The following is a 55,133-nucleotide window of genomic DNA, read 5'->3' on the forward strand; positions in this document are numbered from 1 at the left end:
TGATGGTTACTTCGAGCTTGGCTTGAAACCTTGGGATATTGCAGCAGGTGAGTTAATCGTGAAAGAAGCGGGCGGTACTGTGGTTGATGCGCGTGGTGGTAGCGATTCTATGGAAAATGGTCAAGTTTTGGCTTGTTCAATGAAAATGCTGAAACCTCTTATGCAAGCAGTTGTTCCTGCTTGGGGTGAGGCAGCGAAATAATCGGGTTTAACGCCGTAAATCGAATATTAAAAAGGTATCTCTCGGGATGCCTTTTTTATTTTTGAAAATAATTACGAGATAAATATCTTCATATTTAGATGATTCACAGCCTTGATAAAAAAAATTGACCGGCTGGAGAATTAATTACATTTCTTTTCTTGGTTAAGTCTTAGAAATTGATGAAGAAATTAGCAGTTAAACAAAATAATCTGAAAAGCGGATGACTTTATAAATAATCCTGCTATAATCTGCGCACGCACTTAATTTCTGTTCGTCACCTGAACATTTCTCTTCTTATCATTGTGTATGCGCGTGCGGTCCAAAGAGAGGACGATATCTCGCGCCCCAATCGCTAAAGCGATTCCTTCAGGTTATGCCGTAATCATGCGTGCGTTATATCACATCGTCGTTACTCGGATCGCCGCTGAATCATCTCTTTTCAGCGTTTAATTGCTGTACCGCTTTTTGTCGATGTCCATTTGACTTTATTTTTAATGGAGCACCCAATTTCCGGGTGGAATACTCTATGAGCAAAACTTTTGCTGAATTTTCTTTGCATGAATCGTTACAACAAGCCCTTCAAGGCTTAGGTTTTACTACTCCGACTCCTGTACAAGAACAATCTATCCCTGCTGCACTAGAAGGTAAAGACCTTTTAGTATCTAGCCAGACAGGTTCGGGTAAAACCGCTGCGTTCCTTCTCCCAACTTTGAACGCACTTGCCAACCAAGATACTTTCGTACCATTTAAAGAACGTATGAAAGCGGTGACTCAACCAACTATTCTGGTGATTTCACCAACTCGTGAATTGGCACAACAAGTATGCCAAGACGCGATTGCATTTGTACGTCACATGAAAGGTGTTCGTATTGCTGCAATTATGGGTGGTATGCCTTTTGGTAAACAAATCCAGCAGTTAAAAGGTGCACAGGTTGTTGTAGCAACTCCAGGTCGTTTACTTGACCTTGTTAACCGTCGTCAAATCAAACTTGACAAAGTTGACTCGCTGATCGTCGACGAAGCTGACCGCATGCTAGACCTTGGTTTCTCTGAAGACCTAGAAGCAATCGGTGACTTGGCTGCAAACCGTAAACAAACACTGATGTTCTCTGCAACTTTCGCTCCACGTATCATTACCCTTGCTGAACGCATGATGAATGAGCCAGAGCGTATTGCAATTGAAACTGGTCACTCTACCAATACTGACATTACCCAGACTTTACACTGGACTGATGGCTTTGAGCACAAGAAAAAACTTCTTACTCACTGGTTAAACGAAGAAGATGTTGATCAGGCAGTGGTCTTTGCTTCTACTCAAGAAGATACAGATATGCTGGCTGAAGAACTTGCTGAAGCAGGTTTGTCCGTTGTTGCTCTACATGGTGCGATGCCACAAACCGTTCGTAACCGTCGTCTGCGCAGCATCCGTGAAGGTCGTGCAAAAATCCTGGTTGCAACTGACGTTGCAGCACGTGGTCTTGACGTACCAACGATTTCTCACGTGATCAACTTTGGTCTTCCTATGAAGAACGAAGACTATGTACACCGTATCGGTCGTACAGGTCGTGCGGGCCGTACCGGTAAAGCAATTACTTTAGCGACTTATCGTGAACGCGGTAAAATCCGTGCACTAGAAGACTTCCTTGAAGCTCGTCTAAATGTATCTGAAATTGAAGGTCTTGAGCCATCTCCACCTCCTGCACGCGGTAGCCGTGATGGCGCTGGTCGTGGTCGTGGCGGTCGTCGTGATGGCGGTCGTGGCTTCGGTGGTGGTCGTCGTTTCGAAGGCGAGAGCAATTTCAAACGTCGTGAAGGTGGTGATGACCGTCCACGTCGTAGCTTCGATGACAAACCTCGTGGCGAACGTCCTGCGTTCGGTGGCGAAGATCGTCCACGTCGTGACTTCAACAGCGATCGTCCACGTCGTGAAGGCGGTTTCGGTGATCGTCCACGTCGTGATTTCAATGAAGACCGTCCACGTCGCGAGTTTAATAATGATCGTCCACGTCGTGACTTTGGTGACCGTCCTCGTTTCGAAGGTAATGATGACAACCGCGGTAACCGTGTAGATTACAAACCACGTCGTGAAGGTTCTTTCGGTGATCGTCCAAAACGTGACTTCGGTGATCGTCCTGCTCCACGTCGTGAAGGTGGTTTCGGTGACCGTCCAAAACGTGATTTCGGTGACCGTCCAGCACGTCGCGAAGGTGGTTTCGGTGATCGTCCAGCACGTTCATTCGGTGATGACCGTCCAAAACGTGACTTCGGTGACCGTCCAGCGCGTCGCAACTTTGATGACAAGCCACGTGGCGAGCGTTCATTCGGTGAAGATCGTCCACGTCGTAAATTCAATGACTAATTGAATAACGTCTGAAATAAAAAACCAGCCTGAGTGCTGGTTTTTTTATGCATTGATTTTTTGTTTTTTCAGCATAAAATGCCTAATTCATCAACTTTTTCTGGGCTTATGGTGATCCGTAATCTGAAAGCGTCTTTTTATAGTCTTTCATATTGTTGAGGGGTACATGTCCTACATTGCGGTAACTTTGCTTTTATGCAATCTGATTTATTATGTATATCGTATTTTAAATGGATCATAGTCTGTTAAAATTGCGTCGAAATAAAATTTTTGATTACTAGAAATATATGGCCAGGCATGGAGCATTATGTTTTCCATGAACTTGACCCTTCATTTTCAAATGCTAACATGTTGAACTTCGTTCTTTTGTCATATGCATGCTGAAAAAATGCAGGAATAAACTCAGCTATGAAAAATCAAACAGCGCAGGATCCTCAGTCTTTGATTGAAGTCAAGAATTTGAGTTTCAAGCGGGGTGAGCGTGTAATTTATGACGATGTCAGTTTAAACATTCGTCGTGGGCAGATTACCGCCATTATGGGACCTTCCGGAACTGGTAAAACCACTTTATTAAGATTGATCGGCGGGCAACTAACGCCTGAACAGGGTCAGGTTTTACTGGACGGTAAAGATATTGCCAAGATGTCCCGTTCCGAGCTTTTTTCTGCACGTGCACGTATGGGGATGCTGTTTCAAAGTGGCGCTCTGTTTACCGACATGAGCGTCTATGAAAATGTTGCCTTTCCGATTCGTGCGCATACCAAATTGCCTGAACATCTGATTGCTGAAATCGTGGCTTTGAAACTCGAGTCAGTAGGCTTACGTGGGGCAGAGCAGATGATGCCTTCAGAGCTGTCTGGCGGGATGAATCGCCGTGTCGCGTTGGCTCGTGCGATTGCACTGGATCCGGAACTGATCATGTACGATGAGCCTTTTGCCGGGCAGGATCCGATTGTGATGGGTGTATTGACCCGATTGATCCGCTCTCTACGTGAAGCACTGGATTTAACAACCATTATTGTTTCGCATGATGTAGCAGAGACTTTATCGATTGCCGATTACATTTATGTAGTCGCAGAAGGCAAAATTCAGGGCGAGGGCACAGCAGAAGAATTGAAAAATCATCCTTCAGCCTTTGTGCAGCAGTTCCTCACCGGTTCGGTTGAAGGCCCGGTAGATTATCAGTTTAGTCATCAGGCTTATTTAAGTGATGAGGTACGTTCATGAATGCCATTGCTGCCTTAGGTAGACGCGTTATTGAACGTGTTCAGGGGATTGGTGTTGCAACACTGATGCTGTTGCAGATTCTCTTTTCCATGCCGACCTGGCTTGGAGTAAAGCTGTTTGTTTATCAGATGTATCGGGTTGGGGTGCTGTCACTCTTGATTATTGCGGTATCTGGCCTGTTTATTGGTTCGGTACTCGGTTTGCAGATGTATACCATCCTGTCGACATTCGGTAGTGAAGCGATGCTTGGTACTGCAGTGGCTTTAACCCTGTTACGTGAATTAGCACCTGTGGTTGCTGCCTTACTATTTGCTGGTCGTGCCGGTTCTGCCTTAACTGCCGAAATTGGTCTGATGAAAGCAACCGAGCAATTATCCAGTATGGAAATGATCGGGGTCGATCCCTTAAAACGGGTGATTTCACCACGCCTTTGGGCCGGTATTTTTAGCTTGCCAATGCTCTCTGTGATCTTTGCTGCGGTCGGGATTATGGGCGGAAAAATGGTAGGTGTTGATTTTCTGGGTGCAGATGAAGGTGCATATTGGAGCGGCATGGAAAGTACCGTGCGATTCTATAAAGATGTCCTGAATGGCACTATTATTAAGAGTTTTGTTTTCGCATTAATTTGTACCTGGATCGCGGTTTATCAGGGTTATGCCTGTGAACCAACATCAGAAGGTATCGCAACTTCTACAACACGTACGGTCGTCTATTCTTCGCTGTGCGTATTAGGTTTTGATTTCGTGTTGACTGCGGTCATGTTCGGAGGTATTTAATGAAATCACGTACTAGTGAGCTGGCCGTTGGTGTTTTTGTCATTCTTTTCGGTATCGCCCTGTTCTTCCTAGCGATGCGTGTCAGCGGTCTGGTAGGCACCAATATTTCTGATAGCTATCAGATGACAGCGACTTTTGAAAATGTAAATGGCATCAAGCCACGTGCTAAAGTTGCTTTGAGTGGGGTAAAAGTCGGTCAGGTCGATAAAATTACACTGGATCCGGTGACCCGTTTAGCCACTGTCCATATGACACTGGATGGCTCTCTGACTTCTTTTAATGCCGAGCAGCTCAAGCAGGTTCAGCAGGAAGCATTGGAAGAGTTACGTTATAGTTCAGATTATACCGCAGCCGATCCTGCGCAACAAAAAACAATGGAAAAACAACTATTAGATAACATGAAATCCATCACCAATATTGATGAAGATGCTTACATTATGGTAGCAACAAATGGTTTATTGGGTGAAAAGTATCTGAAAATTATTCCAGGTGGCGGTCTGACTTACTTGAAACGTGGTGAGCAGATTGCGAACACTCAAGGCACCATGGAAATTGAAGATTTAGTGACGAAATTTATTACCGGTGGTGCCGGAAAATCGTCAGATAGTCAGGAAAGTGCCTCAGAAGAAGCTGCATTTTCAGAAACAACAGATGCAGAACCTGTATTTGTTGAATAACAGATTGAGGAGATTTGAGTGAAGACTTTAGTAAAACAAACGCTTGCTGCAAGCATTCTTTCAACAATGGTTGCTGGTACAGTGTTTGCTGCACCGTCTGAAGCCCCACCTGCTTTTATTAAAAGAGTTGCAGACAATTTGATTGATCGTCTTAAAACCGATCATGCCAAATTGCAGAATAATCCTGCGCTTGTGAAAACGATTGTCCGTCAGAACCTTGACCCATATATTGATTCACAATCGTTTACCCGGATTGTGATGGGGACTTATGCGACCAATCAGTATAGTACTGCGGCGCAGCGTGCACAGTTTGAAAAGAACTTCCGTGAAACCCTGATTGAAAATTATGGTACGGCTTTCTCTAAGTTCAGTAACCAGACTTACAGCGTTCGTCCTTACAAGGCGACTAACAGCAAAAATCCTGTAGTGACCATCGACTTTAATAACAAAGGCGAGAAAATCCCGGTTGCCTTCCAGCTGGTTGATAAAGGTTCACAATGGAAAATCCGTAACATTAACGTATCTGGGATTGACCTAGGTCTGCAGTTCCGTAACCAGTTTGCGGCTACAGTAAAACGTAATGGTGGTAACCTGGATAAAGCCATTGCTAACTTCAAGCCAGATGCTGAAGCGGCAATTGACAAGAAAAAATAAGATAGGTGAGCTGTGATTCAATTCAATAATCAGGAACTGCAGGTTTCAGGCAAGATTGACGCTGACAATGCGCAGAACTATTACCTAGATGGTCTGCGTGTCATTAAGTCACAGGACAAGTTTCCTGTGGTAGTTAATCTGGCTGGACTTGAGCAAGGTAGTACTTTGGCTTTGGCTGTTCTGGTGCGCTGGTTGCGCCAGACCCCGCAAGCACGAGGGCTACAGTTTAAAGCGGTTCCTGAGAAAATGATGAAGATCATTCAGGCCTGTCATTTGCAGGATGATTTACAGATCATTCAGTAAATAAAAAAGCACCGAAAGGTGCTTTTTTATTGCCGGTATATTTTAAAAAAGTTCCTCCCTTTCTCAAAGGGAGGTTAGGAGGGATTAGTTAATTAACCTCTCCCTAACCCTCTCCTGAAAGGAGAGGTAACTTGTATTTTAAAAAAGTGGAGAAATGGGTCTAGACTCGAACTTTAAGCAAATATTGGAAGTCTTTTCTCTCTGAGCGAGATTTAAAGCACTGCCTTAAATCTAAACACAAGAGAGTTAGAGAGGGTTAATTCTGACCTCACCCTTGTGCAGCAGTGCTGCTTATCACCTGAAAGGAGAGGGAAATTCCTCCCCTAATAAGGAGAAATTAGGAGGGATTCTAAATCCACTTCTTCCATCTAAAGTAAATCAATGGTCCAATCAGGAAGCCCATAATAATAATGTTCACCATCACAAAGCTCATCGAACCTTGAGCGAAAGGCAAGACATCAGTGTTCATCCCGTAAATACTGGCAATCAGCATGGGGGGCGCGAGCATACTTGGTAAAATCGAGAAGCGACGGATCGTATCATTCTGTTCAGTGTTAATGAATCCGGACGTGGTATCCAGCAAGAATCGGACTTTCTGGAACAGGAAGGCATCGTGTTCGACCAGTGAGCGGACGTCTTCACTGAGTTCTCGAATATCTGCATCATAAATATGACTACCCAGCGCGCGTGGCCGTGACAGGAAGGTAAGTACCCGGCGTAAATCGATCAGACAGAGCTGGGCTTTTCCGAGCATATCTTCCAGTTGGGCCAGACGGGTAATCATGTCATCCAGATCCAGGATCTGTTCACGATGCCGGTTATTCAGCACTTCGGTTGAGTATTTTTCCAGATCCTTATGTACATCTTCCAGAATATCAGCCAACTCATCCAGTTTGGCTTCGAGTAAACCCAGCAGAATCCAGGTTGGATCTTTATAGTCAATATCGTAATCATTGCGACGCGCACGGGCACGAAAGGCACGGAAAGCTACCAGCTTTTCACCGCGCAGGGTAAAGAGCCGGTCTTTATGCAAGATGAAAGCAACTGTCTGAACCGTTGCGAGGATGCTGGCATCATCCTCATGTTCACTTTCGACCTGATAATTTTTATTTTTCGTTAAGAAATAGGTACTGATGTGCAAAATACCGTCATCATCACGGTAAAATCGGGCACTCGAAGAAATATCTTCCAGAGATTTTAAAGTGGGCAGGTTTTGCTCATAGGCATCCAGAATCCATTGCTGTTCTTCCTGTGAAGGCGCAATTAAATCTATCCAAACCAGTTCCGGATGCAGGTCGAAATCACCATTGATGGTGGCATCTTCTAGGCTACCGCGCTCTGTGGCGTAAAAGGCTTCAAGCATGCTGTCTTTTCTCCCTTGCGCAGTATGTTAATCTAAATGCGTGTATTTTAGACAAGGAATTGAATAAAAACACTGATTGTGCAGTTATTTTTGAAAAAAAACTCTCAGGCGCTGCCTGCGTACTATATACCGGCAATGCAATGGTGAAAATGATGAATTCTATCGCAATTTTCTGTGGCTCAGCGCTAGGTTCTGAACCTGGTTATAAACAAATTGCTGAAAAGGTAGGCCAAGCCCTGGCAAAAAGACAGCAAACACTGATTTATGGTGGTGGTCGTTCCGGATTAATGGGCATTGTAGCAGATAGTGCCCTGGCTGCAGGGGGCGAGGTCATTGGTGTCATTCCAAGACCCTTGGTGAATCGTGAATTGGCGCATCCGCATATTACCAAGCTGTATGTGGTCGATAATATGCATGAGCGTAAGACCAAAATGTCAGAACTCTCCGATGGTTTCATTGCCATTCCGGGTGGGGCGGGAACACTCGAGGAAATTTTTGAACAATGGACTTGGGCACAGCTCGGGATTCATAAAAAGCCTTGTGCTTTTCTCAATGTCGATGGCTTTTATGATGATTTGCTTAAATTTATTCAGATGACTACAGATAAAGGTTTTACCAAGCCACGTTTTACTGAATCCCTGATCGTGAGTGATGACTTCGAAGAAATTTTGCAGAAATTTCAAGACTACCAGCCGCCTGAAGCAAAATGGGGTATGGTCGATCAGGAAGATCTCGTAAAATAAATACTTCCCATTTGATCGTTCCGAATTCATGAAAATTATTACCGTCGCAGCTGCCATTATTTTGAATTCAGATCAGCAGCTGCTGGTGGTTCGTAAGAAAAATACTGACTGTTTTATGCAAGTGGGTGGCAAGCTGGAACCAGATGAAGCACCTGAACAAACTATGCTACGTGAAATTCAGGAAGAAATTGGCTGTCAGGCTGAGATTCAGCAATTCATTGGGCGTTTTGAAACACAAACTGCTAACGAGCCGGATCATCAACTGGTCAGTTATGTTTATCTGGTGCAATTAGATGGCGAACCACATATTGAAGCTGAGATTGACGAGATGAAATGGGTGGACCTGGATCAGGAAGATACGAAACTAGCACCACTGACTACAGAAATTGTCATACCTTGGGTTAAAAAGAACTTATTGGTACAAGCCTAATTTAAAGTTTGGCTCCCGCCAGACAGGCGGCATAAATCTGCTGGCAGCCCAGTTTTTCCAGTTGCTGGCTTAAAGCTCGAATTGAGCTACCAGTCGTAACCACATCATCAATAATTAAAACCTTACGATAACGAACTTTTGAAGAGGTAGTGACCCTGAATTGGGCTTCAATGTCTTCAATACGTTCCAGACGACTTAAGCCTTTTTGTGAATGTTGCTTGAGTCTTTCAATGGGCTGCCAGACGGGAACTTGTAAATGTTTAGCTACATGCTTGGCCAGTAACAGAGATTGATTATAGCCACGTTCAACCAGCCGTTCGGTTGAAATCGGCATAGGAACCACTGCACTGACTTTAGGAAATTGTAAGGTCAGTAATGCACCTGCCAATAAAGGTTCCAGATGCAGCTTTTGTTCATATTTAAATAATTGAATCAGGCGATCCATTGGGTAGGCATAGTCACAAGCCACTTGAAACTGCATTTCCTGACGCTGAATGGTCTGATGTGCCCAAGGTAACTGTTGCCAGCAATCCTGACAGACGGAATACAGGTTTTGATAATCTGTCTGGCATAGCTGACAAGGCTGTAAACGATTCAGCCAGTGTTTTCCCTGTTGGAGCAGTTTAAACATAGGCATAGCGTGGAGCCTCGGGTAGCCAGCGTTTTAATAAGGCATCTGCCTGTTTCGGATAATCTTTTAGCATCTGCTGGGCGACATAATGCGCCTGATTCAGCAAGTGATCATCACGTTCCAGTTTAGCCACACGGAAACCCATATCACCGGTCTGTTTGGTTCCTAATAATTCGCCTGGACCACGTAATTCCAAGTCTTTCTCGGCAATGATAAAACCATCATTGGTTTCGCGCATGATGCGCAGACGTTCCTGACCATTTTGTGACAATGGATTTTTATAAAGCAGGGCACAGAAACTGGCTTTGGCACCACGACCCACCCGGCCACGCAGCTGATGTAGCTGTGACAGGCCGAGACGCTCGGCATTTTCAATCACCATAATGGAAGCATTCGGGACATCGACCCCAACTTCAATCACGGTAGTGGCAATGAGTAGCTGCAGTTTATTGTCTTTGAATTCCTGCATGACTGCCTGTTTTTCATCGGCTTTCATCTTGCCATGTACCAGACCGATATTCAGTTCAGGGAAGCGTTCCTTGATCTCGGCAAAGGTCGCTTCTGCGGCTTGAGCATCCAGCGTTTCCGACTGTTCTACCAAGGTACAGACCCAATAGGCCTGTTTACCTTCAGCACAATTCGTGGCAATACGTTGCAGAACCTCTTCACGGCGCTCCAGTGGAATAGTCACAGTCTGGATCGGAGTACGACCCGGTGGGAGTTCATCAATAATCGAAGTATCCAGATCCCCATAGGCTGACATAGCAAGCGTGCGTGGAATCGGGGTTGCGGTCATGACCAGTTGATGCGGCGACATGCCATCCAAGCCTTTATTTCTCAAGGCTAAGCGTTGATCGACCCCAAAACGATGCTGCTCATCAATAATCACTAAGCCCAGTTTGGCAAACTCGACATTTTCCTGAAACAGGGCATGAGTTCCTACCACCAGATGCGCGCTGCCATCACGGATCACTTGCTCTGCTGCAGCACGTGCTTTACCTTTCTGCTTCCCGGAAAGCCAGGCAACATTTAAACCGAGTGGTTCGAACCAGCGCTTGAAGTTGAGGTAATGCTGTTCGGCCAGAATTTCAGTGGGTGCCATCAGCGCGACTTGCCATCCTTCTTCTAGGGCATGACAGGCTGCTACACCCGCAACCAAAGTTTTACCTGCACCCACATCACCCTGCACCAGACGTAGCATCGGTTTATTCTGCTTCAGGTCTAGGGCAATTTCTTTGGATACGCGTTTTTGTGCACCCGTCATTTCAAAAGGCAAACCGGCCAAAAGCTGTTTGGCATAGGTCTTACTTGGTGAAAATGAGGGAGCTTCAATCTGCTGAATAAAGGCACGCCGGGTCAGTAAACTGATTTGATGTGCCACCAGTTCCTCAAAAATCAGACGCTGCTGTGCCGGATGTGAGCCTTGGGTCAGCTGCAACATATTGGCATCCAGCGGCGGATGATGAATATATTCCAGTGCCTGTTTCAGGCCATAACCATTGCTAAATTTTTGTGGCAACAGTTCAGGTAAATCATCACTGTGCAGCTCTAGTGCCTGTTTAATATATTCCCGTAGCTTGGGCTGAGTCAGTCCTTCGGTTGCCGGATAGATCGAGGTGAGTTGGGTATGAGGCAAAGGTGTATGTTCAGTAATCACTTGCAGTTCTGGATGATACATTTCCAGACCACGGGCACCGACTCGCACTTCACCAAAGACTCTTAAACGGTTACCAAGCTTGCAGCGATCGGTAATGCCTTTATAAATATGATAAAAGCGCAAAGTGACTTTGCCAGAATCATCATCCAGTAACACCGCCATGGATTTACGTTTACCGGGTGGGAAATCAACCCCTTTCACGACACCTTCCAGCAAATAGCTGCGTCCCACCGTTAATTGATTCATGGGAATGATCGTGCTACGGTCTTCATAGTCACGTGGTAGATGAAAAAGCAAATCATCAGTATTAAAGATATTTAGTTTTTCGAGTAAAGCAGCGGCGGCATTGCCAACGCCTTGTAACTGATGGACTGCAGCCATGTCCCCTCAACCAGGTCTGTGATTCGGTGTCGAATGCATATTTTATTTATTGGTTATGGTAAAACATCCGAGCGGGTAGCTAAACAATTATTTGAGCAAGGTCATCAAATTAGCACAATTAGCCAAAGTCCCAAAACAGATTCATTCGCAACTCATCTGATTCAGGATGTACATACTCTAGATTTAAGTACAGTCGCTCCGATTGATTGGGTCTATGTGTTACTCAGTCCCAAACAGAGGGGTGTCGAAGCCTATCAGCATACTTATCTGGATTCGGTTCAGCCAATCGTCACTGCCTTGAAATCCCATCCGGTAAAAAGAATTGTGGTGGTGTCATCAACCCGGGTTTATGGACAGAATGCAGGTGAAAGCGTGGATGATGAAACTGAAATTCATCCGAATGATGTTCAAGGTGAAATTCTGCATCACATGGAACAGGCGTATCTCGCCGCTTATCCTAATCAATGTACCATTATCCGCCCAAGTGGGATTTATGGGACTTCTGTGGCACGTATGCAGAAAATGGCAGCATCGATGACCAGCCACCCAAATCTGCATTGGTCGAATCGGATTCATATTGAAGATTTATCACGTTTTCTAGCTCAGATGATTCACGTGGAACATCCTGATTCTTCATATATTTTGAGCAATAATCAGCCAAGACTTCTGCATGAAGTCCTGCAATGGTTCCAGCAGCAAATGGGTTTACCTATATTGAAAGTCGAAAGTGACAGGGTGACGGGTAAAAAGCTGTATGCCACCAGAATGGAAAAGATAGGTTTTGAGTTAGAGCATCAGGATTGTTTTCAGGATTATTTAGAGTTGATGAATAAGACTGATTTATAAATTTGGAAGTTCCTCCTCCCTCTGGGAGGAGGTTAGGAGGAGGGTTTTTTAAATCACCTCTCCCTTGCGCAGCAGTGCTGCTCATCTCCTAAAAGGAGAGGGAATATTTATCATTTTTATTAATTCCCAAACAAAAAAGAGAGGCCAAAACCTCTCTTTTCCTTTACTTAAACTTAAACACTATTTCTTTTTACGTTTCGCACGTTTCTTGGCCTGTTCAGCCGCAACCGCATCTAGTACTTCTTTCAACTCTTCATCGGTAAAGGAGGTGATGTGATGCAGCATTTGTAGCTTCACTTCATCTAATACTAGATCTGCATACTGCGCAACATTGGTCAGCTGCTCATCATAGACAATGGCATTGTCATCGTTGGTACAAATATAGCCTTTTTGCGTCAGAACTTTGATAAAGCTTTGGAATAAGGCTTTGTCAAAAAATTCTGGTGAGTTGAATTCATACAGTACAGAAAGGCGTTGCCCCACCAGATGACTCAGTTCTTCTACCTGACGGGTTGAAATGTTGCCTGGGCCACGCTGAGTAATTAAAGCCAGCGTCATATAGTAACGTTCCAGACTTTGGGTCACTGGGGCGGCCAGAACTTCAAGCTGGTGATGCGCTTCAGTATTTGGTGCTGGCGCTACCAGATTTTCACCATCTTCACTGATCAGGTTGGTTGCAAGTAAAGCATCGATATAAGCATCAACATGTTGCTGAATTTCGTCTTCTTTCCATTTCAGGAATAGCTCGGCTTTCAGGAATGGATAGAGTGTACTGCTGGCATTGATCGCATCTTCACGGCGAATCATGCCATTGTGCTCTACCAGTGCCGCAATCAGGGACGGCAACACAAAGCTATGCACGATATTATTACGGAAATAGGTCAGTAGTACCGCTTGATTATCTTCAATCGCAATGATATCGCCCAGAACGTGTTTCACCCGTTTAATCAGCTTGAGCTTCATTGCATAGGCAATAATCTCTTTACCTGAAAGTGAGGTAATTTGCATACGCTCATCATAAGGTAAAGCCACCAGCAGATTACGGTAGGTATCCAGCTGCTTGATACAGATTTCTTCGTCCAGCGTATGTTTCGGTGTTGCCAATAAAATAAGTGACAGCAGTGAAACCGGATTCACCACGACTGCACGGTTGATATTTTCCAGAATGGCTTGGGCGGAACTGTTGACTGCGTCGGATACCGGCTGCGGAATCGGATCATCATTCTTTTCAATTTTGATATGTTCTGCGCCGTGCTGTTTCAGGATGTCATCCAGAAATACCGGTTCACCGAAGTTCAGATGGACCTTACCAAAAATACGCTCAATTTTGCGCAAGGTTTTCAGAATGCCAAAAATAGATTCTGCTTCTTTCGGCTTGCCGTTCATTTCACCGACATAAGTACCGCCTTCCATCAGGCGTTCATAGCCGATATAAGTTGGAACGAAGACAATTGGCTTGGCCTTGCCACGTAAATGACCATGTACGGTCATCGCCAGCATGCCGGTTTTTGGTGGCAGCAGACGGCCAGTACGTGAACGGCCACCTTCGATAAAGTATTCCAGTGGAGTATTACGTGACAAAACGCTATACAGATATTCTTTAAATACAGTGGTATAGAGTGCATTACCGCGGAAGGTACGACGGATAAAGAAAGCACCGCCACCGCGTAAGATCTGACCCACAAATGGCATGTTCAGGTTATCGCCCGCTGCAATATATGGCACCATCAGGCCACGACGATAAATCACATAAGACAATAATAGGTAGTCGATATGACTGCGGTGACATGGTGTATAGACAATTTCATAATCTTTGGCCAGTTCACGCACGGTACTGAAATTATGCACTTCCACGCCGTCATAAAGCTGGGTCCATAAACGGGTCAGGGCTTTATCGGCAAAACGTACAGTCGAATGAGAATAATCTGATACGATTTCATTCAGATAACCAATCGCACGACGTTCTGCTTCCAGCATGCTGATTTTGCTGCGGATGCTTTCGTTACGAATAGCCGATTGTACATCCGGCGATTTAATCAGGCCATGCATCACATTACGGCGATCTGACAGGTCAGGGCCGAGAATCACTTCACGCTGTGCATCCAGATAATCATTCAGACGGCTGACAATATAGGTCGCTGGTGCTGAATTTGGATAAGTTTCTTTGGCAAAGTCCATGAGGGCACGCAAAGATTGCGGCTCATGAAACTCCAAATAAGACTGGCGGCCATGCAGACCGATATTAACCAGCTGTTTGACCCGACTTGGCGTAGACCAGGTATCAGTAAATAACAGTTTAAACCAGGAATCTTCTTTTTCAGGATCACGACCCCAGAGCACAGTGACCGGTACCAGTTCCACGTCTAGTTCAGGATTTTTTTCCAGTACTTCAATCAGACGTAACAGACGTGGTGGAAAGGCATGTGGTGGTGAGCTAAGCAGATTATTCTCATCATGGTGCTGTAGGAATAGAACCGAAGCCTTTTCCTTACTGTCACCAATCTGTAGAGGGTCAAGCGCAGGCGGCATGTTTAAACGGCGAGTTTCCGCATCGACCACCAATGCATTACTGCGTGAATGATTCTGCAAGATATAACAGACGATTTTCTGCTGTGCTGCCGGAGTCTGGTCAGCAGTAGGAGTTGTCACTTCACTTGGTACTTCCCCAAGAACATGCGGGGTGACCACAAGATCAAGTAGCTTACTTGAAAGCTTGCGATACATTTGACCAAAGCCACTCTTGGACATAGTTACTCCTAATTTTACTGACCAAAACTACAGAATTTCTGAGGGAATTTATTTTGATTGATTATAAAAACAAACAATATGTCATTTTCTGACAAATTCAATCGAAGTGGTTCAATTTTAGCGCGAAAGCAGATGTTTTTCCTAGTAAGTTGCAAGAGCAGTTGACAGAACAGTCAATCAATCTTTAGAAGATTGCTTGGATTTTATGGCAGAATATTCAGAATAAATTGTATAGATTTATTTCTACACTTCTGGATCTTGCCAATATCACACAGGTTGCTTATGAATGCCTTAACACAGGAACTGGTCGAGCTGCTCAGTTTAGAAAAGTTAGAAGAAAATATTTTCCGGGGAATTAGCCGTAATCTGGTAGGCAAGCGCGTATTTGGTGGGCAGGTCTTGGGACAGGCCCTACGTGCTGCGTCTTATACTACAGATCGTCCTGCGCATTCATTGCATGCCTATTTCCTGTTTGGTGGAGATGTCAACGCACCGATCATTTATGAAGTGGATCGTATCCGTGATGGAAAAAGCTTTGTCAGCCGTCAGGTCCGCGCCATTCAGCATGGCCGTACCATTTTCATGTGTATGGTTTCTTTTGCGCATCAGGAAGAAGGCCTGAACTATCAGATTTCAGAACCTGAATATCCACCGGCAGAAAGTCTAAAAAATGAAGCGGAACTCACCCGGCAGATTATCGAATTTATTCCGGAAAACGTGCGTGCGTCTTTCATGCGTGACCGTCATGTCGAAATTCGCCCTGTAATGCCAGTGAATCCATTCCAGCCGCAACCGGAAGCGCCGAATTATGCGCACTATATCCGTACTCATGGAAAGATCGCTGCAGAAGTGGATGAGATTTCCCTGCATCAGGCGATTGCAGCTTTCTATTCAGACTTTACCTTAATGACCACGGCCCTTCGTCCGCATGGTTTAAGTTATCTGTCTCCAAGCTTGCAATGTGCCAGTATTGACCATGCCATGTATTTCCATAAACCATTCCGGGTAGATGAATGGATGTTATACGACATGGATGCTACTCAAAGTGCCAGTTCACGTGGTCTGAACTTTGGCCGCATGTGGCAAAATGGTGAGCTGGTCTGCAGTACCACACAAGAAGGCCTGATCCGTTTACGTGAAATTGAAACCCAGTAAAGCATACTTTTAATTTAAATAAAGCCGGATTCTAGATCCGGCTTTATACCTTTTTAAGCACGGCTCTTTATAAAAAATTACTCGATTCTCCAGCACTTGCATGGCATAGTGCCCTTAAGATCAATATTAAAAATGCATGTAAAATGAGCTTAAATACGCAGATTTTAATTGCCGCCGTATTGGGGGTACTGTTTGGATTTTTACTGACTTTATTTCCGCAAAGCACATTTTTTGATGTCGGCCTGTACGGGATTGGAATCGCCAGCAGCCTTTTTATTGGTCTGCTGAAAATGATTTTGATCCCCCTGATTTTTACCTCAATCGTGGTTGGAGTGTCTAATCTGCAGGCGGGGGGACAGCTGAGTCGAACCTGGAAAATCACCCTATTATGCTGCGTGACCACCACCTCATTGGCACTGATTTTAGGGCTAACCTGTGCACATCTGTTTAATGTGGGGAGAGGTGTGGATGTGGTGATGTTTCAGGATGCCATGGCTCAGCATCAAACGCCTGATACTTTAACGCCATCGCCTTTCTTTACTAATTTTATTCAGAATACCCTGATCAATCCCTTTAAGGCCTTTGCTGACGGTAATGTCCTAGCTGTTGTAATTTTTGCTCTGTTTATCGGTGTGGCTTTGGTCGCAGGTGGAGATAGCTTCCGTACTGTGCGTAAGCTCAGTCACCAGTTTTTTGACATCATGATGTTGATGATTGGCTGGATCATGAAACTGGCACCGATTGGGATTTTTGCACTACTCGCCAAGTTAATTGCCACTGAAGATATTTCAGTACTGAGCCGTTTGGCTGAGTTTGCGGCAGTCGTGACAGGCACCACAATTTTTCATGGGATAGTGGTGTTGCCGTTATTGCTATGGATCTTCGGAAAAATGAATCCGCTGACCTTTTTTAAAGGTACCCGTAGTGCATTAATTACTGCCTTTGCCACCAGCTCCAGTTCGGCAACCATGCCGATTTCTTTAAAATGCGCGCAGGAAAATCTGGGGGTACGTCCGCAAACAGCTGGTTTTGTGATTCCTCTTGGCACACAGCTGAATATGGATGGAACGGCACTTTATGAAGCTGCAGCAGCTTTGTTTATTGCTAATCTGATGGGGCTGGATCTAACCTTAGGTCAGCAGCTGGTGGTTTGTGCCACGGCAATGATTGCGTCCCTAGGTGCACCGGGCATTCCAAGTGCCGGCATGGTCACTATGATCATGGTACTGCAATCAGTGGGTTTACCTGCTGAAGCGATTGCGATTTTACTTCCGATTGACCGTCTACTCGATACGGTACGTACAGTAGTGAATGTACAGGGCGATATGATGATTAGTGTGGTGGTAGATCGACATACCCGCGAGCCTGAAGTGCCGATTTAATCTTTGTCTAATTCAGCTTTATCTAAGTCCGGATTCCAGACAATTTCCCAGAGATGACCATTGGGATCCTGAAAATAACCTGCATATCCGCCATAAAAGGTGGTGTGTGCAGGTTTGATAATTTTAGCGCCGGCACGTTCTGCCTGTGCCATTGCCTGATCGACTTCTAAAGGACTATAGACATTATGCCCTAGAGTCATTTGAGTCGGACAGATTGGGCTTGGCTCCAGACCGGTATCTTGCTGGATACTAAACTGTGGCCATAGGGCAAGCTTAAGACCAGGTTGTAACTGAATAAAAGCTATCGCGCCATATTCAAACTCTTCACCCATAATTCCTTCACTGGGAAAACCCAGTCCGTCACGGTAAAAGCGTAGTGAAGCTTCCAGATCGAGCACACCGAGGGTAATGACAGAAATCCGTGCTTGCATAACTCCCTCCTGATTATGATTGTTATATTTCTATCTTAGGACAAATAAAAAGCAGGGGAGTGATCCCTGCTGTTAGAAATTGTAATAGCAGACAAGCTTAAGCGACTTTGAGAATAGCGCGTTTGGCTGCCTGTGAATGGTTGAGATAATGCAGCGCATCATCGGTACTGCCCTCATGCACCGGATCATACCAAGGCATTAAATAACCGAGCTGTTGGGATACTAACCACAGCGGGTTGGGTAGAAGGCGGTTATCTAACTGGGAAATGCGCCACCATTCTTTCCAGATCCAGGGTTTATACACGGCAGGTTTAAGTGACTTAAAGCGTGGATCCTGTGCCATTAAATGTGCTGCACCATCGACCCAAAGGCCAATTACACCAATAATGACCACCACACTTAGATAATAACGGGCAATATAGCCGCCACCTAGGTGACGGTATAAATCAAAAGCCACACTACGATGCTCAATTTCTTCAGCACCATGCCATTTCACCAGATCCAGCATATTCGGATCAGCACCCAGACGTTCCCATTCAGTATTGTAGAGTGCGTATTTACCCAGGACGCAGGTCATGTGTTCTACTGTCGCAATAATACCGAGACGGAACAGATCCCATTGATGTTCTAAGATTTTAGGAATTTTGAGACCGAATGGCTGATCGGCGAGCAGCTTGTTAAATAGGAAATGCATGATGTCCAGATTGCGCTGGATATCAATCTGACGTTCAGATAAATATTCTTTATTGGCCGAATTATGTGCCTGGGCATGCATGGCTTCCTGACGGATAAACGCCTGTACATCATGCTTTAATTTTTTGTCAGTGATCTGGGGGAGGACTTTGTTATATAAACGGCAGAACCAGAGTTCACCTGCAGGTAGAATATTGTTAATTTCATTGACGAAGTAACTGGCAAAGGGCTGATCAGGAATCCAGTCGACTGGAGTATCCTGCCACTCAAAGCTGACTTTGCGAGGCTGGATAAAATAGGAAATGGAAGAGCCAATTCTTGTTGTTTTGAAGCGCGAAAGTAAAGACATGGTGTGAATCCATCACTGCTTGATCAAGACAGTATGAAAAAAATATCCCGAATTGCAGCAGGCAGTACGGGACATTCTTTTATCCGATGAAACACATTCGGCTTATTTTTGTGGATTCTGTTCGATAATCTTTGTTGGATCAGCTTCCACAGGCGCGTCCAGATCATTCAGTTCACTGGCAGTGACTTCATGAGCGCTGTCTTCTTCAGCTTCATCTTCTAATAATTCAATTGGTTCATCAGCTTCATTTAAATCATGTATTGAAGCTTCAGGAATGCTGTCCAGATCAAATTCAGGTGCTTGATTCAAAGTGAAGTTCAAACGGCCGCCCATCACACTGGCCAGTTCTTCCAAACCTTGCTTGTTTAGAGAAGAGAACAGTTGAATCGAGAAATCCAGCTTCATCTTTTTCAGTTTGGCTTTCACTTCTTGTAGTGCTTTCGAAGCAGGGCCACGGTTCAGCTTGTCGGCTTTAGTCAGCAGCACATGTACGAATAATTTACGTGAATAGGCCCATTCCAGCATCATCACATCAAAGTGTTGTAGCGGGTGACGGATATCCATCAGCAGCACCAGACCTTGAAGGCTCTTACGGTGAATCAGATAGTTTTCCAGTTCTTTCTGCCAGACAATTTTCATGGCTTCTGGGACCGCTGCATAACCGTAACCCGGTAAATCGACTAGGCGCTGATCCGGATTGCCAAGGCTAAAGAAGTTGATCATCTGGGTACGACCTGGTTTTTTAGAGGCACGGGCCAACTGTTTCTGATTGGTCAGGGCATTGATGGCACTCGATTTACCCGCATTGGAACGGCCAGCAAAAGCTACCTCATAACCAGTATCTTCTACACACAAGCTGAGCTTAGGTGCACTCATCAGGAACTCAGCTTTGCGTAACCAGTTGAGGGCTTGTACCGAATATTCAGTAATGGCTGGATCGACCTTTTTTTCATAGCTGATCTTTTGCTTTGGGGCATTTGATGCCTTACTGTTTTTCGACTTTCCTCTGCTGTGATGCATGGCTCAACTTCAATGACTAATTATACAAGAAGCTATTATAAAGGAAGTCGGGCGGGCAAGCGAACTTTAGAATTGCCCCATAGAATAAGGGTATTAGAGATTGATCAGGCTAATCGGTGACTGGATGCTAAAATGTTCCTTGGTCGGTTCAACGACATCACCTAGAATATATTGATCGAGACTGGTATAGAACTGTTCCACAGCCTGATCCAGAATGCCTTTTAATCCGCAATTGGTACGTAATACACAGGGTGGATCATTACATTCCACAATCTGGTTGTCACGTTGCAGAATACGCACAATCTGTCCGAGCTGAACTTGCAGGGCAGCCGGATTGAGACGGATTCCACCCCCTTTACCGCGAGAGGTAATGAGCCAGTCCTGTTTCGCCATAAAGTAGACGATTTTCATGGCATGGTTCTGCGAAATCTGTAAGCGCTCCGCCAGCTCGGCAATCGTATAAGGCAGATCGCGGGGTTGCGCAACATACATCAGTATGCGCAGCGCATAGTCAGTAAATTTATTCAGTTGCATGATAATACTGATGTTTTTGATGAAAAAAATTAGGGTTAGTCTAGCATACCAGACTAACCCTCTTTTTTTATTTTAAGCTGAAGAAGCAGTTAGTGGCGTACACCACCTGTGCCAAAGGCTTCGCTATGAATGTTCTCAGCAGGGATTCCGCGAGCGACGAGCGCCTTTTGCTGTTCAGCCATAAATGGCATTGGGCCACAGAGATAGTAGTCTGCATTGGCTGGTAATAATGCGCTATCTACAGTGCTTAAGTCCAGACGACCAGCAAAATCATAATCCTCACCCAGTTTATCGCTTGGGTGCGGGAATTCATAAGCAGTCATTGTGCTTAAACGTGGATATTTGGCTTTCAGGTCATGAATATGCTGTTTCATTGCATGAACCTGTTTGCTACGGCAGGCATGGATGAAAGTCACAGGCTGTGGCATATCCAGAGTCACTAGCTGGTTCAGCATGGCCACCATTGGAGTCAAGCCTACACCACCACTGATAAACACATTACGTTTATTCGGATCGATCAGGTAGAAGTTACCGGTCGGTGCAGAGACTTCAATTTCCGAACCTTCTGGCAGGCTGTGTAGGGTATTGGATACCCAGCCTGGTACCATGTCACCTTTCTGGTCTTCACGTTTCACGGAAATACGCAGGTAATCCGCTTGTGGGCAAGTCGACAGGGTATATTGGCGTGGCTGTTTTAGGTTCAGCTCAGGCACAAACACGCGTACAGAGATATATTGTCCAGCTTCATATTTCGGTAATGGACCGCCGTCAACTGGAGCCAAGTAGAAGGAAGTGATTTCATCACTTTCTACGACTTTCTTGGCAATCTTGAAATTGCGCCAGCCTAACCAGCTGCCTTTAGTTTGTTCATGCTGATCATAAATCGCTTTTTCAGTTGCAATGAACAGATCCGCCAGTTGACCGTACGCTGCAGCCCAAGCATCAATCAGTGGATCATCCATCGAAATGTTCAATACTTCACTGATTGAATGCAACAGGTTTTCTCCAACAATGCTGTAGTCCGGTGCCTTAATGTTTAGGCTTACGTGCTTGTGTGCGATTAGCTCAACCACGGGTAACAGCACAGATGGATCTTCGATATTTTCAGCATAAGCCAGAACCGCACCTGCCAAGGCTTGTGCTTGAGCTCCACTACGTTGATGTCCCATGTTAAAGGTTTCTTTCAAATCAGGATTATTGCCTAGCATACGGTTATAGAAATAACCAGTCAGGGCAACCCCATTTTCACGAAGAACAGGAACAGTGGCTTTTACAAGGTCAATTTGCTGTGGAGTCATAGCTGATCTCTCATGGCTGTTATTTATAAGATGCATTTAAAATACATCTTATAAAATGCTTTTACAATATAGGAAATGCATAAAACCATAAAAAAATTATGGGATATAAAAATATCCCATAAAAATGATGTTTTCGATCGGAGAAAGGAAGGTTATTTACGCCCGAAGAGAGAGCCTAATAGACCACGCACAATTTTCTGTCCGGTATTACCACCAAGACTACGTGCTGCACTTTTGGCAAAGGTACTCACAATATCCTGTGTGAGTTTTTCACGTTGCTTGGCTGCACGTTCAGCTTCTTTTTGCTGTTCACGTGCCAAACGTTCCTGTTCTTTGGCCTGTTGCTTGGCAAGTTCCGCGGCTTGTGCCTGCTGCTGACGTTCCAGTACTTTTTGCTGCAGCATCTCATGTGCACTGTCACGGTCAACTTCCTGCTCATAAATACCAGCCATGATACTTTGCTGCATGAGCACTTTACGTTCTTCAATTGAGATCGGACTAAAAGAAGAATGTGGTGGCATGATCCAGCCACGTTCCACAATTTGTGGTGTGCCTTTTTCATCCAGACAGCTAATCAGCGCTTCACCTACAGCAAGTTCAGTAATCGCTTCCTGCACTTTAAATTCTGGATTGGCACGGAAGGTATCTGCCGCCGTTTTGACTGCCTTCTGGTCTTTAGGAGTAAAAGCGCGTAAAGCATGCTGAATACGGTTGCCGAGTTGCCCTAATACGCTTTCAGGTAAGTCGAGTGGATTCTGGGTGACAAAGTAAATCCCGACACCTTTGGAGCGGATCAGACGCACCACCTGTTCAATCTTTTCCTGCAGGGCGGGGCTGGCATTATCAAAGAGTAAATGCGCTTCATCAAAGAAGAACACCAGTTTCGGTTTGTCCAGATCACCGACCTCTGGTAACTGTTCAAATAACTCTGACAGCATCCATAACAGGAAAGTGGCGTACAACTTCGGTGTGTTCATCAGCTTGTCGGCAGCCAGCAGATTGATATTGCCGCGGCCTTGGCTATCCGTTTGCAGGAAATCCATCAGGTCTAGTGCTGGCTCGCCAAAGAATTTATCCCCGCCTTGATCCGCAAGTGCCAATAAATTGCGTTGAATCGCACCGAGGCTGGCAGGCGATAGATTGCCATATTCCGCTTTAAAGTCTGCAGTATGTTCGCTGACATAACTCAGCATGGCTTTCAGGTCTTTAAAGTCGATCAGTAGCAGGCCCTGATCATCAGCAATCCGAAAGACGGCGGACAGTACTCCTTCTTGCGTGTCATTCAGGTTTAGGATACGGGCAAGGAGGAGTGGTCCAATTTCGGAAATCGTAGTACGGATCGGATGGCCCTGTTCACCAAACAGATCCCAGAATACGACCGGCGAAGCTTCAAAAGGAATTGAGTCAATATTCAGGCTTTTAATACGTTCATCAAACTTAGGATTACTTTCGCCTGGCTTGGCCAGGCTGGAAACATCTCCCTTGGCATCGGCAAGGAACACGGGTACACCAATGCGAGAAAAGCTTTCTGCCAAAACTTTCAAGGTTACCGTTTTGCCGGTTCCGGTCGCGCCGGCAATCAGTCCGTGACGGTTGGCAAGCTGTGAATGCAGCACAATATCTTGCGTGGTATCACTGGTTTTTTTAGCAATAATGATCGGTGTACCCATAGATTTTCCTGTTGTTATTTATTCATTTTTAAGTTTTTTCATGTTTTGTAGTGCATGTTGAATATCTTCCATCAGATCTTCCGGATGTTCTAGCCCAATACAAAAACGGACCAGAAAACCCTCTTTCAAATGTGAATGTTCAAGCACACGCATTTCTTTTAAGTTATATAGCATGACCAGACTGACAGGACCACCCCAGCTAAAGCCAAGCTTAAACAGTTTTAAGCTGTCACAGAAATTGCGAATATCTTGCAACTTGTAGTTATTGTCAAAAATCACGCTGACCAGTCCGGCACTGTGTCCTTGCTTGCAAATTTCTTTCCAGTATTCATGACCTGCGTTGTCAGTATCAGCCGGATGTAAGACCTGGACAAATTCTGGTTGCTGTTTGAGCCAGTGTAATAAGGTTAAGCAGCTTTGTGATTGATGTTCATATCGGAGTTGCATCGACGCCAGACTTCGTTGTACCTGAGCGACATCATCGCCTGATACAGAGATACCCTGAATGGCATGCGCACGGAACAATTTGTGATGCAGGTCTTTATCGCGGGTCACCACTGAACCCATCAGGATATCACCGCCACCACTTGGATATTTGGTCAGGGCATGCACAGTCATATCGACACTTATATGATCCTCACCAAAATCAAATGCATTAAAGGCAAGGCCTGCACCCCAGGTATTGTCCAGCGCAGTGAGGATGTTGTTCGCTTGGGCCTTCTTGACCAAGCGACTTAAATCGGGAAATTCTAAAGTCACGGAACCCGCCGCTTCAAGCCAAAGTAGTTTGGCTTTTTCCGAGGGCTGAAAAGTATCCGCATCTATCGCATTATAGACTTTGACTTGAATGCCATAGCGGGTTTCCAGGTTGCGTAGATGTTCCATGTTTGGACCATAGATATTATCCGCAACCCACACTTCATCGCCTTGGCTTAAAAAACAAGAATTCACGAGATTAATCGCGGATAAACCACTCGGTGCCAGCAAGCAATATTGACCGCCTTCGATCTGGGCAATGCTATCGCCTAAGGTAAATGTCGTCGGTGTACCATGCGTGCCATAGCTATAGTCATAGTCATCAGTCCAGTGGCGATTAAATAGGGCATCAGTATTGTTAAAGATGATGGTGGATGCACGAAACAGGGGAGGTTGAATACTGGAAATATATTGCGGGGCCTTTCGTGGTGCATGAATCAGCGCTGTTTGAGGATTTTTTTTCACGTGAATGCTCTTAAATGTAATCAAATATTGCTTTAGCTTAAGATAATCTCATTATTGCTGCCAGTTATGTTGTGAAATGTTGAAAAAATTGACATTGCTAAAAAGTTGGCTTCATTTTTGCTAAACCTAAAATCAGAGAGCTACAACAAAAGGTTTAGGCGCATGAAGTCGCAGTTAAAAGTACATTATTTTCAGCATATTGCTGGCGAGGGTTTTGGTAGTTGTATTGATTTTTTAAAGCAGCATCAGGCGCAAATTACTGCGACTGAATTCTTTGCTTTACCCGTCGATCGTCCACTGGATATTGAAGCTTTGCCATCAGTCGATGAAGTTGATTTGCTGATCATCATGGGAGGCACCATGAGTGTCAATGATGAAGCGAATTATCCATGGCTCAAGATCGAAAAACGCTGGTTACGCCGTTATCTTTCCCACGGAAAACCAACGATTGGCCTATGTTTGGGTGGGCAGTTGATCGCCAATGCCTTGGGGGCGGCCGTCAGCTGTAACCAGGAACAGGAGCTGGGCTGGACCACGGTTCGCAAAGTTGCACATGTACCCGAGGATTGTTTTGTTTTGCCTGAACAGTTTGAAATCATGCAGTGGCATAGTGAAACCTTTGAGCTGCCTAAGGGAGCGATTCATCTGGCAGAAAATGAAGCCTGTCGTAATCAGATGTATCAACTCGGCAAGAATGTCTTGGGTTTCCAGTTTCATCCGGAAATCACCCCGGAAACTTTAAAGCTGTTTTTGGAAAATGAAGAAGAAATTTCACAATTTTCTGGAAAATATGTACAGGACATTCAACAACTGAAAAGAACAACCAAAAATAATTTTATTCAAGGAAATCAAATACTAAACCAAGCTATTCAGTATGTTTTGGAAAAAACAGCCTAGTGGGTAAAAAATAAACAATTGATTTCCCGAATAAATTGAAATACAGCAAGAAAAACTCTAAAAGGGATTTGCTTATGCAATAAACAATGGCTATAATAAGCGACCCTTTGATAGGAAGGGGGTTAACTGCGAAGAAAGTAGTTAACTATCGTTACAGTCGTGGCATCGATCACGACCTTAGTGATATTTCACTGCTCTTGACACTTGCCTTAAAATAGTGGGGTGAGATGCGTCAAGAGTGATTCTTTATATATTTGGCTTGGAGTTAACTGGTATGTCTAACCAGAGAATTCGTATCCGTCTTAAGTCTTTTGATCACCGTCTTATTGATCAATCAGCTCAAGAAATCGTAGAAACAGCAAAACGTACTGGCGCACAAGTTTGTGGTCCAATTCCAATGCCTACACGCATTGAACGTTTTAACGTTTTAACATCACCACACGTTAACAAAGATGCGCGTGACCAATACGAGATCCGCACTTATAAACGTTTGATCGACATCGTTCAACCTACAGACAAAACTGTAGATGCATTGATGAAGTTAGATCTTGCAGCTGGTGTTGATGTTCAGATCGCATTGGGTTAAGGCTTTCGGGTTAATTAACGCTCTAAGTTAATTAGGCCGCTTTTTTAGAGGTTTATGCACATGGCTATTGGTTTAGTCGGTCGCAAGTGCGGTATGACACGTATCTTTACAGATGCTGGTGTTTCTGTGCCTGTTACAGTGATTGAGGTTGATCCTAACCGCATCACTCAAATCAAAACGCTTGAAACTGATGGTTATCAAGCGATTCAAATCACTACTGGTGAACGTCGCGAATCTCGCGTAACTAACGCTCAGAAAGGTCACTTTGCGAAAGCTGGTGTTGCTGCTGGTCGTCTGGTTCAAGAATTCCGCGTTTCAGAAGCTGAGCTTGAAGGTCGTGAAGTTGGCGCTACTATCGGTGTAGATCTGTTCACAGTTGGTCAAATTGTTGACGTAACTGGTCAGTCTAAAGGTAAAGGTTTCCAAGGTGGTGTTAAGCGTTGGAACTTCCGTACTCAAGACGCTACTCACGGTAACTCTGTTTCTCACCGTGTTCTAGGTTCTACAGGTCAAAACCAGACTCCTGGTCGCGTGTTCAAAGGCAAAAAAATGGCTGGCCATTTAGGTGCTGAACGCGTAACTGTACAGGGTCTTGAAATTGTATCTATCGACGCAGAACGTTCAGTTCTAGTAGTTAAAGGTGCGATTCCTGGCGCTACTGGTGGCGACGTAACTGTTCGTCCTACGATCAAGGCCTGAGGGGAAATAACGTGAATTTAAATACTGTTTCCGGCTCTGCTGTTGAATTATCAGAAGTTGCGTTCGGTCGTGAATTTAATGAAGCTCTTGTACACCAAGTTGTTACAGCTTACTTAGCTGGTGGTCGTCAAGGTTCTAAAGCTCAGAAATCACGCGCAGACGTTTCTGGCGGTGGTAAAAAACCATTCCGTCAAAAAGGTACTGGCCGCGCTCGTGCTGGTTCTATTCGTAGCCCAATCTGGGTTGGCGGTGGTAAAACTTTTGCTGCTCGTCCACAAGACTGGTCTCAAAAAGTAAACCGTAAAATGTACCGCGGTGCTATGCAATGCATCCTGGCTGAACTTGTTCGTCAAGATCGCTTAGTTCTAGTTGAAGAGTTTGCTGTTGCAGCTCCAAAAACTAAAGAATTGCTTGCAAAACTTAACGACTTGAATGCTACTCGTGCATTGATCGTTACTGATGCTGTTGATGAGAACTTGTATCTAGCTGCTCGTAACCTTCCACACGTTGATGTGGTTGATGCGACTGCAATCGATCCTGTTAGCTTGATCGCGTTCGATAAAGTTGTTATGTCTGTAGCTGCTGCTAAGAAAATTGAGGTAGAACTCGGATGAACAACGAACGTTTATATCAAGTCCTGCAAGGACCTGTTTTCTCAGAAAAAGCACAAGTTTTAGGTGAAACTGCTGGTGTTCAAGTATTCAAAGTTGCACTTGATGCAAACAAACTTGAAATCAAAAAAGCAGTTGAACAATTGTTTGGTGTAGAAGTTGTTAAAGTTAACACTACGATCACTAAAGGTAAAACTAAACGCTTTGGTAAAACATTAGGACGTCGTTCTGATGTTAAAAAAGCATACGTCACCCTGAAAGCTGGCCAAGATGTTGAAATGGCTGACTTGGGCGATGCCGCTGAAAGCGCAGCGGAATAAGGACGAAAACTATGCCTATTCAAAAATGTAAGCCAACGTCTCCAGGACGTCGCTTTGTAGAGAAAGTGGTTCATGATCACCTTCACAAAGGCGCGCCTTATGCTCCACTAGTTGAAGCTAAAAAACGTACTGGCGGCCGTAATAACAACGGTCACATTACGACTCGTCACGTTGGTGGCGGTCACAAACAACACTACCGTTTAATCGACTTCAAACGTAACAAAGACGGCATCCCAGCTGTAGTTGAACGTATTGAATACGATCCAAACCGTACTGCGCACATTGCGTTGTTGAAGTATGCTGACGGTGAACGTCGCTACATCATCGCGCCTAAAGGTTTACGCGCTGGTGATTCAGTTCAATCTGGTAACGATGCTCCAATCCGTCCAGGTAACTGCTTGCCACTTCGCAACATGCCTATCGGTTCTACTCTTCACAACATCGAACTTAAAATCGGTAAAGGCGCGCAGTTAGCTCGTTCAGCTGGTACTTCTGTTCAGTTGTTGGGTCGTGACGGTTCTTACGCTATCGTTCGTCTTCGTTCAGGCGAGATGCGTAAAATTCATGTTGAATGCCGCGCTGTGTTAGGTGAAGTATCTAACTCAGAAAGCAACCTTCGCTCACTAGGTAAAGCTGGTGCATCACGCTGGCGTGGTGTTCGTCCTACCGTTCGTGGTATGGCGATGAACCCAGTTGATCACCCACACGGTGGTGGTGAAGGGCGTAACAAAGGTATTCAACCTGTAAGCCCATGGGGTCAAAAAGCTAAAGGGTACAAAACACGTACCAACAAGCGTACGACTAAGATGATTATTCGCGACCGTCGCGTTAAGTAACAAGTAAAGGAATCTGACAATGCCTCGTTCTCTGAAAAAAGGCCCATTCGTCGATGCGCACTTGTTCGCTAAGGTTGAAGCGGCTATCGCGGCTAATAACCGTAAGCCGATCAAAACTTGGTCGCGTCGTTCGATGATCCTCCCGGATTTTGTTGGTTTAACAATTTCTGTACACAATGGCCGTAACCATGTTCCAGTGATCATCTCTGAACATATGGTTGGACACAAGCTTGGTGAATTTGCACCGACTCGTACCTACCGTGGTCACGGTGTTGACAAGAAATCTAAACGTTAATAGGTGCTATGATGGAAGTAACTGCTAAATTACGCGGTGCCGCTATCTCGGCACAAAAAGCTCGTTTGGTTGCAGATCTTATCCGCGGCAAATCTGTTGCGCACGCTCTTAACATCTTAAACTTCAGCAACAAAAAAGCTGCAGTATTGGTTAAGAAAGCGTTGGAATCTGCAATTGCAAACGCTGAACATAATAACAGTTTAGATGTAGACGACCTTAAAGTTTCTACGATCTACGTTGATGAAGGCATGAGCCTGAAACGTATTATGCCACGTGCTAAAGGCCGTGCAGATCGTATTACTAAGCGTACTTGTCACATCACCGTTAAGGTAGGGGTTTGATATGGGTCAGAAGGTTCATCCAATCGGTATCCGCCTAGGTGTTGTGAAACGTCATAACGCTAACTGGTATGCGAGTCCGAAACAATACGCTGAATACTTGCTTAAAGATTTGCAAGTTCGTGAGTTTTTAACTAAAAAACTTAAGAATGCAATGATCAGCAATATTCTTATCGAACGTCCAACAGGCGCTGCTAAAGTAACTATTAGCACTGCTCGTCCTGGTATCGTAATCGGTAAAAAAGGCGAAGACATTGAGAAATTACAACGCGAATTAACATCTATTATGGGTGTTCCTGCGCAAGTAAGTATCAACGAAATTGATCGTCCAGACTTAGACGCGCGTCTAGTTGCTGAAGCGATTGCTTCTCAATTGGAAAAACGTGTAATGTTCCGTCGTGCTATGAAGCGTGCGGTTCAAAACACTATGCGTGCTGGTGCGAAAGGTATCAAAGTAGAAGTTTCAGGCCGTTTAGGTGGTGCTGAGATTGCTCGTACTGAATGGTATCGTGAAGGTCGTGTACCTCTACATACTCTTCGTGCAGATATCGACTACGCGACTATGCGTGCTGAGACTACTTACGGTACGATTGGTGTTAAAGTTTGGATCTTCCGTGGCGAGATCTTGGGTGGCATGAAACAAGTCATGAACCCAGCTCCAGCTGAAGAACGTCCAGCTAAACGCGGTCGCGGTCGTGGTGAAGGTCAAGAGCGTCGTGGTCGTCGCAATGATCGTTCTGCTGAAAAAGGAGAATAATCCATGTTGCAACCTAAACGTACTAAATTCCGTAAGGTGCAAAAAGGCCGTAACACTGGTCTAGCTCACCGCGGTAGCTCAGTATCTTTTGGTACTATCGCACTTAAATCAATTGAACGTGGTCAAATGACTGCACGTCAAATTGAAGCAGCGCGTCGTACAATTAGCCGTCGTATTAAACGTGGTGGTAAAATCTTTATCCGTGTATTCCCGGACAAGCCAATTACTTCTAAACCACTTGAAGTGCGTATGGGTAAAGGTAAAGGTTCTGTGGAATACTGGGTTTGCCAAATCAAACCAGGTAAAGTCTTGTACGAAATTGATGGTGTTAACGAAGACCTAGCTCGCGAAGCGTTCACGCTTGCTGCTGCTAAACTTCCGTTTAAAACCACTATCGTGACTCGGACGGTAATGTAATGAAAACTAAAGATCTACGTGAAAAGTCGGTAGAAGAGTTGACAGCTTTGCTTGATGAGCAACAGCTAAACCAATTCCGTCTTCGTATGGCGAAAGCAACTGGTCAATTGGGTAAATCGCACGAAGTGCAATTGACTCGCAAGACTATTGCTCGTATCAAGACCCTCCTTACCGAAAAACAGGGGAACGGACAATGAGTGAAAATACAGTCCGCACGTTAACAGGCAAAGTAGTAAGCGACAAGATGGAAAAATCTATCGTTGTTCTTATCGAACGCCGTGTTCAACACCCGTTGTATGGCAAATCAATCCGCCGTTCAACAAAATTACATGCTCATGATGAGAACAACACAGCTAAAGTTGGCGACGTTGTAACCATTAAAGAAAGCCGCCCAATGTCTAAAACTAAGTCATGGACTTTAGTTGAAGTTGTTGAAGCAGCTGCTGAGTAATTAACGTTCTTGTTGCATCATCGGTCAATTTCGAGTACTCTTTGAGCCTTTCGAAATTGTGACCGGTGATGCTCGGTTTTGGAGTAGGGCAATGATTCAGACCGAAACTATGCTCGACGTAGCAGACAACAGTGGTGCTCGCCGCGTACAATGTATTAAAGTACTTGGTGGTTCACATCGTCGTTATGCTTCTGTTGGCGACATTATTAAAGTTACTGTAAAAGAAGCAATTCCACGCGCACGTGTTAAAAAAGGTGACGTGATGAATGCAGTAGTTGTACGTACAAAATTCGGTATCCGTCGTCCAGACGGTTCAGTGATTCGTTTCGACGATAACGCTGCTGTTATTTTGAACAACAACAAAGCGCCGATTGCAACTCGTATTTTCGGACCAGTGACTCGTGAACTTCGTACTGAACAGTTCATGAAAATTATTTCATTGGCTCCTGAAGTTCTATAAGAGGCGATCATGGCTAAGATTAAAAAAGGCGATCAAGTAATTGTGATCGCAGGTAAAGAAAAAGGCAAACAGGGTACTGTTCTGTCTGTTTCTAATGACCGCGTTAAGGTTGAAGGCCTTAACTTGGTGAAGAAGCATCAAAAGCCGAACCGTGTTACTGGCGCTGAAGGCGGCATCGTAACTCAAGAAGCTTCGCTTCACATTTCAAACGTGGCAATTTTTAATGCTACAACCCAAAAGGCTGACCGTGTTGGTTACCAAACGATTGATGGCGTGAAAACTCGCGTATTCAAATCTAATGGTGAATCAGTGGCGGTAGCGAAGTAATAGGTTGAAAAAGGCAATGGCCAGACTTAAAGCACGTTACAACGACGAACTTAAAGCTCAATTAAAAGAACAATTGGGAATTAAGAATGTGATGGAGATCCCTCGCATCACTAAAATCACTATCAACATGGGTGTTGGTGCAGCTTCTGCTGACAAGAAACTCCTTGATGGTGCTCTTTCTGATATGCAAGCTATCGCTGGTCAAAAACCAGTTCTTACGTTAGCTCGTAAATCTATCGCTGGTTTCAAAATCCGTGATGGTTGGCCGATTGGTTGTAAAGTTACTTTACGCGGCGAACGTATGTACGAATTCTTAGACCGTCTGATCTCGATTGCGATTCCTCGTATCCGTGACTTCCGTGGTTTCTCTGCGAAATCATTTGATGGTCGTGGTAACTACTCAATGGGTCTTAAAGAACAGATCATGTTCCCTGAGATCGATTTTGACAAGATTGACCGTATTCGTGGTATGGACATTACCATCACTACGACTGCTCGCACCGATGACGAAGGCCGTGCGCTAATGCGTGCATTCGGCTTCCCGTTCAAATAAGAGGTCGAAATGGCTAAGAAAAGTATGATTAATCGCGAATTGAAACGCGAAGCTACTGTTGCTAAATACGCTGCAAAACGTGCTGAATTAAAAGCAATCATTGCAAACGTAAATGCTTCAGATGAAGAACGTTTCGATGCGATGATGAAATTACAAGCATTACCACGTAATGCATCTCCAGTACGTCTACGTAACCGTTGTGGTTTAACTGGTCGTCCTCATGGTTACTTTCGTAAGTTCGGCTTAAGCCGTAACATGGTACGCGATAAAGTAATGCAAGGTGATGTACCTGGCGTTGTTAAGGCAAGCTGGTAAGGAGCACTATAAATGAGTATGCAAGATACCGTTGCCGACATGCTAACACGTGTTCGTAACGCACAAATGGCAAAGAAACAAACTGTTTCTATGCCTAATTCTAAGTTGAAAGTTGCGATTGCTAACGTACTTCAACAAGAAGGTTATATTTCAAACGTAGAAGTTGCTGAAGTTGAAGGCAAAGCAACTCTTACTTTGACTTTAAAATATTTTGAAGGCAAGCCAGTTATCGAAACTGTGAAACGCGTAAGCCGTCCAGGTCTACGTCAGTATCGCGGTAAAGATGCACTTCCAAGCGTTAAGCAAGGTTTAGGTATTGCAATTGTTTCTACAAGCAAAGGCATCATGACTGATCGCGCTGCACGTGCTGCAGGCGTTGGTGGTGAAGTTATTGCTTTTGTTTCTTAATAGGTGATTCCTCATGTCTCGTGTGGCTAAAGCCCCAGTAACTGTACCTAACGGTGTAACAGTTACTCAGAACGGCCGGCAGGTCGAAGTGAAAGGCAGCAAAGGTACATTGTCTTTCAACCTGCATGCGCTGGTCGAGCTAAAACAGGAAGACGGTACTCTAGTTATTGCTCCTAAAGCTGAATCTAAAGACGCTTGGATGCAAGCTGGTACTGCTCGCGCTGTGCTTAACAACCTTGTAAAAGGTGTAAGCGAAGGTTTCGAACGTAAGTTACAACTTATCGGTGTTGGTTATAAAGCTGCGGTTAAAGGTAACGTTGTTAACCTTAACCTTGGTTTCTCTCACCCGATCGACTATACGCTTCCTGAAGGTGTAACTGCTGAAACTCCAACTGCAACTGAAATCGTACTTAAATCTGCTGATAAAGCAGTTCTAGGTCAAGTCGCTGCAGATATCCGTGGTTACCGTCCACCAGAGCCTTATAAAGGTAAAGGTGTTCGTTATTCTGACGAAGTTGTACTTCGTAAAGAAGCTAAGAAGAAATAAGGCGCGAGGTTCTTATGAACGAAAAGAAACAATCCCGTTTGCGTCGTGCGAAAAGCACACGCTTGCACATCCGTGCATTGGGTGCGACTCGTTTGTGTGTAAACCGCACTCCGCGTCACATCTATGCTCAAGTTATCTCAGCAGATGGTGGCAAAGTATTAGCGCAAGCTTCTACTCTAGACGCTACTCTACGTGCGGGTACTACTGGTAACGTTGAAGCAGCTCAAAAAGTAGGTGCTTTAATCGCAGAACGCGCTAAAGCAGCTGGTGTTACTAAAGTTGCATTTGACCGTTCTGGTTTCAAATATCATGGTCGTATCAAAGCCTTGGCTGATGCTGCCCGTGAAAACGGCTTGGAGTTCTAATCATGGCTAAAGTTGAACAAAACGAAGGTCTTGTTGAAAAGCTGGTTGCCGTTGATCGTGTAGCCAAAGTTGTTAAGGGTGGTCGTATCTTCTCTTTCACAGCATTAACTGTTGTGGGTGATGGTAATGGTCGCGTAGGTTTTGGTCGTGGTAAAGCGCGTGAAGTTCCAGCTGCTATTTCTAAAGCACTTGAAGCTGCTCGTCGTAACATGATTACTGTTGACCTTGTTGATGGTACTGTTCAGCACCCTATCAATGCTCGTCACGGTGCAAGCCGCGTTTACATGCAACCTGCTTCTGAAGGTACTGGTGTAATTGCTGGTGGCGCGATGCGTGCAGTTTTAGAAGCTGTTGGCGTACGTAACGTATTAACTAAATGTTATGGCTCTACAAACGCTGCTAACGTAGTAAACGCGACTTTTAACGGTTTGCGTGATATGACTTCTCCTGAGAAAGTTGCTGCGAAACGTGGTTTAACAGTAGAACAAATTCAAGGGTAATCAATCATGAAAACGATTAAAGTTACCCAGACTAAATCTGCATCGCACCGCTTGAAAAATCACAAGCTGAGCCTGAAAGGTTTAGGTCTGCGTCGTATTGGTCATACTGTAGAAGTGCAAGATACGCCTTCTAACCGTGGTATGATCAACCAAGTCTACTATATGGTTAGTGTAGAGGAATAAGCCATGACTCTGCGTTTAAATACAATTGCACCTGCAGAAGGTGCTAAGCGTGACAACCTTCGTCTAGGCCGTGGTATCGGTTCTGGCGTTGGTAAGACTGGTGGTCGTGGTATCAAAGGTCAAAACTCACGTAAGAGCGGTGGTACTCGTCCAGGTTTCGAAGGTGGTCAAACTGCACTTTATCGTCGTTTGCCTAAATTCGGTTTCACTAGCCAATTGGCTTTGAAAACTGCTGAAGTACGTTTATCTGAGCTTGCTAAAGTTGAAGGCGACATCGTGTCTCTTGAAACTTTAAAAGCTGCGAACGTTGTACGTAAAGACATGACTCGTGCTCGTATCGTACTTTCTGGTGAAATTACTCGTGCATTCACTGTACAAGGTGTTGCATTGACTAAAGGCGCTAAAGCTGCTGTTGAAGCTGCTGGCGGTAAAGTCGAGGAGTAATCCCCAGTGTCTATGACTCCTAGTTCTTCAGGTCATGTCAACATGATGAAAGGCCAACCATTTCATGTGAAATACCGTGAAATTATTCGTCGAATGATGTTTCTCATTGGTGCGTTGTTGGTGTTTCGACTAGGAGCGCATATTCCAGTACCAGGGATTAATAATGCCGCGCTAGAAAATCTGTTTAATGCAAACCAAGGTACAATCCTTGGTTTGTTTAACATGTTTTCGGGTGGTGCATTAGAGCGAATGTCGATTCTTGCTTTAGGGATCATGCCATACATTTCTGCATCGATTATCGTGCAGTTGATGTCTACGGTGGTTCCTCAGCTCGAAGCTTTGAAAAAAGAAGGCGAGCAGGGCAAACGTAAGATTAACCAATACACACGACAAGGCACGCTGTTCCTTGCACTTGTGCAAGCAATTGGTATGTGTGCTGGCCTGATCAGCCAGGGAATTACCCTGACCTCTGGTCTGGCTTTTTATGTTCCTGCAGTAACCTCTTTGGTTGCGGGGACCATGTTCTTGATGTGGCTGGGTGAACAGATTACCGAGCGTGGGGTGGGCAATGGTATTTCCATGATCATCTTCGCAGGTATCGTTGCAGGATTGCCGACTTTAGTTATGCAGTCTCTAACTTCAGTGGATAATGGCCAGTCTAGTCTAATTGGACTAGCAATTTTTGGTCTGTTATCGATTGCTGTACTTGCAGCGATTGTGTTTATCGAGAAGGCGCAACGTCGTATTCCGGTGAACTATGCTCAAAAGCAGCAGGGACGTCGTGTATTTACTGCACAGCAAACGCATCTGCCATTAAAAATTAATATGGCGGGTGTAATTCCGGCAATTTTTGCTAGCTCTTTACTTTTGTTCCCAGCGAGCTTAGGTCAATGGGTTGGTAGTTCGGATCCAAGTGCAGGAATTATCAAGCGTAGTCTACAAGACTTGGCATTGGTGTTATCGCCTGGTCAGCCGTTGTATTTGGTGCTCTTTGGTGCGTTAATTATCTTTTTCTGTTACTTCTATACAGCACTGGTATTTAGTCCTAAAGAAGTGTCAGAGAACTTGAAACGCAGCGGAGCTTACGTGCCTGGTATTCGTCCAGGTGAGCAAACTGCTCGTTACTTAGATCATATTCTCAATCGTTTGACCTTTATTGGCGCGATATACATCACTGTCATCTGTTTAATGCCGATGATTCTGCAAAGCTCTTTTGGTATTCCATTTAGCTTGGGTGGAACATCGTTGCTGATCGTGGTAGTGGTGGTGATGGACTTTATGGCTCAGCTTCAAGCACATCTCACCTCGCACCAGTATGACAATCAAACGTTAATGAGAAAAACGACTGCTCATCCTAAGGGATAAGCGCACTTAGAGGTTTCATCATGAAAGTACAAGCTTCTGTAAAGAAAATTTGTGGTAGCTGTAAAGTTATCCGTCGTAATGGGGTTATCCGCGTAATTTGTAGCGCAGAACCTCGTCATAAGCAGCGTCAAGGTTAATCTGATCAAGACCTGTTGATTTCAGTAGGCGAATTGGGTTATTATCCGCCCCTCAAGATTTTTGTGGGGCGGTTGATTATCTCTACTGCCTTTTTGGAGAAAATTGAATGGCTCGTATTGCCGGTGTAAACATTCCGGATAACAAGCATGCTGTTATCTCTCTAACGTACATCTTTGGTATTGGTCGCCACACTGCTAAGTCAATCTTAGCTGCTGCGGGTATCGCACCGACTACTAAGATCCGTGAATTAGATGACGCTCAGCTTGATGCGATTCGTGCAGAAATTGCCAAGGTTCCGACCGAAGGTGATTTACGTCGCGAAATTTCCATGAACATTAAACGTTTAATGGATTTAGGCTGCTACCGCGGTCTTCGTCATCGTCGCAGCTTGCCTGTCCGTGGTCAACGCACCAAAACTAACGCACGTACCCGTAAAGGTCCGCGCAAACCAATTAAGAAATAAGATTTCTGGAAGCTAAAAGATGGCTAAAGATACTCGCACACGCAAGAAGGTCACTCGTACCGTCTCTGAAGGTGTTGCACACATTCACGCTTCTTTTAATAACACCATTGTGACTATTACCGATCGTCAAGGTAATGCACTGGCTTGGGCCACTTCAGGTGGACAAGGCTTCCGTGGATCACGTAAATCAACTCCGTTTGCTGCTCAGGTAGCTGCTGAAGTTGCTGGTAAAGCTGCTTTAGATTACGGTTTGAAAAACTTGGACGTCCTTGTGAAAGGTCCTGGTCCAGGTCGTGAGTCTGCGGTTCGTGCATTAGGTGCAGTGGGTTATAAAATTAACAGCATTACCGATGTGACTCCAATCCCTCACAACGGTTGCCGTCCACCTAAAAAACGTCGCGTGTAAGGAGAAACATTCATGGCTCGTTATATTGGTCCAAAATGCAAACTCTCTCGCCGCGAAGGGACAGACCTGCAATTAAAATCTGGCGTTAAACCATTTGACGTCAAAACTAAAAAACACGCTAAAGCTCCTGGTCAACATGGTGGAGCTCGTGGCGGTAAACAATCTGAGTACTCACTACAATTACGTGAAAAACAAAAAGTACGTCGTATGTACGGTGTTTTAGAGCGTCAATTTAGTAACTACTACAAAGAAGCTGCTCGTGTTAAAGGCGCAACTGGTGAAAACCTGTTGAAATTGCTTGAAAGCCGTCTTGATAACGTTGTTTATCGCATGGGTTTTGGTTCTACACGTGCAGAAGCTCGTCAGTTAGTATCTCACCGTTCAATCACTTTAAATGGCCGTCGCGTTAACATCGCGTCTATCCAAGTTAAAGCGGGTGACGTGATTGCAGTTCACGAAGGCGCTAAACAACAATTACGTATCAAAAACGCAATTGAATTAGCTGCTCAACGTGGCATTCCTTCTTGGATGGAAGTAGATCATTCTAAACTAGAAGGTACGTTCAAAGCTGCACCGGATCGTTCTGATTTACCTGCTGAAATCAACGAAAGCTTGATTGTAGAATTGTATTCTAAATAATCCTTGAGGTAGCAATATGACGCGTACTGCAAATGAGTTTCTAACTCCGCAAGCGATCAAGGTCGAAGCGGCAAGCGGGACCTCGGCAAAAGTTATTCTAGAACCCTTAGAGCGTGGCTTTGGTCATACTCTGGGCAATGCTTTACGTCGCATCCTTCTTTCTTCTTTACCTGGCGCTGCTGTGGTAGAAGTTGAGATTGAAGGTGTTGAGCACGAGTACAGTACTTTGGAAGGCTTGCAGCAGGACATCGTCGAGCTCTTGCTGAACCTAAAAGGATTGTCTATTAAGCTGTTCGATCAAAATGAAGCTTATTTAACATTAGAGAAACAAGGTCCAGGCGACGTAACTGCGGCTGACCTTCGTTTACCTCATAATGTTGAAGTGGTTAACCCTGAACACTTGATCGGCACGTTAAGTGCCTCAGGCAATCTTAAGATGCGCCTGAAAGTGGCTCAAGGCCGTGGCTACGAGACTTCTGACTCACGTTTCCCAGAAGGCGAGACTCGCCCAGTGGGTCGTTTACAGTTAGATGCATCTTACAGCCCGATCAAACGTGTGTCTTACACAGTGGAAAACGCTCGTGTAGAACAACGTACTGACCTTGATAAACTGGTCATTGATCTTGAAACCAACGGTACAGTTGATCCTGAAGAAGCAATCCGCAAAGCGGCAACAATCTTGCAACAGCAAATTGCAATCTTTGTTGATCTTCAGAAAGATCAAGCTCCTGTGGCTCAAGAACCTCGTGAAGAAGTTGATCCAATTTTGCTTCGTCCAGTAGATGATCTAGAGCTAACTGTTCGTTCTGCTAACTGTTTGAAAGCAGAAAACATTTACTACATTGGTGATCTTGTACAGCGTACTGAGGTTGAGTTACTTAAAACTCCTAACCTTGGTAAAAAATCGCTTACTGAGATCAAAGATGTTCTGGCTTCCAAAGGCTTACAACTCGGCATGCGTTTAGAGAACTGGCCACCAGCTAGTCTCCGTATGGACGATCGTTTCGCCTATCGTAGCCGTTAATTAAGTAGGACTATCACCATGCGTCATCGTAATAGTGGTGTGAAATTAGGCCGTACAAGCAGTCATCGTAAAGCGATGTTCCAAAACATGGCTAACTCTTTGTTCGAGCACGAGTTGATCAAAACAACTGTGCCTAAAGCTAAAGAATTACGTCGTGTTGCTGAGCCTTTAATCACTTTAGCTAAAGTCGATACAGTAGCAAACCGTCGTTTGGCGTTTGCTCGTACTCGTTCAGCTGCAACTGTTGGTAAATTATTTACCGTTCTTGGCCCTCGTTACAAAGAGCGTAACGGCGGTTATCTACGTGTTCTTAAAGCGGGCTTCCGTGCAGGTGATGCTGCACCGATGGCTTACGTTGAGCTAGTAGATCGCGAAGTTAACTAATTTCGTGTAGAGCAGCAAACGTTGTTCGAAAAGGTCGGTTGAATAAACCGGCCTTTTTTATTGTCTTGTGTTTACCCATTATCAGGCTGTTTAGAAATTTGTCCTGAAAAGATAAAAAAATAATCACTTTTGTTTAAACTTGACATTGTGTATTGTCAATTTTGTGCTTTAATAAAAGTATATGACAATGCTCAGGAAAAAGAAGAATATGGAAAAGCAAGTTGATATTTTAATTGTAGGCGCGGGGATCTCTGGAATCGGTCTAGCAGCCCATCTTTCTAAACATAGTCCTCAACGCTCATTTGAAATTATTGAACGTCGCGAAAGCTTTGGCGGTACATGGGACTTGTTTAAATATCCTGGCATCCGTTCAGATTCGGATATGTCGACTTTTGGCTTCAACTTTAAGCCTTGGAAAAAAGAAAGTGTATTGGCTTCTGGCTCAGCAATTAAAAACTATCTTGCAGAAGTGGTTCAGGAATTTAACTTGAGCTCAAAAATTCATTTTCAACATCGCGTCGTTAGTGCCAATTATGATTCAGCGACACGTAAATGGTCAGTCGTAGTTGAAAACGCTCAGGGCAAAAAGCAGACCTGGATCGCTAACTTTGTTCTTGGCTGTACTGGTTACTACAATTATGATCAAGGCTTCCAGCCGCAATTCCCGAATCAGGAAGCATTCAAAGGTACATTCATTCACCCGCAGCATTGGCCTGAAAATCTGGACTATAGCGGAAAAAAAGTGGTGATTATTGGCAGTGGTGCGACAGCGATTACCCTAGTTCCTGCCATGGTCAAAGGCGGAGCAGGACATGTGACCATGTTGCAACGTTCACCGACTTATATCGCGTCAGTTCCTTCGATTGACATGATTTACTCAAAAATGCGTAAATTATTGCCTGAAGATGTGGCTTATAAGCTGACCCGTGCGCGTAATATTGGCATGCAGCGTGGTATCTATGCACTTGCACAAAAACAGCCAAAATTACTGAAAACACTACTATTAAAATCTGTACAGTTCCAGCTGAAAGGTAAAGTGGATATGAAACACTTTACCCCGAATTATGAGCCTTGGGATCAACGCCTATGTGTAGTGCCAGATGGTGACTTGTTCAAAATCCTGCGAGAAGGTCATGCATCTATAGAAACAGATCATATCGAGAAATTTACTGAAACCGGGATTCAGCTGAAATCAGGTAAACATCTAGATGCGGATATTATTGTGTCTGCTACCGGTTTAAATATTCAGATTCTGGGTGGTATTCAGGCCACGATGGACGGCAAGCCTTTGGATACGTCGAAGCATATGCTGTATCAAGGAGTCATGGTCAGTGATGTACCGAATATGGCGCTGATAATTGGCTATATCAACGCTTCCTGGACTTTGAAAGTGGATATTGCCGCAGAATATATCTGCCGTCTGCTTAATTATATGGATCAGCATGGTTATGATGAAGTGATTCCAGAAGGGAATGCTACTGAATTACTTGAAGATACGGTGATGGGAAGTTTAACTTCAGGCTATATTGCCCGTGCCGCAGATGTGATGCCGAAACAGGGTAAGCATGCGCCTTGGAAAGTATCCAATAATTATCTAGTGGACCGTAAAGAACTTAAAACTGCATCTTTTGAAGATGGAGTATTGAAATTCAAATCGAAATCTAATGCTGTACCAGTCAAGCCAAGATTGGTGTCTTAAGTATAGACATAGATAAAAGGAGTACCTGATGTACTCCTTTTTTATATTTCAAATTAGAGTGATCTGGAAATCAGTTCCTTCATGATTTCATTGGTTCCTGCATAAATACGGTTCGCACGATTATCCAGGTACGCTCGTGCAATCGGATATTCCAGCATATAGCCATAACCGCCATGCAGTTGCAGGCATTCATCTACCACTTTGCTATACAGTTCAGAAATTTTGTATTTCGCAGCTGCGGCAGCATCAACTCCCAATTCCTGATTAAGCTGTAGTTGCATACAACGGTCCAGATAAGCCCGGCAGATTTCAATTTCGGTGCGCAATTCTGCCAGTTTAAAACGGGTATTTTGAAAAGCGCTGATCGGTTTGCCAAAGGCTTGACGTTCTTTGGTGTATTTCACCGTATGTGCGAATGCTGCTTCTGCCCCTGCCTGACATATGATGGCCACAATTAACCGTTCCCAAGCTAGTTCTTTCATCAGCATCATAAAACCCATGCCTTCCTGACCTAGCAGGTTTTCTTTAGGCACACGGACATTGTCAAAGAATAGTTCACAGGTATCCTGACCTTTCATGCCGATTTTATTTAAGGGTTTACCTTTACTAAATCCTGCACGATCTGCTTCGACTATAAATAAAGACAGATTGGCAGAACCTTTCTCGCTATGACCCGTCTTACATACCACAATTGCCATATCACAAAGATAGCCATTGGTAATGAATATCTTGGAACCATTAATCACATACTCATTATCCTCTAATACCGCACTGGTGCGTACTGCCTGCAGGTCTGAGCCAGTTCCGGGCTCAGTCATCGCAATTGCCGTGACCACTTCACCTGTAGCCATTTTCGGGAGCCATTGCTGCTTTTGTGCTTCATTGCCAAAGTTCAGAATATAATTTGCCACGATATCGGAGTGTAGAGAAAATCCTGTCGCAGAGTCGCCTGCATAGGCCTGTTCCTCGATCAGGATCATGCTGTATAAACGATCTACCCCTGAACCGCCATAAGCTTCAGGCATCGTGGCACACAGCAAACCAAGTTCACCGGCTTTATTCCAGAGCACACGATCGACATGTTGTTGCTGTTCATATTTTTCTGTATGAGGAATCACTTCCTTTTCATAAAATTTTCGGACCGTCTCACGAAAGGCTTCATGTTCATCATTGAATAGTTGGCGTGGTAGCATGCTGGCCAATGGACGGATCACGCTCGAATGCATCTTATAATTTCCTTATTGTGATGTTTTATTTAACTTAAGATAGAGCAGACGAGGGAACAATGAGCTGAATGTTCAAATCTGGGGAATCTACTGATGCTTTTGGTCATTTGTATGAAATACCTCGAAATTCAGCAATGGCTTAAGGTAAACTACTCAGGTTTGTAACGAGTTGGGAAAATTCGATGACTGATGACATCACCTTAGAAGAGCGCAAAGTGATTTATCGCGCGCGTCGTGGCTTGAAAGAGATCGATGTATATTTTGATCCCTACGTGAAAAACTATTATCTCACTGCTGATCCCTTCGAAAAACAGATGTTTGCTGAGCTGGTTGCACAGGAAGATCCAGACCTGCTGGACTGGTTTATGGAAGTGTCTGAACCCCCACGCCCTGAATTAAAAGATTTTATCAAGAAGCTTAAATTTTACGTTCATGGATAATCGTTGTTTCAAGCTGAAACGCAGCAAGTGTGCGCTGGTGTTTCAGCTTTTTATTTTTGCTGTATTGATGTTCCTGCTGTATCAGTTATTGCCTATGGCGATTTGGCTGGTTTGTGGTGTCATCGGATTGGTCATCTACCAGTTGTTTTATCGTAAGACACCGCACATTGAGCAGTTTGAATATCTGGATGGACGTGAATGGTCGCTGACAGCAGCTGCGCAAGGCACACGGCGAGTGTTGATCAGTCACGTGATTGATCACCAAGCTTATATCGTGGTGTATTTCCAGCATGCAAAAGCACGTCCGTTGCTCATCTGGTGTGACCAGTTGCCTTTTAAACAATGGAAGTCTTTGAAAGTTTTGACAAAAATACTTTAATTGTCCGACAAATGATATTCCGAAATTTTAAATAAATTGATTAAAAATAAAGATTTATCCGCTAACCCCGCTAGAATTGTCAGACAAAAAATCACATTTCTCTGTAAAAACAATGAATTGTCTGACAATTTTTCAGCTGCTTTTTTTATAAGCAGGTACATTTAAGTCACCAACAGCGAACACAGGAGATCATGATGGAATTTCCAATGTGGATGTTTTTGATCGTTGCGATTGTGATGGCCCTGATCATAGGACGGCTGGGAACGGTGCTGAAGGACAAATTTTCACCTAAATAACAGATTCAAGCTCGAGAACTTATTTTCTTCTCGGCTTGCCAAGTTGATAAGTAGCATGTGCTGAACCGTCGCAATGCTACTTTTTTTTGCCCAAAATTTGGGATTTTATCTACTGCAGTCAATTGCAGCTGGGCAATTTAATGGCAAAGTGTCTGGTCTAAATTAGAGTAAATACTCTTTTATTCGTTATATGCTTCTGATATGTTTAGCAGAATAATGGACATAATCACAATTATAGAGGACAGGAAAATGTCGAGCGTCCGAAAAATATGCCAAGGTATGGCGACCATTGCAATAACAACAACAGTTCTAACAGGATGTTCTCAGGTCATTAAAACCGGTGCCAATGTGGCGCTGGGCTTCACTGAAAAGCATATTGTTCCACCAATCCTGGCCATGGATGATGCCGAGATGGTGTGTAATTCCGGGAATTCTTTAACACCAGCCATCATGTCGACTAAGGAAATGGGGGCTGATCCGACTCGTGTCGCGGTATTGATGTATTCTGCAGCGGGGATTTGTGCCGAGCAGAAAGCGCTGGATGCAGAGCTACGTTATCTGCGTGCTTCTAAAGTCAATCAGGTAACAGAGGCTCAGGATGCACGGATTGAGCAGAAACGCTGGGCTGCACTGGCCGCACAACGCCAGTATACGGGTTATCAGTTATTCCAGACCCGTTATGAGAAAAAATATAAAAAAGCGCTGGGTGAAGGCTGTCCACGCATGAACAGTGATATTGAACAGACAGTTTATCTGCTGGGCATGCTGAGTGGCTTACAAGCCATGACCAATGACATTAACTCGGGTGGGGCCGTACAAGTACCTAAAGATATTGCGGCTGTGGTCGAGCGTGGCATGACCTGTCTGGATAATACCAAATTCTGGGGCGCACCAATGGCAACTCGTGCTGTGATCTGGACTTTATTGCCAGGGGCAGGTGATGGGAAACCTGATCCTTACCAAACTCTGAAACAGTCAGTACAAATTGGTGAGCAAAAAGGTGTACGTTTATCACATGCCTTATATGCTGTAGCGGCACAGGCCAGTGGGGATGATGCCAAAATCCGTGATGCGTTAAGAACCTTTGATCAGGCACGTAGTGATGAGAAGCCGGTCAATCCTCAGTTTAAGCTGATCGACAGTATGGCTGCCATTATGGTGAATGGTATTTCTGACCGTTACTGGACTGAAAATACCGGTATTCGTAGTGCAGATGATGGCATGCAGACCTTCTGGGATGAAACTGATAATTCCTCAGAACTGGATGATCTGTTTAGCGCTGACCTATAATTTAATGAAAAATTAAGTGAATGATGCTCATAGAGGTCATTTTCAATATGCTGAAAGGAGTTCAAGGAGCCGATGCAAGATCAACATCTTCGACGAAAAATTATTTTTCTGGCGGCTTTTGTCTCTCTTTCAGCGAGTTTGCAAATCTTTAACGATGCTTTCATCTACTGGCAGGAAAGCCTGCTCGGGGAATTCTGGCGGCTCTGGACTGCGCACTGGGTGCATGTCGGCTGGGCCCATTATTTTCTGAATATTCTTGCCTTTATCTGTTTACCTTTCATTTTTCCCCGTGCATCTGTGTGGCATTTCGTCTCAATTCTTTTGATTCTGCCACCGTTGATCAGCCTGAGTTTTTATTTTTTCCTGCCAAATATTGAAGCATATGCAGGACTATCCGGGGTATTACATGGGGCCTATGTCGCAGTCGCCTGTGTGCATCTGCTTTATCAACGTGAACGTGGATTTGCCGTACTGGTATTATTTTTAATCTTTGCCAAACTAATTTGGGAAAATACCATTGGAAATCAGGAAACTGCACAACTTATTGGCAGTCCGGTACTGGTCGAAGCGCATTTATTAGGGGTGATCTGGGGAGTGGTAGTCGCATTGCTCTATATCTTGGGTAACTATGTTGGGGATAGCTGAAACTGTTGGCAGAAAAGACAAAAAGAAAAGATAAATTGTCATTTTTATTCTGCTGATTTTCATGCAGAGTCAAAATAGAAAATAATGATACTGACCCTTGTAAAGGAATTTTCGGGGCAGACAGGAAGACCAGCGCTTAAAAGAATGTAAGGCGCGAAAACAAGAATAGGAAAATACATGCACAACGATAATCAAAACAGATCGGGATTAGGTCTGTTACGTTATATCTGGACAGAGTGGATCTCGACCTTTGTCGTGCTCATCTTGCTCTTACTGACCTTGGTGATTGGAACCGGGGAAATGATTCATGGTCAGTTGCTGCGTATGGGCGAGCGTCTGTATGGTGATCCGGCAACAGGCATGCAGTATTCGTTTTTGCGTGCTGAACCGAAAGCGCCTCAATGTGATCGTAATATTAATGTCGATCAAAAAGTTCAGGAGCAGATGAAAGCAGATGCCGCCGATGAATATGCCGATTTCTTCGGTGTACGTTCTGAAGCGGATGTGCGTGCTGCAGTTATGCAGGCACAACAGGTCTGTGAAGAGTCTTACCAGTTCTATGACAAGGCGATGACGCATATTGAGGCGCATCCAAGTATTCGTGCCTATCGCAGTTTTGAAACTTCATTCTTTGGCATTTTCAAGTTCGGGACTGAAAACCGTGCCTTGCTACTGATCATCATGGTGGTATTTGCTGCAATCAGTGCGACATTAAAAACCCATCATATCGGTCTACGTAGCCCGGCCACCCGTATCGATTTCAAAGTCTATTCTGTGGCGATGCTGATCGCGAACAGTTTCCTGGTTTATTCTTCCTATAGCCAATATATGTCGGTGCTGAATTCCGGGGTGCCGATGGGAGACATGAAGTATGTCTATTGGTTATGGATGATTCTCTTTGGGACATTGACCCTGATCAGTCTGTACCAAGTTATTAAGCCACCTCAGGCGACCCGAGAGGGAGGCAGTTTTGGACTGGCTTTCTTAAGCATCCCACTGTATGCCTATATGGCTATCAGTACGGGGTTTAACTTTGTCTTCTTGATGGATTACCCGATGGGTCAGGGTATCTATCTGGGGCAACTGGTTGAGTTTTCGAGTATCTTCCTGAATCTGGCCTTATTTATCTGGGCTGGTATGTTGCTGAAACAAACCCGTGTCGTAGACATGTTCCTGAATATCCTGCGTCCATGGAATCTGGCGCCAGAAACCTTGACCTGGTTAATCCTGCTGGCAGCTGCACTACCAACCGCTTATACCGGTGCATCCGGGATTTTCGTGATTGCTGCAGGTGCGATCATTTATAAGGAAGTGTGGAATGCCGGTGGTCGCCGTCAGTTTGCCTTGGCAGCAACTGCGATGTCCGGTTCACTCGGTGTGGTGCTTCGTCCATGTCTATTAATTGTTGTGGTGGCTTCACTGAACAAGGAAGTGACGACAGATATGCTGTATCACTACGGTGTCTATGTCTTCCTGCTCAGTTCAACATTGTTCCTGATCATTTCGCTATTCTTTGCTGAAAGCAAGTTCCGTATTGCTGCACCTGGTCTGGCGGCACCACAGTCTGCACGTGCCTTTGTAAATGTGATTCCTTATATCGTGATTTTCATCCTGATCTGGCTGTTCTACAAATATGCATTGTCTACAGATCTGAATGAATTTACTGCACCTGTCATGATGCCAGTGATTCTGTTGATGATCGTGCTATTTGATAAGTTACGTCATGAGCCTGCACCATTACCGCCAGTAGGGCATTGGGATGAAACCTTAACCACAACCTTAGGTTCAGGAAATACGCCTGCAATGGCGACCGCGGGTACAGCTATTAATGCTGAGTATCGTGAAGCAGACCATATTGAGCAGCAGGGCGGTGAGCTGGCTGTAAATCATGGTGTAAAACGTTCGACTGTTGGTGAAAGCCTGCGTCAAGTTGGCTTCTGGAAATCATTACACATTTCGACCAGTGAAACGGTTGGACACATTGGTGCGCTGGTGATTTTGATGGCACTATCTGTCAGTGTGGGCGGCCTGCTGGAACGTATGGAAATTATGGAAGCGTTTCCGACAGATATTAGCAGTACCATTCTGGTGATTTCCATGATTGTTGGCCTGATGGTGTTCGTTGGCATGATCATGGACCCGTTCGGTGCGGTGATCCTGATTTCAGCAACGGTTGCACCAGTCGCCTATCAGTATGGAATTCATCCGGTACATTTCTGGATGATTACCTTGATTGGTTTCGAACTAGGTTATGTAACACCACCTGTTGCCCTGAACCATCTGTTGGCAAGGCAATCCATTGGTGATGCTGAGGTGGCCGAGGCGGATGCAGAAGTTCGACATAAGTCCTTCTATTACCGTTATGAGCGCTGGATTTTACCAATGATCGTGTTGCTGCCAGCGATGCTGATCATTGCCTATGTGCCTTATGTATTTAAGCTCTTCGGCTGGTATCAGTAATTTAAACAAATAAAAAAAGTACCTTCGGGTGCTTTTTTTATTATGGTTTTAACGTAGCTTAAGCTTATTTTGTAAAACAGGACTGCAAAGTAAAATCCCACAAAATATCAGTCCTAGTCCGAGCAGGCTATAGAGATCCGGAACTTCCTGCCAGAATAAAAAGCCCCATAAGCCAGCAAAGAAAATCGCAATATAGTTCACTGGCCCAATCTGACCAGCAGGTGCCAGTTTATAAGCATTGGATAGAAATAACTGGCTGGTATTTGCTAATAAACCGGCTGCAATTAAATAACCGAGTTCAGTCAGAGTATAAGGACGCCAATGCCAGAACATTGGAACCATGGAAATCAGGGTGCCGATCAGACAGAAATAAAACACAATCCGTTCTGGTGGTTCGGTCTGAGTCAGTGCACGAACCGTGACAAAAGCCATAGCAGCCAGGAAGCTGGCACTCAAGCCAATCACAGACATCAGGTTAAATAAACCGGAATCAGGCTTAGCCACGCACAACACGCCAATAAAACCGATCGCAGCAGCCAGTAACATGCTTTGAGTAACTTTTTCTTTTAGAAACAGCCAGGCAATTAGTGGAATAAAAATCGGTGAGGAATAAGTGAAGACCATGGCATTAGAAAGCTTTAAATGTGCAATGGCATAGAAAAAGCCATACATCGCCGTCAAACCTGCGACAGAGCGCCAGGTGTGCATCCAGAGTTTTTCAGTTTTAAAAAAGCTAATGCCTTTATTGAAGATCAAAGGAAGAAAAATAAACAGGCCGACAAAATTCCGGAAAAATACCACAGTGGCATTGTCAACGGTGTGTGAGGCGAAGCGGATACAGACGCCCATGACTGAAAACAAAAAAGCGGAACAGGTCAGAAAGACAATTGCCTTAACCAGATGCGAGGGAGAGGCTACACTCATGAGGGAACTTAGCTAGAAAATCTGTGGATATTCTAGCTGAAAATCCCTAACTCATTCCGACTATTGTGCCAGTTGTGCTTCGAGTAACTTGATTTGTTCCTCTTTGAGTTTAATTAGTTCATCCGCATCACTATGCTGTTGTTTCAGGCTTTTTTCCTGCTCATTGAGCTGTTGCTGAATATCTTCCAGTTTGGCAATTTCTTCTTTCGCCAAAGTGGCATTTTCAGTGACTTCTTCTCTCATAATAGAGGCATCGACCAGAACATTTTCAGAAGTAGGCACAATTTCTTCTGGTTCAGGTTCTGCTTTAGGTGCGGCTTGTGTCACCGGTGCATGCATCAAGTCACCCTGATGTGCCGGTAATGTTTCATTTTGTGTGAGAAAAAACTGTGTAATTATTAAAACAGCAATAATCACAACAATTAATCCACTCACTATTCCCCATAAAAGTTTAGGATTTTGTCGATGATCTAGAGTCATTTAGGTTCCCGAAATTATTCTTTTGGCTGACGGGGTTTAAACTGAATCACACCAATTTCATCCGGAACGGCTGGTGACTCAGGTTCCTCGATATGGGTAGGACGGTTTTCTTCATACCCACATTCGATACATTCAATCCATTCAGCTTCACCAGAGGTCAGCATAACGATCCGATCCAACGCCTGACATTTAGGACATTTTGCGCCTGCAATGAAACGACGTTTGATAGCCATCATACTCACCCTGTGATTTACTTAAAAACGTAGTTTAAGCGTTTTTAGAGCGGTTCGTCCAACCTTGATGACGTAACAAAGCATCTATTTTTGGCTCGCGTCCGCGGAAATTGATAAATGCGTCAAGTGCTGTATCTTTTCCGCCAACTGCTAGAATTTTTTGTCTAAACTGCTTTCCGGTTTCAGTGTTAAAAATTCCTTCTTCTTCGAAGCGATCGAAGGCATCACTGGCCAAAACTTCTGCCCATTTATAAGAATAATAGCCCGCTGCATATCCACCCGCGAAGATATGACTGAAGCTGTGCTGGAACCGGTTATATGGTGTAGTGGGTAAAACGGCGTATTTTTCACGAATCTCGTTCAAGGTTGCCTGAATCTGTTCAGCATTCAATGCCGGATTGGCACGGTGAATGGTCAGGTCGAATAAAGCAAATTCCAGCTGACGCAAAGTCTGCATACCGGACTGGAAGAAACGAGCATCCAGCAAGGCTTTTAACAAGTCAGCAGGTAAAACTTCCTTGGTTTCGATATGTTCGCTGAGCAGGTTTAAACTGTCCTGATCCCAGGCCCAGAATTCCATAAACTGGCTTGGTAGTTCGACAGCATCCCAATCCACACCATGTGTACCAGCCACGGCAATATTGTCCACCTCTGTCAGCATATGATGCAGACCGTGACCAAATTCATGAAACAGGGTAATCACTTCATCATGAGTCAGTAGTGCAGGGCGGTTACCCACAGGTGGAGTAAAGTTTGCCACCATATAACAGATCGGTTTTTGCAATCCTTCAGCAATTTGCATGCGTGAACGGAAGCCACTCATCCAGGCACCGCCACGTTTGCCCTGACGTGCATAGAGGTCAAAATAGAAACCGCCAATCACTTCGCCTTGGTCTTCCAGTTCAAAATAACGCGCATCTGGATGCCAAACTGGCGCTTCACGTTCAACCACCTGAATGTCATATAAACGTTTCAGGATGCTGAACAGACCTTGCAAGATTTTTGGAGCCGGGAAGTAGGGTTTTAGCGATTCCTGAGACAGATTAAACTGCTGCATTTTCAGCTTTTCAGAATAGTAACTGCTGTCCCAAGGTTTTAATTCAGTAATACCATCTTCAGCAGCAATCGCTTTCAGTTCAGCCACTTCCTGTTCAGCAGGCGCACGGGCATGTTCCGCCAGATCACGCAGGAATTCATCCACAGCTTCGACGTTCGGTGCCATTTTGCTGGCCAGTGAATATTCGGCATAATTATTAAAGCCTAAGAGTGCTGCCATTTCCTGACGTAATTTCAGGATTTCTTCCATGCTGGCTGTATTGTCAAATTCAGTCTGTTCGGACTGATCTGATGCGCGCGTGGTATAGGCTTTATAGAGCTCTTCACGCAGGCCACGATCTTCGGCATGAGTCATAATGGCCAAATAAGATGGAAAATCTAAAGTGGCAACCGGTTGATCCAGTTCACGTTGCTGGCCATATTGTTTTAACAGTTCAATATTGCTTTCAGACAGGCCAGCTAATTCTTCTTCCTTAAGCGGTCTGAAGTAAGCTTGAGTTGCATCCAGTACATGGTTGGAGAAATCTGAGGAAAGTTGTGACAAACGTGCAGAAATTTCTGCATAGCGTTTTTTTGCTTCACCCTCTAGAGCCACACCTGACAATTTAAAGTCACGTAGCGCCAGTTTAATTGCACTTTGCTGAGCTTCCGGCAGTTCATTGAAGACCGGTGCATCCTGTACATGTTGATAGGTTTGATAGAGCGCTGTGTGCTGGCCTAGCTGGGTATAGTAATCACTTAGGCCCGGTAATAATGCCTGATAGACATCACGGGTCTCATTGTTATTCATGACTGCGTTCAGATGCGACAAAACGCCCCAGGACTCGCTCATATTATTTTCTAGCGTATCAACCTGTTTCAGAACCGCAAGTTGTTCCTGGACAGTATCAGGTGTCTGGGTCAGTTCATTTAGAAATTGCAAACCTTGCTGAATGCAGTTTTCAATTTTTTGTTTAAGATCTGCCAGGGTAATCTGATCAAATTGTGGAACGGGTAAAGTTGCTTTTTCTAATGTCATGTCGTTTCTGCCGAAGTCATTTCCTATGTTAAATCTAGATGTAGGGCTTATTGGCAGGGAAATCAAGCATACGACGGTATTATTTATTCGACTTCAGGCTGGATATTGATTCGTTCAATCTCATGCACGATGCTGCCTAAAGTACTTGTTGTAAGCTTAAGCTGTAGTTCAACGGATTTATTTTGATAAAGCTGAAATTCTGAAACAGATAGCTCCATAACCGGTAAATATCTATATTCTGTGTCAAAGGCATAAGAGATATGATTTCGAACACCTTTGAATTTCCTAGCCTGAGTAGTAATTGAAATACTGTTAGTTTCGCCTGTCAGCTTCGTATAAAGATATGGTGGATACATGGTCAGATTAATCCAAAGTGCTGACATCATGATCGAAGGAAAGATAAAAAGACTATAAAATTTGGGCCGCTTTCTGAAATTACGCCAATGATAAGGTGGAAACCATAAACCATGCTGTTTGAGTCTGAAAAAATACAGCAATATCCCAATATATATGACACAGCTTATAATCAATGCAAAATAATTCGTAAGTGGCGTTGCTACGAAATTAAAATACTTGAGTGCAATAAAGTCACTGAAGATCAAAATTGTAAAAATTAGAATCGCATAGATATGCAAATGTTGTTTATTATTTGATGCAATAAGCATGATATTTTTTTAATCTTTATTTAACTGAATTATAAAATAAAAAGAGCGCCGTAGCGCCCTTTTTATGATCATCAGAAATTATTCAGTCTTGACTTTTGCATTCGACTTTTTCTTTTTGATCTTGGCTTTTTTCTTTACTTTATCTTTAGCCTTTGCTTCAGACTTTCCTGCAGATTTTTTAGCAGGCTTTTTACTGTAGGAACTGGGCTTGGATTTGTCTTTTTTGCGTCGTATGGGCTGTTCTCCATCATCACTGGGCTGGGCTTTTTGCGCACGCTCATGATTATTGAAGACTTCCTCTTTTGCTTCCGGACGTGGTGCAGGTTTTTTTTCTGCGACACGTGGAGCACGGGCGCGAATTGGACGACCCGCATGAGTCAGTTGCTGGATCAGTTCAAAATCAATTTTGCGTTCTTCCAGATTGACTCCTGCAACCTTGATCTTGACTTCATCACCCAGACCGAAGATTTGACCGCGGTTCTGGCCGACCAGACTCTGGCTGCTTTGATCAAAGACAAAGAAGTCATCGCCCAACTGGCTCACATGCACCATACCATCGACATAGAGGTCTTTCAGTGTGACAAACAAACCAAATTCAGCCGTAGCACTGATAATTCCGACAAACTCTTCACCAAGATGCTGCTGCATATAGTGACATTTCAGCCAGGTCGTTACAGAACGAGATGCTTCATCGGCACGGCGTTCTGTTGCTGAGAAATGCTCACCGGCATCATCTAAAGAGGCACCTGAAATTGGATATGGCTTTTTATTCAGATGGGCTTTGATAGCACGATGTAATAACAGATCGGGGTAACGACGGATCGGTGAAGTGAAATGCGTATAAGCATCATATGCCAGACCGAAGTGACCATCATTCTTCGCGCCGTAGTAGGCCTGCATCATTGAACGTAACAAGACTGCATGAATACTTGGTGCATCGATCCGGTCTTTAGTTGCTTCAATAACTTCCTGATAATCTTTCTGGGTTGGCTGTTCCGGAAATTTCAGACCGAGGAGCTTAACGAAGTCACGTACTTTCTGGATACGTGAAAATTCTGGTGGTTGATGCACACGGTACAGCATTGGAATTTCATTTTTCAGTGCATATTCCGCAGCAGCCACGTTAGCCAGCAACATACATTCTTCAATCAGCTTGTGCGCATCATTGCGGGTACGTGGCAGAATTTCATTAATACCGCTCAGCTCATCGAAGGTCATATAGGTTTCAATGGTTTCGAATTCCATTGCATTACGTTCAGCACGTAAGCCTTTTAGAATCTGATACAACTGGAACAGGGTGTTCAGTGATTTACGTACACTACGATCTTCAGTGATTGCTGTGCTATCACCTTCAAAATACTTCGCGACCTGGTCATAAGTCAGACGTGCCTTGGAATGCATCACTGAAGGGTAGAATTCATACCCGGTCACTCGGCCAGCTCGTGACAGTTTCAGGTCACAGACCATGCACAGACGGTCGACATTCGGATTTAATGAACACAGGCCATTAGAGAGTGCTTCAGGCAACATTGGTAAAACGAAGTGCGGGAAATACACGGATGTCCCACGTTCTTGCGCTTCATCATCCAGCGGTTTGCCCGGACGTACATAATGACTCACATCAGCAATCGCCACGACGACACGATAACCACCGCCCGGACGTTTTTCTGCATAGACCGCATCATCAAAGTCACGTGCATCTTCACCGTCAATGGTGACAAGCGCTAAATCACGTAGATCGACACGGCCTTCACGGTCTTTGTCAGAAGGTTCTTTAAAACTTTCCGCTTCTTTCAAGACTTCTTCAGGAAATTCATACGGCAGGCCATATTCCAGAATCGTCTGTGGAATGATGATTTCGGTATCGGCTTTGTCTGCCATCGACTGCACAATATGGCCAGTCGCAAATTCTTCTTTGGTTGGGTAGGTGTCAATCGCCACGCGGATTGAATCGCCGACTTTGACCTTGGCATGCTCGATCAGCTCTTTTTCTAGAGTAATTGGCTGATGTGCATTTGGATTGGCTGGCTGAACAAAGTATTCACCTTCATATTCAGACACTTTACCAATGATCTGTTTGACACGATGCTGCAAGACTTCAGTAATAAAGCCCCAGGCTTTACCTTTGCGATCTACTGAGGTCTGACGGACTTTAACACGGTCACCGTTAAAGACCTGACGCAATTCACGCTCAGGTAAGAGCAGGTCATCTTCACCTGAAATATTGGCTGTGCCGCTTCCCTTGGAGTTGATATATACCGTTGCTTCATGCTCAGGCTGTTCCGCCGCGATCTGGAACTTGTAACCGTCTTTCATCAATTGCCCGTCACGTACCATCGCAATCAGACGATGGCTCAGGGCATCAATACTTTTTTGATCGGCAATTTCAAAATATTCCACCAGGTCAGCATGGGACAGGGCAGTTTTTTCTTCTATAGTTTCGAGAATCAGGGTACGGCTTGGAATAGGGTTGTCATAACGTTCGGCTTCAGCTTTTGCTTCAGGATCGACCCAATTTTTCATCATATCTTTAAAGTGTCCTTGGAGATAGGTTTAGCATAAGTCATGTCAGTGCAGACTGCACGTAAATGATTGCAATAATCTGTTTAAGTTTTCGATTTTTGGCTAATTTTAGATAACTGGAAATTTATCGGGTTTTTCAGGACTTAAATGACTAAAAATAGGGAAATTGTTTAAAAAGTATTTAAACGAGCAAAAATATGCAGTTTTTTTTCAAGCTGTGCTTGCAGTGCTATGCCGAAATTTGTATTATGGCGGCACGTTACGGTGAGATGGGTGAGTGGCTGAAACCACGTCCCTGCTAAGGACGCATACGGGTAACTG

General features: G+C 44.5%; 64 protein-coding genes, 1 tRNA gene and 1 pseudogene (2 of these 66 running past the window's edge). 48 read left to right on the forward strand and 18 right to left on the reverse strand.

All coding sequences use genetic code 11. The features are described 5' to 3' along the window. From AC4MCD_RS01905 to AC4MCD_RS01935, 7 genes are all read left to right on the forward strand, one after another. Nucleotides 1–202 carry the final stretch of an inositol monophosphatase family protein gene (locus AC4MCD_RS01905; protein ID WP_004786976.1) on the forward strand. It extends 629 nt beyond the left edge of the window, so 202 of the gene's 831 nt are visible here — the last part of the coding sequence; the start codon falls outside the window, past its left edge; its stop codon occupies nt 200–202. Nucleotides 203–728: 526 nt separating this feature from the next. Beyond that, complete coding sequence (locus AC4MCD_RS01910) at nt 729–2,561, forward strand: DEAD/DEAH box helicase (RefSeq protein WP_180011177.1); 1,833 nt, start codon at nt 729–731, stop codon at nt 2,559–2,561. Between the two features lie 408 nt (nt 2,562–2,969). After that, entirely contained in the window at nt 2,970–3,788 is an 819-nt protein-coding gene (locus AC4MCD_RS01915; protein WP_005233709.1) for an ABC transporter ATP-binding protein, read from the forward strand. Further along, on the forward strand, nt 3,785–4,564 hold the full coding sequence (gene mlaE, locus AC4MCD_RS01920) for a lipid asymmetry maintenance ABC transporter permease subunit MlaE (RefSeq protein WP_004786970.1): 780 nt from the start codon (nt 3,785–3,787) through the stop codon (nt 4,562–4,564). The genes AC4MCD_RS01915 and mlaE overlap by 4 nt, the downstream gene beginning before the upstream one ends. Beyond that, on the forward strand, nt 4,564–5,241 hold the full coding sequence (gene mlaD / locus AC4MCD_RS01925) for an outer membrane lipid asymmetry maintenance protein MlaD (RefSeq protein WP_491876501.1): 678 nt from the start codon (nt 4,564–4,566) through the stop codon (nt 5,239–5,241). Before mlaE ends, mlaD begins: the two co-directional genes overlap by 1 nt. 18 nt (nt 5,242–5,259) lie before the next feature. After that, nucleotides 5,260–5,895, forward strand: a complete 636-nt coding sequence (locus AC4MCD_RS01930; RefSeq protein ID WP_004786965.1) for an MlaC/ttg2D family ABC transporter substrate-binding protein — start codon at nt 5,260–5,262, stop codon at nt 5,893–5,895. A gap of 12 nt (nt 5,896–5,907) precedes the next feature. Next, entirely contained in the window at nt 5,908–6,198 is a 291-nt protein-coding gene (locus tag AC4MCD_RS01935) for an STAS domain-containing protein (protein WP_491876502.1), read from the forward strand. A gap of 349 nt (nt 6,199–6,547) precedes the next feature. Here AC4MCD_RS01935 and AC4MCD_RS01940 read toward each other — a convergent pair whose 3' ends face one another. Continuing rightward, nucleotides 6,548–7,561: a CorA family divalent cation transporter gene (locus AC4MCD_RS01940; protein ID WP_159122636.1), complete on the reverse strand. Its 1,014-nt coding sequence runs from the start codon at nt 7,559–7,561 to the stop codon at nt 6,548–6,550. Nucleotides 7,562–7,713: 152 nt separating this feature from the next. Here AC4MCD_RS01940 and AC4MCD_RS01945 point away from each other — a divergent pair, with 152 nt between their 5' ends. Next, nucleotides 7,714–8,304 (forward strand): LOG family protein, encoded by a 591-nt coding sequence (locus tag AC4MCD_RS01945; protein WP_180003288.1) that lies wholly within the window; start codon nt 7,714–7,716, stop codon nt 8,302–8,304. 28 nt (nt 8,305–8,332) lie between these two features. Beyond that, complete coding sequence (locus AC4MCD_RS01950; RefSeq protein WP_491876503.1) at nt 8,333–8,734, forward strand: NUDIX hydrolase; 402 nt, start codon at nt 8,333–8,335, stop codon at nt 8,732–8,734. A gap of 1 nt (nt 8,735) precedes the next feature. Here the strand turns inward: AC4MCD_RS01950 and AC4MCD_RS01955 are convergent, their stop codons facing one another. Continuing rightward, on the reverse strand, nt 8,736–9,371 hold the full coding sequence (locus AC4MCD_RS01955; protein WP_491876504.1) for a ComF family protein: 636 nt from the start codon (nt 9,369–9,371) through the stop codon (nt 8,736–8,738). Further along, the gene (recG, locus tag AC4MCD_RS01960) at nt 9,358–11,403 is read right to left on the reverse strand and encodes an ATP-dependent DNA helicase RecG (RefSeq protein ID WP_491876505.1); all 2,046 of its coding nucleotides are present in this window, start codon (nt 11,401–11,403) and stop codon (nt 9,358–9,360) included. The genes AC4MCD_RS01955 and recG overlap by 14 nt, the downstream gene beginning before the upstream one ends. A 33-nt stretch (nt 11,404–11,436) precedes the next feature. On the opposite strand from recG, the gene AC4MCD_RS01965 reads away from it, so the two are divergent. Then, the gene (locus AC4MCD_RS01965; RefSeq protein WP_491876506.1) at nt 11,437–12,249 is read left to right on the forward strand and encodes an NAD(P)H-binding protein; all 813 of its coding nucleotides are present in this window, start codon (nt 11,437–11,439) and stop codon (nt 12,247–12,249) included. Between the two features lie 180 nt (nt 12,250–12,429). Here AC4MCD_RS01965 and plsB read toward each other — a convergent pair whose 3' ends face one another. After that, entirely contained in the window at nt 12,430–14,997 is a 2,568-nt protein-coding gene (plsB, locus tag AC4MCD_RS01970; RefSeq protein ID WP_491876507.1) for a glycerol-3-phosphate 1-O-acyltransferase PlsB, read from the reverse strand. A 282-nt stretch (nt 14,998–15,279) separates the two neighbouring features. On the opposite strand from plsB, the gene AC4MCD_RS01975 reads away from it, so the two are divergent. After that, the gene (locus AC4MCD_RS01975; RefSeq protein WP_004786947.1) at nt 15,280–16,152 is read left to right on the forward strand and encodes an acyl-CoA thioesterase; all 873 of its coding nucleotides are present in this window, start codon (nt 15,280–15,282) and stop codon (nt 16,150–16,152) included. 143 nt (nt 16,153–16,295) lie between these two features. Beyond that, nucleotides 16,296–17,534 carry a dicarboxylate/amino acid:cation symporter gene (locus AC4MCD_RS01980; RefSeq protein WP_491876508.1) on the forward strand — a complete coding sequence of 413 codons (1,239 nt, stop codon included), beginning with the start codon at nt 16,296–16,298 and terminating at the stop codon, nt 17,532–17,534. Here the strand turns inward: AC4MCD_RS01980 and AC4MCD_RS01985 are convergent. The 7 genes from AC4MCD_RS01985 to AC4MCD_RS02015 all read right to left on the reverse strand — a co-directional run bounded on the left by AC4MCD_RS01985 (nt 17,531) and on the right by AC4MCD_RS02015 (nt 24,750). After that, nucleotides 17,531–17,965, reverse strand: a complete 435-nt coding sequence (locus AC4MCD_RS01985) for a VOC family protein (protein WP_491876509.1) — start codon at nt 17,963–17,965, stop codon at nt 17,531–17,533. The two genes, AC4MCD_RS01980 and AC4MCD_RS01985, sit on opposite strands and share 4 nt — an antisense overlap. A 97-nt stretch (nt 17,966–18,062) precedes the next feature. Then, nucleotides 18,063–19,007, reverse strand: a complete 945-nt coding sequence (locus AC4MCD_RS01990) for a metal-dependent hydrolase (protein WP_491876510.1) — start codon at nt 19,005–19,007, stop codon at nt 18,063–18,065. Between the two features lie 102 nt (nt 19,008–19,109). Continuing rightward, entirely contained in the window at nt 19,110–20,027 is a 918-nt protein-coding gene (yihA, locus tag AC4MCD_RS01995) for a ribosome biogenesis GTP-binding protein YihA/YsxC (RefSeq protein ID WP_491876511.1), read from the reverse strand. Nucleotides 20,028–20,120: 93 nt separating this feature from the next. Beyond that, on the reverse strand, nt 20,121–20,561 hold the full coding sequence (locus AC4MCD_RS02000; protein ID WP_419364151.1) for an RrF2 family transcriptional regulator: 441 nt from the start codon (nt 20,559–20,561) through the stop codon (nt 20,121–20,123). Between the two features lie 89 nt (nt 20,562–20,650). Continuing rightward, nucleotides 20,651–21,859 (reverse strand): NO-inducible flavohemoprotein, encoded by a 1,209-nt coding sequence (gene hmpA / locus AC4MCD_RS02005; RefSeq protein WP_491876512.1) that lies wholly within the window; start codon nt 21,857–21,859, stop codon nt 20,651–20,653. 152 nt (nt 21,860–22,011) lie between these two features. Beyond that, nucleotides 22,012–23,529 (reverse strand): helicase HerA-like domain-containing protein, encoded by a 1,518-nt coding sequence (locus tag AC4MCD_RS02010; RefSeq protein WP_491876513.1) that lies wholly within the window; start codon nt 23,527–23,529, stop codon nt 22,012–22,014. 18 nt (nt 23,530–23,547) lie between these two features. Next, nucleotides 23,548–24,750, reverse strand: coding sequence for a PLP-dependent transferase (locus AC4MCD_RS02015; RefSeq protein ID WP_491876514.1), 1,203 nt, complete (start codon nt 24,748–24,750; stop codon nt 23,548–23,550). A gap of 162 nt (nt 24,751–24,912) precedes the next feature. Between AC4MCD_RS02015 and AC4MCD_RS02020 the strand changes: the two genes are divergently transcribed. From AC4MCD_RS02020 to AC4MCD_RS02165, 30 genes and pseudogenes are all read left to right on the forward strand, one after another. Continuing rightward, the gene (locus tag AC4MCD_RS02020; protein WP_419364159.1) at nt 24,913–25,647 is read left to right on the forward strand and encodes a type 1 glutamine amidotransferase; all 735 of its coding nucleotides are present in this window, start codon (nt 24,913–24,915) and stop codon (nt 25,645–25,647) included. A gap of 274 nt (nt 25,648–25,921) precedes the next feature. Next, nucleotides 25,922–26,233: a 30S ribosomal protein S10 gene (gene rpsJ / locus AC4MCD_RS02025; RefSeq protein ID WP_000070912.1), complete on the forward strand. Its 312-nt coding sequence runs from the start codon at nt 25,922–25,924 to the stop codon at nt 26,231–26,233. A 60-nt stretch (nt 26,234–26,293) separates the two neighbouring features. Further along, the gene (gene rplC / locus AC4MCD_RS02030; protein ID WP_005233737.1) at nt 26,294–26,932 is read left to right on the forward strand and encodes a 50S ribosomal protein L3; all 639 of its coding nucleotides are present in this window, start codon (nt 26,294–26,296) and stop codon (nt 26,930–26,932) included. Between the two features lie 11 nt (nt 26,933–26,943). Next, nucleotides 26,944–27,546 carry a 50S ribosomal protein L4 gene (rplD, locus tag AC4MCD_RS02035; protein ID WP_004786925.1) on the forward strand — a complete coding sequence of 201 codons (603 nt, stop codon included), beginning with the start codon at nt 26,944–26,946 and terminating at the stop codon, nt 27,544–27,546. After that, nucleotides 27,543–27,863: a 50S ribosomal protein L23 gene (rplW, locus tag AC4MCD_RS02040; protein WP_004786923.1), complete on the forward strand. Its 321-nt coding sequence runs from the start codon at nt 27,543–27,545 to the stop codon at nt 27,861–27,863. Before rplD ends, rplW begins: the two co-directional genes overlap by 4 nt. 11 nt (nt 27,864–27,874) lie before the next feature. Further along, complete coding sequence (rplB, locus tag AC4MCD_RS02045) at nt 27,875–28,699, forward strand: 50S ribosomal protein L2 (RefSeq protein ID WP_005233738.1); 825 nt, start codon at nt 27,875–27,877, stop codon at nt 28,697–28,699. 19 nt (nt 28,700–28,718) lie between these two features. After that, nucleotides 28,719–28,994 (forward strand): 30S ribosomal protein S19, encoded by a 276-nt coding sequence (gene rpsS / locus AC4MCD_RS02050; protein WP_004673001.1) that lies wholly within the window; start codon nt 28,719–28,721, stop codon nt 28,992–28,994. Nucleotides 28,995–29,005: 11 nt separating this feature from the next. Next, nucleotides 29,006–29,335, forward strand: a complete 330-nt coding sequence (gene rplV, locus AC4MCD_RS02055; protein ID WP_001982638.1) for a 50S ribosomal protein L22 — start codon at nt 29,006–29,008, stop codon at nt 29,333–29,335. Between the two features lies 1 nt (nt 29,336). Beyond that, nucleotides 29,337–30,153 (forward strand): annotated as a pseudogene (gene rpsC / locus AC4MCD_RS02060) (30S ribosomal protein S3). After that, on the forward strand, nt 30,093–30,506 hold the full coding sequence (rplP, locus tag AC4MCD_RS02065) for a 50S ribosomal protein L16 (RefSeq protein ID WP_004786917.1): 414 nt from the start codon (nt 30,093–30,095) through the stop codon (nt 30,504–30,506). The pseudogene rpsC and the gene rplP overlap by 61 nt, the downstream one beginning before the upstream one ends. Then, a complete protein-coding gene (rpmC, locus tag AC4MCD_RS02070) occupies nt 30,506–30,703 on the forward strand; it encodes a 50S ribosomal protein L29 (RefSeq protein ID WP_004786915.1) in 198 nt (65 codons plus the stop codon). The genes rplP and rpmC overlap by 1 nt, the downstream gene beginning before the upstream one ends. Then, nucleotides 30,700–30,957 carry a 30S ribosomal protein S17 gene (rpsQ, locus tag AC4MCD_RS02075; protein ID WP_004786913.1) on the forward strand — a complete coding sequence of 86 codons (258 nt, stop codon included), beginning with the start codon at nt 30,700–30,702 and terminating at the stop codon, nt 30,955–30,957. The genes rpmC and rpsQ overlap by 4 nt, the downstream gene beginning before the upstream one ends. A 91-nt stretch (nt 30,958–31,048) precedes the next feature. Next, nucleotides 31,049–31,417: a 50S ribosomal protein L14 gene (gene rplN / locus AC4MCD_RS02080; RefSeq protein WP_001982634.1), complete on the forward strand. Its 369-nt coding sequence runs from the start codon at nt 31,049–31,051 to the stop codon at nt 31,415–31,417. A gap of 9 nt (nt 31,418–31,426) precedes the next feature. Next, the gene (rplX, locus tag AC4MCD_RS02085) at nt 31,427–31,744 is read left to right on the forward strand and encodes a 50S ribosomal protein L24 (RefSeq protein ID WP_004786911.1); all 318 of its coding nucleotides are present in this window, start codon (nt 31,427–31,429) and stop codon (nt 31,742–31,744) included. A gap of 16 nt (nt 31,745–31,760) precedes the next feature. Then, nucleotides 31,761–32,297, forward strand: coding sequence for a 50S ribosomal protein L5 (rplE, locus tag AC4MCD_RS02090; RefSeq protein ID WP_004786908.1), 537 nt, complete (start codon nt 31,761–31,763; stop codon nt 32,295–32,297). 9 nt (nt 32,298–32,306) lie between these two features. Continuing rightward, nucleotides 32,307–32,612 carry a 30S ribosomal protein S14 gene (gene rpsN, locus AC4MCD_RS02095; RefSeq protein WP_004786907.1) on the forward strand — a complete coding sequence of 102 codons (306 nt, stop codon included), beginning with the start codon at nt 32,307–32,309 and terminating at the stop codon, nt 32,610–32,612. Nucleotides 32,613–32,624: 12 nt separating this feature from the next. Continuing rightward, nucleotides 32,625–33,020 carry a 30S ribosomal protein S8 gene (rpsH, locus tag AC4MCD_RS02100; RefSeq protein WP_004786905.1) on the forward strand — a complete coding sequence of 132 codons (396 nt, stop codon included), beginning with the start codon at nt 32,625–32,627 and terminating at the stop codon, nt 33,018–33,020. A gap of 13 nt (nt 33,021–33,033) precedes the next feature. Next, complete coding sequence (rplF, locus tag AC4MCD_RS02105; protein WP_004786903.1) at nt 33,034–33,567, forward strand: 50S ribosomal protein L6; 534 nt, start codon at nt 33,034–33,036, stop codon at nt 33,565–33,567. Between the two features lie 14 nt (nt 33,568–33,581). Next, nucleotides 33,582–33,932: a 50S ribosomal protein L18 gene (gene rplR / locus AC4MCD_RS02110; protein ID WP_004281497.1), complete on the forward strand. Its 351-nt coding sequence runs from the start codon at nt 33,582–33,584 to the stop codon at nt 33,930–33,932. 2 nt (nt 33,933–33,934) lie between these two features. Beyond that, nucleotides 33,935–34,432 carry a 30S ribosomal protein S5 gene (gene rpsE, locus AC4MCD_RS02115; RefSeq protein WP_004786901.1) on the forward strand — a complete coding sequence of 166 codons (498 nt, stop codon included), beginning with the start codon at nt 33,935–33,937 and terminating at the stop codon, nt 34,430–34,432. A 6-nt stretch (nt 34,433–34,438) separates the two neighbouring features. Beyond that, on the forward strand, nt 34,439–34,615 hold the full coding sequence (rpmD, locus tag AC4MCD_RS02120; protein ID WP_004786899.1) for a 50S ribosomal protein L30: 177 nt from the start codon (nt 34,439–34,441) through the stop codon (nt 34,613–34,615). Nucleotides 34,616–34,618: 3 nt separating this feature from the next. Continuing rightward, nucleotides 34,619–35,059: a 50S ribosomal protein L15 gene (rplO, locus tag AC4MCD_RS02125; RefSeq protein ID WP_004786897.1), complete on the forward strand. Its 441-nt coding sequence runs from the start codon at nt 34,619–34,621 to the stop codon at nt 35,057–35,059. Between the two features lie 45 nt (nt 35,060–35,104). Further along, nucleotides 35,105–36,424: a preprotein translocase subunit SecY gene (gene secY / locus AC4MCD_RS02130; protein WP_171065444.1), complete on the forward strand. Its 1,320-nt coding sequence runs from the start codon at nt 35,105–35,107 to the stop codon at nt 36,422–36,424. A gap of 20 nt (nt 36,425–36,444) precedes the next feature. Then, entirely contained in the window at nt 36,445–36,561 is a 117-nt protein-coding gene (rpmJ, locus tag AC4MCD_RS02135) for a 50S ribosomal protein L36 (RefSeq protein WP_000867907.1), read from the forward strand. A 107-nt stretch (nt 36,562–36,668) separates the two neighbouring features. Then, nucleotides 36,669–37,025 carry a 30S ribosomal protein S13 gene (gene rpsM / locus AC4MCD_RS02140; RefSeq protein ID WP_180179429.1) on the forward strand — a complete coding sequence of 119 codons (357 nt, stop codon included), beginning with the start codon at nt 36,669–36,671 and terminating at the stop codon, nt 37,023–37,025. 19 nt (nt 37,026–37,044) lie between these two features. Beyond that, nucleotides 37,045–37,431: a 30S ribosomal protein S11 gene (gene rpsK, locus AC4MCD_RS02145; RefSeq protein ID WP_001040166.1), complete on the forward strand. Its 387-nt coding sequence runs from the start codon at nt 37,045–37,047 to the stop codon at nt 37,429–37,431. Between the two features lie 12 nt (nt 37,432–37,443). Beyond that, on the forward strand, nt 37,444–38,070 hold the full coding sequence (gene rpsD, locus AC4MCD_RS02150; protein ID WP_004786890.1) for a 30S ribosomal protein S4: 627 nt from the start codon (nt 37,444–37,446) through the stop codon (nt 38,068–38,070). Between the two features lie 16 nt (nt 38,071–38,086). Then, nucleotides 38,087–39,094, forward strand: a complete 1,008-nt coding sequence (locus AC4MCD_RS02155) for a DNA-directed RNA polymerase subunit alpha (protein WP_004786889.1) — start codon at nt 38,087–38,089, stop codon at nt 39,092–39,094. An 18-nt stretch (nt 39,095–39,112) separates the two neighbouring features. After that, on the forward strand, nt 39,113–39,478 hold the full coding sequence (gene rplQ, locus AC4MCD_RS02160; protein ID WP_004786886.1) for a 50S ribosomal protein L17: 366 nt from the start codon (nt 39,113–39,115) through the stop codon (nt 39,476–39,478). A 208-nt stretch (nt 39,479–39,686) separates the two neighbouring features. Continuing rightward, nucleotides 39,687–41,177 carry a flavin-containing monooxygenase gene (locus tag AC4MCD_RS02165; RefSeq protein WP_491876515.1) on the forward strand — a complete coding sequence of 497 codons (1,491 nt, stop codon included), beginning with the start codon at nt 39,687–39,689 and terminating at the stop codon, nt 41,175–41,177. Between the two features lie 53 nt (nt 41,178–41,230). Here AC4MCD_RS02165 and AC4MCD_RS02170 read toward each other — a convergent pair whose 3' ends face one another. Continuing rightward, entirely contained in the window at nt 41,231–42,403 is a 1,173-nt protein-coding gene (locus AC4MCD_RS02170; protein ID WP_491876516.1) for an acyl-CoA dehydrogenase family protein, read from the reverse strand. Nucleotides 42,404–42,585: 182 nt separating this feature from the next. On the opposite strand from AC4MCD_RS02170, the gene AC4MCD_RS02175 reads away from it, so the two are divergent. The 5 genes from AC4MCD_RS02175 to AC4MCD_RS02195 all read left to right on the forward strand — a co-directional run bounded on the left by AC4MCD_RS02175 (nt 42,586) and on the right by AC4MCD_RS02195 (nt 47,913). Beyond that, the gene (locus AC4MCD_RS02175) at nt 42,586–42,843 is read left to right on the forward strand and encodes an FAD assembly factor SdhE (protein WP_034590267.1); all 258 of its coding nucleotides are present in this window, start codon (nt 42,586–42,588) and stop codon (nt 42,841–42,843) included. After that, nucleotides 42,836–43,222, forward strand: coding sequence for a hypothetical protein (locus AC4MCD_RS02180; protein WP_104425690.1), 387 nt, complete (start codon nt 42,836–42,838; stop codon nt 43,220–43,222). Before AC4MCD_RS02175 ends, AC4MCD_RS02180 begins: the two co-directional genes overlap by 8 nt. A gap of 545 nt (nt 43,223–43,767) precedes the next feature. After that, nucleotides 43,768–44,808 carry a hypothetical protein gene (locus AC4MCD_RS02185; RefSeq protein ID WP_419364172.1) on the forward strand — a complete coding sequence of 347 codons (1,041 nt, stop codon included), beginning with the start codon at nt 43,768–43,770 and terminating at the stop codon, nt 44,806–44,808. Between the two features lie 72 nt (nt 44,809–44,880). Beyond that, the gene (gene rrtA, locus AC4MCD_RS02190) at nt 44,881–45,453 is read left to right on the forward strand and encodes a rhombosortase (RefSeq protein WP_005233757.1); all 573 of its coding nucleotides are present in this window, start codon (nt 44,881–44,883) and stop codon (nt 45,451–45,453) included. Nucleotides 45,454–45,630: 177 nt separating this feature from the next. Next, the gene (locus tag AC4MCD_RS02195) at nt 45,631–47,913 is read left to right on the forward strand and encodes a TRAP transporter large permease subunit (protein WP_491876517.1); all 2,283 of its coding nucleotides are present in this window, start codon (nt 45,631–45,633) and stop codon (nt 47,911–47,913) included. Between the two features lie 48 nt (nt 47,914–47,961). Here the strand turns inward: AC4MCD_RS02195 and AC4MCD_RS02200 are convergent, their stop codons facing one another. The 6 genes from AC4MCD_RS02200 to rnr form a co-directional block, all read right to left on the reverse strand. After that, the gene (locus tag AC4MCD_RS02200) at nt 47,962–48,837 is read right to left on the reverse strand and encodes a DMT family transporter (RefSeq protein WP_341120256.1); all 876 of its coding nucleotides are present in this window, start codon (nt 48,835–48,837) and stop codon (nt 47,962–47,964) included. A gap of 60 nt (nt 48,838–48,897) precedes the next feature. Beyond that, nucleotides 48,898–49,317, reverse strand: coding sequence for a hypothetical protein (locus tag AC4MCD_RS02205; protein WP_419364177.1), 420 nt, complete (start codon nt 49,315–49,317; stop codon nt 48,898–48,900). 14 nt (nt 49,318–49,331) lie between these two features. After that, on the reverse strand, nt 49,332–49,544 hold the full coding sequence (locus AC4MCD_RS02210; RefSeq protein WP_171064841.1) for a YheV family putative zinc ribbon protein: 213 nt from the start codon (nt 49,542–49,544) through the stop codon (nt 49,332–49,334). Nucleotides 49,545–49,584: 40 nt separating this feature from the next. Continuing rightward, nucleotides 49,585–51,624 (reverse strand): M3 family metallopeptidase, encoded by a 2,040-nt coding sequence (locus AC4MCD_RS02215; RefSeq protein WP_491876518.1) that lies wholly within the window; start codon nt 51,622–51,624, stop codon nt 49,585–49,587. An 83-nt stretch (nt 51,625–51,707) separates the two neighbouring features. Beyond that, a complete protein-coding gene (locus AC4MCD_RS02220) occupies nt 51,708–51,980 on the reverse strand; it encodes a hypothetical protein (protein ID WP_491876519.1) in 273 nt (90 codons plus the stop codon). A 387-nt stretch (nt 51,981–52,367) separates the two neighbouring features. Next, a complete protein-coding gene (rnr, locus tag AC4MCD_RS02225) occupies nt 52,368–54,815 on the reverse strand; it encodes a ribonuclease R (protein ID WP_491876520.1) in 2,448 nt (815 codons plus the stop codon). Nucleotides 54,816–55,075: 260 nt separating this feature from the next. On the opposite strand from rnr, the gene AC4MCD_RS02230 reads away from it, so the two are divergent. Beyond that, nucleotides 55,076–55,133, forward strand: a tRNA-Ser gene (locus AC4MCD_RS02230); it runs 32 nt beyond the window's last position.

The organism is Acinetobacter sp. CAU_H_78, from assembly GCF_058599365.1.

Excerpts from the sequence above, each read along its gene's own strand:
- AC4MCD_RS01910 (WP_180011177.1), top strand. The coding sequence starts at position 729 with ATGAGCAAAACTTTTGCTGAATTTTCTTTGCATGAATCGTTACAACAA.
- AC4MCD_RS01915 (WP_005233709.1), top strand. The coding sequence starts at position 2,970 with ATGAAAAATCAAACAGCGCAGGATCCTCAGTCTTTGATTGAAGTCAAG.
- mlaE (WP_004786970.1), top strand. The coding sequence starts at position 3,785 with ATGAATGCCATTGCTGCCTTAGGTAGACGCGTTATTGAACGTGTTCAG.
- mlaD (WP_491876501.1), top strand. The coding sequence starts at position 4,564 with ATGAAATCACGTACTAGTGAGCTGGCCGTTGGTGTTTTTGTCATTCTT.
- AC4MCD_RS01940 (WP_159122636.1), bottom strand. The coding sequence starts at position 7,561 with ATGCTTGAAGCCTTTTACGCCACAGAGCGCGGTAGCCTAGAAGATGCC.
- AC4MCD_RS01945 (WP_180003288.1), top strand. The coding sequence starts at position 7,714 with ATGAATTCTATCGCAATTTTCTGTGGCTCAGCGCTAGGTTCTGAACCT.
- AC4MCD_RS01950 (WP_491876503.1), top strand. The coding sequence starts at position 8,333 with ATGAAAATTATTACCGTCGCAGCTGCCATTATTTTGAATTCAGATCAG.
- AC4MCD_RS01955 (WP_491876504.1), bottom strand. The coding sequence starts at position 9,371 with ATGCCTATGTTTAAACTGCTCCAACAGGGAAAACACTGGCTGAATCGT.
- recG (WP_491876505.1), bottom strand. The coding sequence starts at position 11,403 with ATGGCTGCAGTCCATCAGTTACAAGGCGTTGGCAATGCCGCCGCTGCT.
- AC4MCD_RS01965 (WP_491876506.1), top strand. The coding sequence starts at position 11,437 with ATGCATATTTTATTTATTGGTTATGGTAAAACATCCGAGCGGGTAGCT.
- plsB (WP_491876507.1), bottom strand. The coding sequence starts at position 14,997 with ATGTCCAAGAGTGGCTTTGGTCAAATGTATCGCAAGCTTTCAAGTAAG.
- AC4MCD_RS01975 (WP_004786947.1), top strand. The coding sequence starts at position 15,280 with ATGAATGCCTTAACACAGGAACTGGTCGAGCTGCTCAGTTTAGAAAAG.
- AC4MCD_RS01980 (WP_491876508.1), top strand. The coding sequence starts at position 16,296 with ATGAGCTTAAATACGCAGATTTTAATTGCCGCCGTATTGGGGGTACTG.
- AC4MCD_RS01985 (WP_491876509.1), bottom strand. The coding sequence starts at position 17,965 with ATGCAAGCACGGATTTCTGTCATTACCCTCGGTGTGCTCGATCTGGAA.
- AC4MCD_RS01990 (WP_491876510.1), bottom strand. The coding sequence starts at position 19,007 with ATGTCTTTACTTTCGCGCTTCAAAACAACAAGAATTGGCTCTTCCATT.
- yihA (WP_491876511.1), bottom strand. The coding sequence starts at position 20,027 with ATGCATCACAGCAGAGGAAAGTCGAAAAACAGTAAGGCATCAAATGCC.
- AC4MCD_RS02000 (WP_419364151.1), bottom strand. The coding sequence starts at position 20,561 with ATGCAACTGAATAAATTTACTGACTATGCGCTGCGCATACTGATGTAT.
- hmpA (WP_491876512.1), bottom strand. The coding sequence starts at position 21,859 with ATGACTCCACAGCAAATTGACCTTGTAAAAGCCACTGTTCCTGTTCTT.
- AC4MCD_RS02010 (WP_491876513.1), bottom strand. The coding sequence starts at position 23,529 with ATGGGTACACCGATCATTATTGCTAAAAAAACCAGTGATACCACGCAA.
- AC4MCD_RS02020 (WP_419364159.1), top strand. The coding sequence starts at position 24,913 with ATGAAGTCGCAGTTAAAAGTACATTATTTTCAGCATATTGCTGGCGAG.
- rpsJ (WP_000070912.1), top strand. The coding sequence starts at position 25,922 with ATGTCTAACCAGAGAATTCGTATCCGTCTTAAGTCTTTTGATCACCGT.
- rplC (WP_005233737.1), top strand. The coding sequence starts at position 26,294 with ATGGCTATTGGTTTAGTCGGTCGCAAGTGCGGTATGACACGTATCTTT.
- rplW (WP_004786923.1), top strand. The coding sequence starts at position 27,543 with ATGAACAACGAACGTTTATATCAAGTCCTGCAAGGACCTGTTTTCTCA.
- rplB (WP_005233738.1), top strand. The coding sequence starts at position 27,875 with ATGCCTATTCAAAAATGTAAGCCAACGTCTCCAGGACGTCGCTTTGTA.
- rpsS (WP_004673001.1), top strand. The coding sequence starts at position 28,719 with ATGCCTCGTTCTCTGAAAAAAGGCCCATTCGTCGATGCGCACTTGTTC.
- rplV (WP_001982638.1), top strand. The coding sequence starts at position 29,006 with ATGGAAGTAACTGCTAAATTACGCGGTGCCGCTATCTCGGCACAAAAA.
- rplP (WP_004786917.1), top strand. The coding sequence starts at position 30,093 with ATGTTGCAACCTAAACGTACTAAATTCCGTAAGGTGCAAAAAGGCCGT.
- rpmC (WP_004786915.1), top strand. The coding sequence starts at position 30,506 with ATGAAAACTAAAGATCTACGTGAAAAGTCGGTAGAAGAGTTGACAGCT.
- rpsQ (WP_004786913.1), top strand. The coding sequence starts at position 30,700 with ATGAGTGAAAATACAGTCCGCACGTTAACAGGCAAAGTAGTAAGCGAC.
- rplN (WP_001982634.1), top strand. The coding sequence starts at position 31,049 with ATGATTCAGACCGAAACTATGCTCGACGTAGCAGACAACAGTGGTGCT.
- rplX (WP_004786911.1), top strand. The coding sequence starts at position 31,427 with ATGGCTAAGATTAAAAAAGGCGATCAAGTAATTGTGATCGCAGGTAAA.
- rplE (WP_004786908.1), top strand. The coding sequence starts at position 31,761 with ATGGCCAGACTTAAAGCACGTTACAACGACGAACTTAAAGCTCAATTA.
- rpsN (WP_004786907.1), top strand. The coding sequence starts at position 32,307 with ATGGCTAAGAAAAGTATGATTAATCGCGAATTGAAACGCGAAGCTACT.
- rpsH (WP_004786905.1), top strand. The coding sequence starts at position 32,625 with ATGAGTATGCAAGATACCGTTGCCGACATGCTAACACGTGTTCGTAAC.
- rplF (WP_004786903.1), top strand. The coding sequence starts at position 33,034 with ATGTCTCGTGTGGCTAAAGCCCCAGTAACTGTACCTAACGGTGTAACA.
- rplR (WP_004281497.1), top strand. The coding sequence starts at position 33,582 with ATGAACGAAAAGAAACAATCCCGTTTGCGTCGTGCGAAAAGCACACGC.
- rpsE (WP_004786901.1), top strand. The coding sequence starts at position 33,935 with ATGGCTAAAGTTGAACAAAACGAAGGTCTTGTTGAAAAGCTGGTTGCC.
- rpmD (WP_004786899.1), top strand. The coding sequence starts at position 34,439 with ATGAAAACGATTAAAGTTACCCAGACTAAATCTGCATCGCACCGCTTG.
- rplO (WP_004786897.1), top strand. The coding sequence starts at position 34,619 with ATGACTCTGCGTTTAAATACAATTGCACCTGCAGAAGGTGCTAAGCGT.
- secY (WP_171065444.1), top strand. The coding sequence starts at position 35,105 with ATGAAAGGCCAACCATTTCATGTGAAATACCGTGAAATTATTCGTCGA.
- rpmJ (WP_000867907.1), top strand. The coding sequence starts at position 36,445 with ATGAAAGTACAAGCTTCTGTAAAGAAAATTTGTGGTAGCTGTAAAGTT.
- rpsM (WP_180179429.1), top strand. The coding sequence starts at position 36,669 with ATGGCTCGTATTGCCGGTGTAAACATTCCGGATAACAAGCATGCTGTT.
- rpsK (WP_001040166.1), top strand. The coding sequence starts at position 37,045 with ATGGCTAAAGATACTCGCACACGCAAGAAGGTCACTCGTACCGTCTCT.
- rpsD (WP_004786890.1), top strand. The coding sequence starts at position 37,444 with ATGGCTCGTTATATTGGTCCAAAATGCAAACTCTCTCGCCGCGAAGGG.
- AC4MCD_RS02155 (WP_004786889.1), top strand. The coding sequence starts at position 38,087 with ATGACGCGTACTGCAAATGAGTTTCTAACTCCGCAAGCGATCAAGGTC.
- rplQ (WP_004786886.1), top strand. The coding sequence starts at position 39,113 with ATGCGTCATCGTAATAGTGGTGTGAAATTAGGCCGTACAAGCAGTCAT.
- AC4MCD_RS02165 (WP_491876515.1), top strand. The coding sequence starts at position 39,687 with ATGGAAAAGCAAGTTGATATTTTAATTGTAGGCGCGGGGATCTCTGGA.
- AC4MCD_RS02170 (WP_491876516.1), bottom strand. The coding sequence starts at position 42,403 with ATGCATTCGAGCGTGATCCGTCCATTGGCCAGCATGCTACCACGCCAA.
- AC4MCD_RS02175 (WP_034590267.1), top strand. The coding sequence starts at position 42,586 with ATGACTGATGACATCACCTTAGAAGAGCGCAAAGTGATTTATCGCGCG.
- AC4MCD_RS02180 (WP_104425690.1), top strand. The coding sequence starts at position 42,836 with ATGGATAATCGTTGTTTCAAGCTGAAACGCAGCAAGTGTGCGCTGGTG.
- AC4MCD_RS02185 (WP_419364172.1), top strand. The coding sequence starts at position 43,768 with ATGTCGAGCGTCCGAAAAATATGCCAAGGTATGGCGACCATTGCAATA.
- rrtA (WP_005233757.1), top strand. The coding sequence starts at position 44,881 with ATGCAAGATCAACATCTTCGACGAAAAATTATTTTTCTGGCGGCTTTT.
- AC4MCD_RS02195 (WP_491876517.1), top strand. The coding sequence starts at position 45,631 with ATGCACAACGATAATCAAAACAGATCGGGATTAGGTCTGTTACGTTAT.
- AC4MCD_RS02200 (WP_341120256.1), bottom strand. The coding sequence starts at position 48,837 with ATGAGTGTAGCCTCTCCCTCGCATCTGGTTAAGGCAATTGTCTTTCTG.
- AC4MCD_RS02205 (WP_419364177.1), bottom strand. The coding sequence starts at position 49,317 with ATGACTCTAGATCATCGACAAAATCCTAAACTTTTATGGGGAATAGTG.
- AC4MCD_RS02215 (WP_491876518.1), bottom strand. The coding sequence starts at position 51,624 with ATGACATTAGAAAAAGCAACTTTACCCGTTCCACAATTTGATCAGATT.
- AC4MCD_RS02220 (WP_491876519.1), bottom strand. The coding sequence starts at position 51,980 with ATGTATCCACCATATCTTTATACGAAGCTGACAGGCGAAACTAACAGT.
- rnr (WP_491876520.1), bottom strand. The coding sequence starts at position 54,815 with ATGATGAAAAATTGGGTCGATCCTGAAGCAAAAGCTGAAGCCGAACGT.